This window comes from Pseudoalteromonas sp. 3D05 (assembly GCF_002723455.1).
GTDB lineage: Bacteria > Pseudomonadota > Gammaproteobacteria > Enterobacterales > Alteromonadaceae > Pseudoalteromonas.
The window spans coordinates 336,941-394,611 of sequence record NZ_PDUS01000001.1; the positions used below are offsets into that span (position 1 = coordinate 336,941).

Sequence of the window (57,671 nt, forward strand, 5' to 3'; positions counted from 1 at the left end):
CATCTGAATCACGTTCTATAGGTAGTTGAAAATGACTCTTAAAGTGTGATTGTGAACCAAGCAGTGAGCTCATTGCAAAATCAAGTAATGATTTAAGTTCAAACAAGTTATTTTCAATCGGTGTACCACTTAAGCACAATTTAAATGAGGCGTTTAAACGCTTTACTAATCGCGAAACCTGAGCGCTGTCATTTTTAATGTATTGGGCTTCATCAAGAACAATATTTTCAAAGTGAAGAGGTGTGTAATAGGCTATATCCCTTTTCAATAAAGGATAGGTTGTAAGGATACAATCAGCTTGCCCCAAATGTTGCAATTGTTCAACACGCGCTGAACCAAAGATAGTGGTGACTTTTATATTGCTAGCAAATTTAGTCATTTCATTTTGCCAATTACTAACAAGGCTAGTAGGACATACAATTAAAGTAGGGCCTGACTGAAGTGTTTGTTTACTACTGGCTAAAAATGCAATGACTTGAAGAGTTTTACCCAACCCCATGTCATCCGCTAATATTCCGCCCAGTTGATGACGTTTTAAAAAGTGTAGCCAGTCGACACCCTGCTGCTGATAATCACGCAGTTTCACTCCCTCATTTAAGTTTGGCTGTACAACCATAAGGGGAGGGTTTTCTGATTTTAACTCGTTAAGATAGTTGTCTAAATTACTATCATTAATAGTTACATTGATACAATTGAGTGCGACGAGTTCTGGCAAATAAGAAAGAGGAATAAGTAATTCATCACGCGTTTTTATAAACTCAAAGCGCTGGATAAACTCACAAAGCAGTTTGAAAACCTGCTTCTCTATTACAGCAAAAACCTTGCCTTGTTTAAAATAATAAAATAAGTCACTTTGGCGGTTTAATGATTGGTAATCAGGATTATCATTCAATACTAAGTTAGCAGCTTTGTATTTTGAGATCATTATTTTACTAACAACTTGATGCCCTTTGCCTCGTGTTATCTCTAGGTTCACGGGGACAATTGATTTTTTTATTCGCAAGTGTTTGTCACAAACCTGCCATCCACGTTTGCGTAAATTAGGTAGCACTTCATATTTAAACCAATGTTGAAATGCATCTAATTGATTGTTATGGATATATTCATTCTGTAAAGCCCCTTTACATAGGCTAAAACCAAGATTGGTTAACTCAGTAATTACAGTATTTTCAAGGGCTAAGTTGAGTAACTCTTTTGGGGCGCTATTAGGTGAAAAAGTGGCGCCTTGATAATTGAAACCAAGCGTTAAAGTGAGTTGCTTATTATTATTTTTAACTTCTATTTCAGCAAAGGTATCGGCGTGACGCTTAACCTTTTTTCCTTCTTTGTGTTGGTAATGAGGAATAACCCCATCGCCAAAGTTTGCACTAATTTGTTTAAAGACGCGTTCAAAGTTTGCAGTATGAACAACAGGCATCGCCTTAATATGGGCAACTTCTTCACCACTTAAAGGTGTGCGAATACGACCAATCTTAAGCTTATCGGTGTCTAAATATGTTGGCGGTGTTGTTTTTATTAATAACCAGGAAGGCTTATCATTAATAGTGGTATTAAGCTGAATTAAATCATTTGATTGGTTCCAACAAAAATTAAGATCAACAGCACTATCAGGGCTAATCGCTTTTCGAGAGCGGCCATAAAACAAACGTCCGGTAGCAATTAACTGTTGTAATACGGCAAAGCCCCATTGACCCTTTAACTGAAGATTCCCCAATGCATTTTGTGAGCGAATCCAACTGAACAGCCTAAAATCAGTTTCAAGCAGATCCGCGGGAGTAACAAAACTATTTAATTGTTGATCCGTAAGACTTCTTCCCAAGGTGTACTGCTCATTATTAGAATAAGACGCTATTTTTGGTGTTAATATTAATTTATTCGCTTCAAGCTCAAGCACAAACAATAAAACATTTTTGGCACTGTGGTCATGCGATTGCTTAAGAGTTCTAAGTTCGTCAAACCAATCATTAATAATATAGTCTTGTCCGTACTCACCAGAATGATCAATTTTTAGCTTTAGTAATACGGCAGCTAAATGACGACAACTGGTTTTGGCATTACATGAGCAATGCCTTTGAACAGAAAAACCATCATCTAATTTTTTTATCTCAATATGCTGGGTGAAAGTAGTACCTTCATTACCAAACATAGACGCATCAATGATTGAAAAGTCTTTATTGTGTTCTAAAAAATTGATCTGTCCGTTGGCTAAGTACTCCTTAGCTTGATTAAGAACATGTGGTTTGAAGAGCTGTTTAATAAACCTTTCAGAAAGTGGAAATAAGGTTTCTTGTTCTTGTTTTATTTCTTCAAAAATTGCTAGAAGATCAGACTTTGATAAGTTAGCAGACATAACGCCCAAAGCAGTATGAATAAAAATTAATTTTACCAGTATATGATTTATCGTCTGCTAGCTAAAGGTTTAATATAACAAAACGCACTGGTTGGAGTAGCTCACTTGGTAAAAAATCGGTTTATCCACAAAAAATAGGCGTTCAAAGTAAAAAACACACAGTTAAGCCACAAGATATATACATCTTAATAACAAAAGGGGGGCTTACAGATCAGATTTTTACTAAGGAGATAGCGTTTTAAGATCAAATCAGGTTTAAACACGAATGTGTGGGTAAAAATCTGATCCAAATAAGGTAAATTGAAGAAAAGATGGCTTTTTAGATCAATTTTTTACTAACATAAAAAGTTCTGAGATCATGATTTTACTAAGTAAAGCACGATCTCAGATCGTTATTATACTAACTAATTGAACGCTTTTAGTAATTTTGTGAGTTGTTCTAACCGTTTGTCAGTCATGACTTTATTATCAATTTTTATAGATAAATCGCCACTTTTTAAATTACGTTGAACACTTACAAAGTCATTTTCTAAAACAGCTTCTTTACGACCAACCGTTTGTTCTTGCGCGGTTAATAACTTAGTAACGGCCATTGCACGTTTATCATCGCCTTCAATTTGAAGTAATTGAGGGTCGTTAGCGACTTCTTGAACAAGAGCATTAAACGTTTCAGCGTCTCGTTCTTTAGCTGCAATGAGCTTTTTAGCGACTTCGCGACCAACATGATTTGCAGTAGGGTAAAGTGCTAACACCGCCTCTGGTAGCTTCTCATAGGCTTTAATTGCATCTGCTATTGCAGTATGTGAAACCCCTTCTATTGCAGATACTTCTCTAAATGAGCCCTTTTTACCTTGGCTGATCAACTCGTCCCTGGTTTGTTGATAGGCTTGACCTAATTCCCATAGACTAGGAGCAATATACTGGTCGGAAGAAACAGCCAATATTTTTGCATCTGAATCAGTAAAATCAGCTGAACTAAGCACCAGATAATCTGCGTTACCTAAAATACATGCCATTCGACGTCGTGAACCAGCCAGTACAAGCATTTCATCGCCTTTATCCCAACACAATGCTGGGTGCTGATTGCGACCATCATGTGCAATTGCAGGTAGAATATCAGCGACTGACTTTTCATTAAGTAGCGCCTGTACTCGACGATTTTTTCCATACACTTTTGTATTTGGTTTAATTTGAGCGTGAGGAATTACTTTACAAGTTAATGTAATTGAGCGAGAAGGATCACTTGGCGCAGGCATTTTTATTACATCGCCAGCAGAAGCTTGTTCTAACAACTCATCCAAATTACTATTACCAATTGTTGTTGCAAATGGATCTAAGCGGGTGTCGTTTTTGCGTTTCTTTGCCATTTTTGTTAACTACCTTACTTAGGATTTTTTAGTTGAGATTGAGTAGACTGCCAGTTCGAGCGTATTAACATCTCAAGTTCATCAACGACATCTTTTATGTTTTCTTGAGCGCGAATCAATGATTCTCTGCTTGCTAAACTGTCGGAAGTTTTTTGATCAAAAATAGTATTAAATGAGGATGAACTCGCCGTTATAGCTGAACTATGATTAATAGGGTAGCTCATAACTTGTCGACCAAATGCACTACGAACATCTTTTACAATATCACGCTGGGAATGATTTCCTTTTACATAATTGGTCACTAAGAATTGCATAAAGTCCCAACCTTCATGGCCTAAAGATGCAACCGTATGATAGATCTCTCCTAGGCGTTTAAGGTATTTATTATTTGCATCAAAATCAACGGCCTCAGGGTGAACCGGAATTAACATGGCTGTTGATGACATTAATGCATTATAAAACATGAAGTTAAGTGATGGAGCAGTGTCTATTAAAATAATATCAAACTGATCTTCAACTGGGTTAATCACCTTTTCTAACAGCTTATGATAATGGCGGGTTTTATCATAACTCGAACTATCTTTAAGCAGAGTGGCAGTTTCATGCTCAAAGTAAAAATCATCCATGCCTGATGGCAACATTCTAATATTAGGAATATGAGTTGGCAGAAAAGAGTTAGATACTAGCTCTTCCCAAGTTTCGCCTTGCTCAAGCTCAATGCAATCACGCATTAAATCACCAACAGTGATGGGGTCAGGCTCACTTGGTGGGAAAAAACTTGAAGAGGAGCCTTGAGGATCTAGATCGATTATACCAATTCTATAGCGTTTAATATTTGTTGTTGCTAGAGCAGCAGCAATATTAACCATGCTTGTGGTTTTACCACAGCCACCTTTTAAAGAGTTTATGACGATAACTTGTAGTTTATCTGACTCAGAGCGGTGATCAGGCTTGATATCCATGATATCAGCCATCGCAAAAATATTAACTAACGTATAAGCATAATGACCATTTGCCCCTCGTTTTATATTAAGGTCATCAAAATCACCGTTATCATGACGACGCTTTAAAGTGCGATTATTACAACCTAGAAGGTCAGCGGCTGCCTTTTGAGTATAAGTTCTTAACTCTTTCTCTTCAGATTTTAGGTGGGCACGATAATGCTGGATTCGTCCTTCTAAAGATTTTTCAGCAACTTCTGCGGTTGCTTTTAAAAGCCGATATGTGGCTAATGCATTATTATGAATTGACATGCTTTATTCCTCAAAGTTAGGCTTTAAGTATAATGTCCATTCAATTAACTGTAAACAACTATTTAAGACGACATTGGTTTTAATTAGTAGACATAAAAAATTTTATTAATAGTTTTAAAATTGCTTAGTATAAATAAAGAAGTTTAAGTATAGTTAAAGTATAAGGTAATAAAGGTTAAGGCTTGAAAAAGGTAACGTAAATATATGATTTATATAAATAAAGCATAAGAAAGTGGATCACCTTTATACTACGTTAAGATCAGATCTTTAATAACTGGTAGATCACGATAATACTAAGCTAGTTTTTCGCTTTGAAGTTATGCACATATTAAGCACAGTATTATGCACATTTTGTATGTCTGAGATCCGATTTTTACTAAGTAAAATAAAAAGTTATACACTTTCATCTATACAAATGTGGTCAGTTAATTAGTATAGATCTGATCTGTAGTAAGTACAGATCAGATCTATGCTAACTCAAAACACGTTTATACACAGGGTTATTTAAAATATCTCTATTTTGTCGTGTAATTTTAGCTGAAATAAAGGTTTTAAGTGACATCAAAACACCTTGAGTTAGTAAAAATTCGGTTTATAGGTGCTACCTTAATAAAATCATGATCTCAAACCAGTAAAATTAAACTAGCTTAGTAAAATAGTGATCTAAAAATTTATTTTAATCTTAGATCAAGTTTATACTAACTTAAACATTTAACTTTTAGCTCTATATGTGTTGTTATTAGCTGTCGCAATAAAATTTGGAAATAAGAACAATGAGCCGAAAGGTCAACATCTCGGTAGATAACTTACCCGATACATTACGGGGACAAATCCACGGGGTGGAAAGTGCAATCGATAATGAAAGTTTAGCTTTATTTACTGATAATAAAGATGTTCGTATTTCAATTGAAAATGCGGCCCACGGATTACGTGCTTATTCTAATACATTTAATCATTATGATTTATGGGGACGATTTGTTCGTTCTGGTCATAAAAAATTGCCATTAGAAGAAGCACCTAAGAAAACCATTATTACCCGTAAGATATCTGAAAAAGTAGATGGTATTTTGTACGACGGTGAGATTAAAATAACACCGGCTGTAGTTAGTTCTCGAAAAGATGGTGAAGATGTTGAGTATTTAGTTTGGCCATCTGATCGTGAAGAAAAAGTTGAACGCGCACTTATTCGATTAGCTTCTAAAGGTAAGATTGTAAAAATTAATTTTAAGTCCGGTATTCAATACGCCGTTGTTTTTTCAATGAATGAATTGGCTCAAGAACTTAAAGCTGTTGGTCAATCAATGCCATACCCACAAATCAAAGAAGCATTGGAGGCTCTACAAGGATCCAAGCTATCTTTTAAATATTCTGCAACTGATACAAAAAATACAGATATAGATGATTCATTTTACGAGTCTAATATGAATTTTTTGTCCTCGTTACATTTCAGTGGTAAAAAAGGGCAGGGCGGCAATGTGAAATGTGTTGCTTGTCTTAACGCATTTGTCCATAACATGATTGATAATTTAGAGTACAAAGGATATTACTTTAATAGTGCTCAAGAATTAAAACGCGGATTGTCGCGGTGGATGATGTTACGTTTATATCACCTTTGGCGATATGCAGCTCCAGGAAAAACATACCATTTTAGATTATTATCAATTATGGAAAAGTATGGCTCTATTTATTCAACAGATGATATCACTGAAAATAAACTCAAAGCCTTACGTCGTGATATGACGACCACCATGAAAGATTTAATCGAAAAGGGTGCGATTTCAGAATACAGTATTACCAATGTTAAGGATGATAAAAGCGGTAACATTATTGATTACACGTATGAGATGCATCCTTCTGATCAATTCTGCGATGAGATACTTACACTTAATAAACATAACAAACGTATTGAGATACAAGGCGGTAAACGCATTGTTGAAAATGCAGTTTTGATAGATGAAGATAAAATAGAAGAAATAGTCGAAGATAATTAATGATTAAAGCCTTTAGTTTTTACTAAAGGCTTTTTTGTATTAAAAGCTAAATAGTTTTGTTGCTTGAAGTATAAGCTGTATTAGATTAAAAAATTAGTCTATTTAACATAATAAGATTAGTATTAAATAGTATTTTATCAATCAGTTACTTGCTCAAGGTACAGTCTATCAACTAAAAAATCATACTCTTTCTTTCTTGGATGACTTTCGGGTTTAATATAATTTGGCAGAGTGCCGAGTTTAACATCTGGCTCAGGGTTTATTAAAATAAAGGGTAAGGCTGCACTGACATGGTATCTATTTTTTGCGGTGTATCTTACATTTACCTGCGGGCTAACTCTAGTTGGCCTACGAATTCTAAGTTTTTCTTTATCACCTAAGCTGGCAACGCGCACTTGTTCTTGGGCAACAAGGGCTTGCCAAGAATGTTGATCTATCATTCGAGGGTTAGAATAGCCGGCAGATTTTTCGAGCATTGCTAAAGCAATTTTTTTTGTTAATGTTTTAGTTGCATGCTTATGCATCCAAGTAAAACGAACTGAAAAAGGGGACTCATGTTCAAAATGAACCTTTCTGTAAGCGGCAAGTGTAATTAAGTTTGGTACTGCATTATGAACAGCCTCAAATCGAGCATCATTATTATCAATCGATAAAACACACTCTTTAAAAGCTGCTTTGGCTTTATTTAGTTGTTGTATGCGTGCAAAAAGGTTTTCTTTATTCGCATTCTTTAATACTAAAAGTCCTGGATGACGCTTAAGTACGCGTGAGCTAAGTCCTGATTTTTTATATATATCTGTAAAAGAATTTATAATTGACCTATGCGCAATTTCACCGGATTGTTTGGTTACTTCGATAGTATGTGGGACTATCTTTTCGTCATTAATTTCAATTTCGGGCAGCTGGTAAAATTCAGCCTTGGAATAATCACATTGTTTTAAATCATCAATAAATAAATTTGTTAGATCATTTAGCAAATCAAACTGACTACGAATTTGCACTTTAGAAACCATAAGAACACATCATACTGAATTGTTTTTGACAGTTTATCATTTTCCAACAAGTTGTCTATTCCTTGATTATTTATTCTACAATTTAACTCTAATGCTAAGTTTATCATTATATATTATAAAGTATGATGTGTTCTTTGTTTTAATTAAAACAACTATTTTTAATATGTGTTTAAGTGTGCGAGACTTCTACCTGATTTAATACGTGTTCAATTTTAAGGAGTCTAGTTTTAATAAGTAAACGAGTTAATACGTTTAGGATTGTTCCTTTGGTAATAATAAGAAAGTGTATATCGTGTTCAGTCGTTTCAATGCTGTTAAATGAAATAAAGTTTTAGCTCAATAAAAGGCTTAGCCACCGCAATAAATTGCTCAGTTGCTAAAAGCATGGCACTGCTAAAAAATTCAATATGTAGTTGTTTTGGTAATTAAAGTCGAACGTAGACTTCACTATAAACTGATAGCCAGTTTTAATACTTAACATCCTTTATCAACGCTTAAGCCTAGTTCTCAAGGCCCATTAGCACAACAACCAACCTTTTTCCATGTTACGCTTAATTATGTAATTCTTTACCGTAAAGCTAAGAGTACATCTGCTAGCAGTTTAAGTATGATGTGTTCTTTGAAGTCGCTAGTTGCATTGTTCAATATTCGATAGTAATAACAAGTTACTATATCTAACTAAAACCATTTAACATCAATAGTTTAATTAGATTTAGTTTACTTTTATGCCACTACTAACATTTAAAATACTATAAAAAAAAACCTTTTAATTTATGTCATAACTAAATAATTGATAATACGCGAATATAGTCCTTGAACAGGGGGGCTGCATACGTTAATTTCTTTGTATCAGGTAATAGTAGGAATGAGGAAATATTATGCAGTCGTGGAATCCAAATAGCTGGAGGGAACACCCAATAGTCCAGCAACCACAGTACCCAGATCAAGATGCGCTTAAAACCGTAGAGAGTCAGTTAAATAGTGCACCCCCACTGGTATTTGCTGAAGAAACACGTAGTCTATTTAAACAACTTGAAGATGTGTGCGAAGGAAAGGCGTTTTTACTCCAAGGCGGAGATTGTGCAGAGTCGTTTAGTGATTTTAATGCTGCAAATATTCGCGATACATTTAAAACACTTCTTCAAATGGCCGTTGTACTTACTTATGGCGGAAAATGCCCTGTTGTTAAAATCGCTAGAATGGCTGGTCAATACGCAAAACCACGTTCTGCAGATTTAGAAACAATTGACGGCGTATCACTTCCTTCGTACCGTGGTGATATTATTAATAACTTCGAGTTTACCGAAGAAGCACGCATCCCCGATCCGCAACGTTTGATGACAGCGTATCACCATAGTGCCGCAACATTAAATTTATTAAGAGCATTTGCACAAGGTGGTTTAGCAGATTTACATCAGGTCAATCGCTGGAACATGGGCTTTGTTGCGGCGAATCCGCTAAGAGAAAAATACCAACAATTAGCAGATCGTATTCAAGATGCTCTTGAATTTATGGAAGTGTGTGGAATTAATTCTTCAATAGCACCAAGCTTAAAAGAAACTTCTTTATATACATCACATGAAGCATTACTTCTTGGATATGAAGAAGCATTAACTCGTCGAGACCATTTATCAGGTGACTGGTATGACTGTTCTGCTCACTTTGTATGGATCGGTGAGCGCACTCGCCAGTTGGATCATGCTCATATAGAATTCTTTAAAGGCATTAAAAACCCGATAGGGGTCAAAGTTGGCCCAGGTATGGAGCCAGATGAACTTATTCGTTTAATTGATGCCGTTAACCCAGATAACATACCAGGTCGCCTAACATTAATTACGCGTATGGGAGCCGATGTATTACCAGAAAAACTGCCAGCACTTGTTCGTCGAGTACAACAAGAGGGCCGTAAGGTAATATGGAGCTCAGACCCAATGCATGGTAATACTGAAAAGGCAACCTCAGGGTATAAAACTAGAAGCTTTGATAATATCTTACGTGAAATCAGCCAGTTTTTTGCTGTTCATAAATCAGAAGGTTCTTATGCTGGCGGTGTACATCTTGAAATGACAGGCCAACACGTCACTGAATGTACTGGTGGTGCTTATGGTTTATCAGATGACGATTTAGCACAACGTTACCGCACACAATGTGACCCTCGTTTAAACGCTGACCAAGTATTAGAGCTTGGCTTCTTAGTTGCTGACTTACTAAAAGATGCACGCAAATAAAAAATTTAGTTTTAAGTATAAAGCCACTTTCTAGTGGCTTTTTTTATATTTAAAGTTAATTAAGTTAGTACTTACGTCGCTCAAGGTTGGTATCAGATATTATTTTAGCCGATATTTCTTCCACAGAGTGATTTGTTGAGTTTAAGTATGATAACTTGTATTTTTTATAGAGCATCTCAACTTCACGAACCTCGATACGACACTGTTTAAGTGAAGCGTATTTTGAGTTTGCCATTCTTCGTTGCCTGATATCAGCAAGCCTGACAGGGTCAATCGTTAAGCCAAAAAGTTTATGTTTATATGGCATTAAGCACTCTGGCAATTTACCCGTTTCTAAATCATCTTCAGTTAATGGGTAGTTGGCTGCTTTTATCCCATACTGCAGTGCAAGATAAAGACTCGTTGGGGTTTTACCACTTCGGCTAACGCCTACTAAAATGATGTCTGCCTCTGCATAATTTTTTATATTCGCGCCGTCATCATTAGTTAAAGAGTAATTAACAGCATCAATTCTAAAGTCATAGTTTTTTTCATGCATAGAATGAGTACGATGTACTTTAGGTACTGGCGCCACAGCAAGCTCTTTTTCTATTTTGTCACTGTAGGTTGATAAAAAATCGTAGCAGACAGCACAAGATGAGTTAATAATTTCACTTAGCTCATGATTAACGAATGTATAAAATACAAAGGGCTGTTCACCATCTCGCTGGGCTGTCCTATTAATCAACTCCTTTATTTCTTGCGCTTTTGTTTCAGTTTCAACGAATGGGATTGTTTTATGATTAAATTCAACCGGAAAAAGCGACAAAGTCGCATGGCCAAACACTTCAGAAGTAATGGCTGTACCATCAGAAATATAAAATGCAGTTCTCATATTAACCTTTTTATTACCTATTCACTTAAATTGGGGCTCCATACGGTTTACGTATGGACTGTTGCCAGTGTAGAATGAAGGTGACCTTTTTAGAAGGTTTTCTTTCTTAACTCTCACAGTTAATACTACAATTTGTTTTTTGGAGAAAGATCCCGTGCAAGAATACGTTCTCTGGTATCAAGAGCTTGGTATGCAAGATGTTCCACGTGTTGGTGGTAAAAATGCCTCACTCGGTGAAATGATTTCAAACCTAGCAAACGCTGGTGTTCAAGTCCCTGGTGGCTTCGCAACAACTGCTGATGCATTTAATGAGTTTTTAGAGCAATCAGGACTCAATGCAAAAATTCATGACATCCTAGACACACTCGATGTAGATGATGTAAATACACTCGCCAAAGTTGGTGCTGATATCCGTCAATGGATAATCGACACACCATTCCAGCCTAATTTAGATCAAGCAATACGCGATGCATACAGCCAATTACATGGTGATGCAGCAGCCGATGTGTCATTTGCAGTTCGTTCATCTGCAACTGCTGAAGATATGCCAGATGCCTCTTTTGCAGGCCAGCAAGAAACTTTCCTAAATGTTCGTGGTATTGACTCAGTAATGGTCGCCATTAAACATGTGTTTGCTTCATTATTTAATGACCGTGCAATCTCTTACCGTGTACACCAAGGTTATGATCACCGAGGTGTTGCGTTATCTGCTGGTATTCAACGCATGGTGCGTTCTGATAAATCATCATCGGGCGTTATGTTCAGTATAGATACTGAATCTGGTTTTGAAGATGTAGTCTTTGTAACATCAAGCTACGGCTTAGGCGAAATGGTTGTACAGGGTGCAGTTAACCCAGACGAATTTTATGTACACAAACCAACGCTTGCTAAAGGTAAACCTTCAGTTGTTCGTCGTAATATCGGCTCTAAAGCAATTCAAATGATTTATTCAGCTGACGAAGCCCATGGCAAGCAAGTTGAAATTGTAGATGTTGAAAATACTCTTTCTAACAAATTCTCAATAACAGACGCTGAAGTAGAAGAACTTGCTAAGCAAGCTGTGATCATTGAAAAACATTATGGCCGTGCGATGGATATCGAGTGGGCCAAAGATGGTAATGATGGCAAACTTTATATTGTTCAAGCTCGTCCTGAAACTGTTCGTTCTAACGAAGATACAAATGTGATGGAACGCTTTCAGTTAAACGGCACTAGTAACGTTGTTGTTGAAGGTCGTGCAATTGGCCATAAGATTGGTTCAGGCACTGTTCGTGTTCTCAATTCAATTGCTGAGATGGACCAAGTACAAGTTGGCGACATATTAGTAACTGACATGACTGACCCTGATTGGGAACCAATCATGAAACGTGCTGCAGCAATTGTTACTAACCGCGGTGGTCGTACATGTCACGCTGCAATTATTGCACGCGAACTAGGTATTCCCGCAGTTGTTGGTTGTGGCAATGCAACCGACCTAATTAAAGCAGGTCAAGAAGTTACAGTTTCTTGTGCTGAAGGCGACACAGGCTTCATTTATGAAAGCATTTTAGATTTTGAAATTCTCACTTCACGTGTTGATAAAATGCCAGAATTACCAATGAAAGTAATGATGAATGTGGGTAATCCAGATCGTGCATTTGACTTTGCTCGTCTACCTCATGCAGGTGTTGGCTTAGCACGTGTTGAGTTTATCATTAACCGTATGATTGGCGTTCATCCAAAGGCACTATTAAACTTTGATGCACAAACCGATACATTAAAAGACGAAATCACTGATATGATTGCCGGCTATGATTCGCCAGTAGAATTTTATATTTCGAAGTTAGTTGAAGGTATTTCAACACTAGGTTGTGCATTTGCGCCAGAGCGTGTAATTGTTCGTATGTCTGATTTTAAATCAAACGAATATGCAAACTTAGTGGGCGGTCAGCAATACGAACCAGAAGAAGAAAACCCAATGATTGGTTTCCGTGGAGCTGCACGTTATATCTCTGAGGATTTCCGTGACTGTTTCGCACTAGAATGTGAAGCAATAAAACGTGTTCGTAATCAAATGGATATGACCAATATTGAGATCATGATCCCATTCGTGCGTACACTTGAAGAAGGTAAACGTGTAATTGAACTACTTGAAGAGCATGGCCTTAAACGTGGCGAAAATGGCTTAAAAGTAATCATGATGTGTGAGCTTCCTTCAAATGCATTATTAGCTGAAGAGTTTTTAGAATACTTTGATGGCTTTTCAATCGGTTCGAATGACTTAACTCAATTAACATTAGGTCTTGACCGTGATTCTGGATTAATTGCTCATTTATTTGATGAACGCAACCCAGCTATCAAAAAGCTATTATCAATGGCTATTCAAACAGCAAAAGCGAAAGGTAAGTATGTTGGTATTTGTGGCCAGGGTCCTTCAGATCATGAAGACTTTGCAGCTTGGTTAGTAGAGCAGGGTATAGACTCTGTTTCACTAAACCCTGATACGGTACTTGAAACTTGGTTATACCTTGCTAAAAAATTAGAAAGTAAATAATTACTGACTATTAAAAATGCCAGCGTCTTCGCTGGCATTTTTTGTTAAAAGAAACATTATCGAGCAAATTTTTTGTCTAAAAAAGCACAAGACTTGGACAACGCTTTTTGGCATAAGCTCAAATAGTGACGTGCTTTAGGGTAATAAAACGAAAAGCAAAATAATCCCGCAATAAAAAAGATCAAAGATGGACCCGGTACAACCGCAAAAATTAGTCCCAAAACCATAAAGAGACTACCAACAATTATTAATAAACACTTTTTCATCGTAAACTCCAAATTAGCATAATAGTCAGTATAATAAATCGCCGTTCAAATACGATAAAAAGAGTGTTACAAACTGTAAAATCTTCAACTTATTTTGAAGATTAGCATGGTATAATTAAACAAATGCCTCAATTTATCACCGTCATGATAGCAACTATAAGTCAACAAGATGCCGCGACTGATTTAGTCGCAAGTTACCTAAAAACAATAACTAAACAAGGTTTTACTGGTGATACTGATGCCAGTTATGCTTCACGTCTAACCGCTGCAACTGATAACAGTATCTATCAACAAATACCGCAAGGTATTCTATTTCCTAAGACCGAAAAAGATATTCAAATTGCGCTTCAAACAGCATCACATGATCCCTATTTATCGTTAACTTTTGGTCCTCGCGGTGGTGGCACAGGTACAAACGGTCAATCATTAACGCCTGGTATTGTTGTCGATTTATCACGTTACATGCGTGAAATACTAGAAATAAATGTTGAAGAAGGCTGGGTACGTGTACAAACAGGCGTTATAAAAGATCAGTTAAATGACTTTTTGCGACCTTATGGCTTCTTTTTTGCACCAGACTTATCAACAAGTAATCGAGCAACTATTGGCGGCATGGTTAATACAGATGCTTCAGGCCAAGGCTCACTTGTTTACGGTAAAACTAGCGATCATGTTTTAGGCTTAACAACATATTTAGTTGATGGTACTAAAATGTCGACCACGCCAATTGATGTTGATAAAGCTCAACTGATTGCTGATCAAGACACTGTAATAGGTAACTTATACTCAACAGTCCTCGATGTAGCTCTAAATAATCGTGATGCAATTTTAGATAAGTTCCCTCGCTTAAATCGGTTCTTAACTGGCTATGACTTAGAGCATGTGCTTAGTGATGACTTACTTACATTTGATATGAGCCGTTTAATAACAGGTTCAGAAGGTTCTCTTGGCATTGTAACTGAAGCTAAATTGAACATTACACCTATTGCTGAGTTTAAAACGCTAATCAATATAAAATATGATAGTTTTGATTCTGCACTTCGCCATTCTCCTTTTTTAGTTGATGCGCGCGCTACATCAGTTGAAACTGTCGACAGCAAAGTACTTAACTTAGCCCGTCAAGATATTGTATGGCACTCAGTATCGGACTTAATAACTGATGTTGAAAATAAAGATATGCAAGGGCTCAATATGGTTGAGTTTAATGCAGTCTCTCCTGAAGATATTAAAGATAAAGTAGACACCCTATGCCGTTTACTGGATGAATGTGTTCAACATCAAAAAAATGGTGTTATTGGATATCAATTAACCAGTGATAAATCTGACATTTTAAAAATTTACGGCATGCGTAAAAAATCAGTTGGTTTACTAGGCAATGTTAAAGGTTCGCAAAAGCCCTTAGCATTTGCTGAAGATACAGCTGTTCCACCTGAGAACTTGGCTGATTTTATCGTTGAGTTTAGAGCTTTGCTTGATAGCCATAAATTACAATACGGTATGTTTGGTCATGTTGATGCTGGAGTTTTGCACGTCAGACCTGCACTAGATATGTGCGACCCAGATCAAGAAAAACTATTACGTTTGATTTCCGATGAAGTTGTAAAACTTACAGCGAAATACGGTGGTCTAATGTGGGGAGAGCATGGCAAAGGCTATAGAAGTGAATATGGCCCTGAGTTTTTTGGTGAGCACTTATTCAGCCAATTGCGTATTATAAAATCTGCATTTGATCCTCAAAATCGAATAAACCCCGGTAAAATATGCACTCCTATTGAAAGTGAAGACTCACTTGTAAGTGTTGATGGGCAAAAGCGATCTTGGTTTGATAAACAAATATCTATTGATGTTAAAACCAGTTTTAATAACGCAATGACCTGTAATGGTAACGGTATTTGCTTTAACTATGATCAAAACTCACCAATGTGTCCTTCATATAAAGTAACAGGTGATCGCCGCTACTCACCAAAAGGCCGTGCGGGTCTAATGCGTGAATGGTTACGTTTGCAGGAGTCTAAAAATATTGATTTACTTGAAGTCGAAAAACAGCTGAACCAAGGGGAGGTTATTACTTGGTGGGAGCGCTATCAACACAGCCGAGATAAAAGCAAAGGCGTGTATGATTTTTCTCATGAAGTAAAAGAATCGATGGATGAATGTCTTGCGTGTAAAGCATGTACAACTGCTTGCCCAATAAAAGTTGATGTTCCTACTTTTAGATCTCGATTTTTAAATTATTACCACAGTTATTATGCTCGTCCATTAAAAGATTATTTAGTCGGAAATATAGAAAATAGTGCGCCAGTTATGGCTAAATTTTCAAGTGTAATTAATCCGATTGTGAATACTAAAATTGTATCAAAGCTAATTGAAAAAACAGTAGGGTATGTTGATACACCTACTTTAAGCTCGCCTCGTTTAGACAAACGTATTAGCAAAGATCATCGGTTTAATTTTGAAAAGCTATCAACGCTCAGTACGCAACAACAAAGTGAGTATGTATTAATTGTACAAGACCCATTTACCAGTTTTTATGAAGCTGAGTTAGTCGAAAGTTTTATTAAAGTGATTACTGTGCTTGGTAAAAAACCTATTTTGTTACCGTTTAAGCCGAATGGAAAACCACAACACGTTAAAGGCTTTTTAAATGAGTTTAAAGCAACAGCAAAAAACGCTGCACAATTTTTAAATTCACTTTCAGAAATAAATGCTCCCCTCGTTGGGTTAGATGCATCATTAGTAATGTGTTATCGCGATGAATATAACTCTATTTTGGGTGATGATAGAGGTGATTTTGAGGTGCTACTTGCTCATGAGTGGTTAGTTAAAGAGTCATTCAAACCATTAGCCAATGAAATAAAAAATGAAACTCGTTTTACATTGTTAAGCCATTGTACTGAAACAACGGCGATGCCAAGTGCAGCCAATGTATGGCAAACCATTTTCTCTGATCTAGGTTTGCAATTAAACACAACAGCAACTGGTTGCTGTGGCATGGCCGGCACATACGGCCACGAAATACAAAATCAAGAAAACTCACGCGCTCTTTATAATATGAGTTGGAAGGGTGTTGTAAATAAAAATAAGCCGGAGCAATTACTGGCAACCGGTTTTTCTTGCCGTAGCCAGGTAAAACGTTACGAAAAATTTAAACCCAAACACCCCATTGAGTTACTTGCTCAAATACTTTAATTTTAAAAGGCGGTAAGTTTATTCTTATCACCTTTTATTTTAAAAACTATTTAGAATAACTGTCAGCAATTGGTTTAGTACTCATGCCATGGATAAAAACACTAAATAATATAGTCGTCATCGCAATGGCTGCAACTTGAAACTTATTTTCAATTTCTGTATCAATCACCATCATTGTAAAAACAATTGATGCTAAACCTCGCGGACCAAACCAAGCAAAAGTAAACCGTTCTTTTATTTTCAGCTTCGTAAATTGCAGACTTAACATCACCGGTATAATTCGTAAAATGGTCACACTCATCATTGCAAAAAGGGTGATTTGCCAATTTATATTTGGAAAAACTACGTAGCTACACACAAAACCAAATAAGCACCAAATAAGTAAACCGATAAAGTCAGCAATATGTTCGCTGTCTTCAACAAGTTTTTCTCTTAAGTCCTGCTCTGTAAATCTATCAAAAATCAAGCCCGCTACAAATACCGCTATAAACCCGCTACTGTGAACACTTTGCGCAATAGAAAAAATAGCTATAACCATACCTATAACTAAAAACGGACTCGTATTATTTGAAAAATAGTGACGCTGCATTGCAAACTTTATTATAGGAATAAAAATGCTCATCGCCGTTATGGCAATAATTATTGCTAAACCAAGTTCACGTGTAAAAATCTCTGCAACCGATGAAATAGAAATTGATGTTGCTGGCTCTTGCGCCAACAACATTAAAAGTAAAAACACAGGAACACATAAACCATCATTTAAACCACTTTCAGTGTTTATCCCTTCACGTATATTTTCTGGCACATGTTTACTATTTAGAATACCTTTACTTAGTGCTGCATCTGTTGGTGTTAAAATAATCGCAACAAGCGATGCTTGTACCAAAGTTAACTCAGTAAACATTAAGCTCGCAACCACAATTCCTGAAAATAAAGTGAGCGGTAAGGCTAAAAATAATAATAGGCTAGGGTATTGAAAGCTATGCTTTAAAACTGAAAGCTTAGTTTTTGCTGCATCAGTAAATAAGAATATACTCAAGGTTAATTCAATTAATGGTAATAACTTACTCAGATCAGCACTATAATATTTTGATTCGATAGAAACATCGGGGATAAAAAAAGCAATCAGCATCCCTATTAAAACAAAAAACATCGGGCCTGTTACTTCAACTACCTCCAGTTGTCTAATAGAAATTGAATAGGCCAAAAAAGCTAAGCCAACCGTTGCTAATACAAAGTATTCCATCAAATTTTCCTTTTAATTCCAGATTTTGCGCGCTCTTTTATATTCGTTTGAATATAAATTTGATCAGTCGTCGCTATTTTTGCATGACCCAAATCTTCAGATAAATGTTTTAACGGTCTGGTTTGTGCATCATGGGTAGCACCAGTATGACGTAACCAATGTGCAGTTGCCGATTCTAATTGTTCTGCATCATCTGTAAAACCATCATCTAATAATGATTGCTTTGCAAGATCGAAACTTTGCTGTACCAACCTGCGTATTTGACGAACAGTCATACCACCTTGACCACGAATTTTATGAACAAGTGGATCTGATTCATCAACACGAGGCAGGGCAGTTAACCCTCTGTATAACCTATATCGTTTTAAGTATTCTATAAAATCTTCACTAAGCGTAACATCCCTTAATTTATTACCTTTACCCATTATTCGTAAAAACCAAAAACCATCATTATCTTGCCAAAAGTGAGACATCACAGGTGACCACTGCGGGCGCTCTGATAATTCTGAAATACGAAGATATAAGCCTTTTAAACAGGCCAAAGTAAAAAGGTTTCTCTCAAAATCAGGTTGTTGTTCACACTTATCGCGAGTAACACCAAACACATATTCCCATTGTATATCACTCAATGTATCAGGTATTTTAATTTGAGATTGCACAACTAAATACGGACTGTTCTTTTTAACAACCGGAACAAAATTAGCAAATGTTTTTTCTTCTAGAATAGCAAATTTATAAAATACATTAAGTGCAGTAAACATTGCAGCTAAAGTTTGTTGGCTAGCAATTGATTCTTTGCGCATAAAAGGGCGCCAATTCTTGTTTAGCCGTCGTATTCCTTGCTCATCTTTATAACGCCATTGCACTGAAGTAGTTGACCAAGCTGAATCTGGCTCAACCATAAAATCCACATAACCTTCGATATCTTCACGCTTTAATTCAAAAACTGATTTCTCAGCAATTAACCAAGACCATAAATAAAAACGTTCGAGTTCATTTCTAAACCGATTATAGGTCGCTTCAGATTTACGCCCATACACATATAAAAATTGATATAAAAATACCAGATCTGCTTTTGATTCAGTCACAGTCAAGCCAACTTGCTGTATAAAGTTATTAAGTTCTGGGTATTCTGATTGCAACGTATCATCATCGAGGTGAGCAATTTGATATCGTAATTGTTTTAATGTATCGACCAAAGCAACAAGCATATTGAGCTAATTTCTATTAAAATAAATTAGTTACAGTTTAATCTTTAAGTCCGATACTGTCTAGTATTGGACATTAAACAAGTGAAAACTGTTGCTTAGTTTTTGCTGCTGTCGGTGTTTAAGGAAAGCATATGAAAAAATTAATTGTTTTAAGTTTAGTAACACTAACTTTAATCTTATCAGGGTGTGCGACTACTGGCAGTGCCTCGCCAAATGAAAAGCGTAATTTAGTCCAAAACATGCGTGCAGATACGTTAGCCAAATTATATACAGAAAAGCCTGATGTTAAACAACAAATTGCCAGCTCTGCCGGTTATGCTGTTTTCGATAATGCCAATGTAAATGTAGTACTTGCTAGTTTTGGTGGTGGTTATGGCGTAGTAAAAAATAACCTAACGGGTAAATCAACTTATATGAATATGGGTGAAGCTGGTTTAGGCCTTGGTTTAGGCGTTAAAGACTTTAATGTTGTTATGGTTTTTCATGATCAAGCTGCATTAAACCGCTTTGTTGAACATGGTTGGGCCTTTGGTGGAAATGCCGATGCTGCCGCAAAATATCAAGATCAAGGAGGGGCTATAGTTGCTGAAGCTATTGCAGACCAAGTAACTGTGTATTCATTAACCGAAAATGGTCTGGCATTACAAGCTGTACTAAAAGGCACTAAGTTCTGGGTAGATTCTGAGCTAAATTAAACCTTAAAAACCCTTCTAAAAGTGGGCTAGTTTGTATGATTACGCCCACTTTAATTTTCACCAACCAATTTAACATAACATAACTTATGGGTTATGTGTTGTTTTAGTGACTAAGATTCGGAATAACGACTTTTTATTTGTAAAACACTTCCCATATATCATTTAGCTATATCTATATAACCAAAATGTGGTACAGTGTTTATACAAGTAAAACTTAGGAAATCCATATGCCAGAACATTCGTTAGTATTACCAAGCCTCTCAATTCGTAAAGAATATGGAGAATATATCAAGTCTTCTACTTTAGGTTCCGAAAACCAAATTGTTGGGTATACATATAAATCTTTCGAGGTTTATTGTCATACTTGTAGTTCTGAATTCTCTGCATACAGGGGTGAAGATTTTAGCTCTACAATTGGTAGTGAAGGTGTCTATAATTTTAAGTGCTCCCATTGTGGACAGCAAGACGCAGTAAAATCATCTCAAATTAAAAAACATTTTGGACGATAAAGACAAGCTTTCACAATTGACAGAAATTTAAGTGCATAACAAAAAAGGGCTTTTCGCCCTTTTCTTTAATAACGTACCATAATTTATTGGTTGTTAGTTATACGTTAGTTTATCTCTTTATTAAATTAAACTTATGAACTACACGACAAACTATTATGTCGTGCAGCTTTACTATTACGAATCTTGTGGTATGAACAGTACGGATTTATTTCGACCAGATTCTTTTGCTAAATAGAGAGCTTTATCGGCATTTGTTAAAACAGTATCAATAGTCTCGTTTTCTTCAGCTTTTGCAATACCTATCGATGTTGTAACTTGGCCATAAATATCAGTGTATTCAGGAATATCTGTTCTTTCTATCGCCGTTCTGATTTTTTCTGCAGTTACTTCTGCACCATCTTTATCTATATTTGGTAATATAACTGCGAACTCTTCACCACCTAATCTACATACTGAGTCTGTTTCCCGTACGCAATTATTTAATGTTGATGCGATAGCAATTAGTACTTTATCGCCAATTGCATGACCAGCTCTATCATTTACGGATTTGAAGTGGTCAACATCAAGCATCAAAATGTAAGTCTCAGCAGCGTTAAAAGTATTTTTCTCAAGGCGCTTTTTGCTAACTCCATAAAATGCCGCCTATTAGCTATGCCAGTTAAACTGTCATGTGTTGCCGCTTGTAGTAATGCCAGTTCTGCAGCGCGCCTTTTTTCATCAATTTTTTCTTGAAATATTGCACTTGTGATAATTAATATAATTATAAACCATGAGATTACAACAACGTATAAGCCAAACAAGTCTTCCAGTTTAACTGAAACCAATGACTGAATAAATAAATAGCCAATTGTGATTGGTACAAAGTACCCTATTAGTACCTGAAATCGAGCAATTCGCCCACCAATATGCGGTGATAATAATGCATGTACAGCACCATATTTTGCATGAATAAACAACACACTCAGGCCAAGAAATATTCCATAGGTCGTTGTTAGTATTGACATATTTCCAAAGAAGCTTTTAATTCCATAGGCATATCCAATAATTGACAGCATTGGTACAGCTAAACCGATAAAGGCTGTAAATTGCGCAATCATAATTTTATTCAAACTACCAAACAACAATGCACAGGATAAACAAATCATCATGATAGCTGTATTTATGCCCATGGAATTAGACAAGCCAGCGCTCACTTCTGAACTTATAGTGTGTGAAAAAGGCGTGATATGGCGAGTAAAAGTAGTATTAGTAGAAATATCAACGGTTACCATCAGTGACGTAATTAAGGCAGCTATTGCTAACAAGGGGTTAAAAATCGTAAAGTATTTTTTATGCTCTAAAAAAACACTTAAACCGATCAGTATAATTGTAATAGCTGTAAGTGGGTGTGTCGCTGAGCCCCCAGAAATCGGCCTGTATAATTGAGGTGCAGAAAAAACGTAACCAGAAATTGATAAAACAGACAGTAAAATACAGCCAAGCGCTAATGCTTTTGCGACGATTTCCACATATCGAGTACGTTTTTCATAAGCTTTACTTTGTTTTTCGTTTTCAAGTAAATCTAAGCTGCTAAAAGGCATAATATGGTTTTTCTTCATTCAAAATCAACTAGTTCAATGATAGTTGAATCATAAAAATAAGCAATTACAATTACCTTATTGATATTACCTAGGGATATGGAATGAGTTTTAGCGTATTGTTTAACTGTTTATCTAAGGCATCTGCTAGTTTTTCGGTTTCGCTAAATACTGTACGCCAGTATTTAATTCGGGTGTCGGCATCAAGATCTGTAAAGTCGTTTCTGTCTGGAATTTTTCCGTAAGGTAAGCCCATAACAAATTCTTGTGATGGTGAAATCATGACTACGTTGTCGTAGTTTTCTGGTGCGACTGTGCGTTTTAAATTTTTATCAAACCACCCTGCTTTTGGATCACTATTAAAATGTGGGTATAAAATTAGTCCCGGATTATTAATTTTTAAATCGAAGTGGTAGTCAATAATGCCGCCATCGCGGTACATACCAGGAGGTGAACCAGCAATATTTTTTATACCTTGCATGACCAACGGTATTGAGCCCGATGCGAGTAATGCATCTTTTAAATTATCAGTGGTTAAATCCAATTGTGTGGTTTTAAATTGATAACTGTCTTCAATTTCAAAATTGCTATTGGGAGCTTGATAAATAAAACGCTCATATTGCTTAGTTAAAAATCGGCGATGTACGCGATTACTTAAATAGCTTTTGGTTAAGCCTAATAACTGTAATGCTTTTCGCTCACTTGCAACCAAACCATTTGATTTTGCTACAATAAAATGAGATTTAAACACAGGGTTATTTATTATTTCAGCAACCCCGTTATCACCAAAAACCTCTTCAAGTAAGGCACGCGCTTTGGTTGTTATTTCTTCAGGGGTTGGTTTATTGGTTTCATAACGAGTTTCACTGTAGGATTTTGCTAACCGTGTTATGGCCGCTACTGGGTCGTTTTGTGAAAAACACGCTGCACGAAATGCCCCTGCAGATGAACCAATTAAGTTTAATTGCTGCGTTCTACCTTTAAAAAATTCGCCAAAAAGGTATTTATCTAAACCAAATAAGGTAAACCATTTCGGCCCACCACTTGCGCCTAAAAATGATGTAAAAAGTTCAGGCTTTAAACCTTGTTCGTTTATTATTGTTGCTGCAGTTTTACCTGCATAAATGTCGATCATCTAAAAATACTACCTGTAGAGTCGCAGTTTAATGTTATTAAAGCTAAACTTAAAAGTGAATATTTATGCAATAAAAACACACTTAAACTTTAATCTTAATCCCAAATTCCGTCTTCACATTTGCCCTGCACTTTTACGTTTTTTACCTTAAACTCAGGCTCTATGCCTTTGTCTCTTTGTGCGTGGTAGTCGTTAGTAACAGACAAAATGGTCGGTGTGAGTAGTATAATAGCGATAACGTTTACTACTGTCATTAACCCTAACGCAATATCAGCTAAATCCCATACTTGTTTTAAGGTGGCTGATGCGCCCCACAACATCATTGATAAATAAAGCAAAGTATAAATACTGCGCCCTACTTTGTTATCGAGCTTAAATAAGTGGAGGTTACTTTCGGCGTAGGCGTAGTTAGCAACCACCGAGGTAAAAGCAAATAAAGTAATGGCAGCGGCTACAAAATATACGCCGCCTTGCGCTAAGTGTGAGGTCATAGCGCTTTGCGTTAAGCGTATGCCTTCCATCTCACCGCTTATATCTACATCAGCCAATAAAATAATAACGGCGGTACAACTACACAATACAATGGTATCGAAAAACACCCCTAACATTTGTATGTAGCCTTGCGTCGCTGGGTGGTTTGGCATTGGACTGGCACTAGCCGATGCATGCGGCACACTTCCCGCGCCAGCCTCATTAGAATATAAGCCGCGTTGTATACCATTTTTAATGGCTGCACCCATGGCGCCTGCACCAGCTTCTTGCAAGCCAAACGCTGATAAAAATATATCTTTAAGCATGGCAGGTACTTGGGTGAAGTTGATAAGGGTGATGATCACCGCCGCTAATACAAATACAATGCCCATTATCGGTACAACGCGCTCGGCAAATCGGGCGATTGCTTTAAACCCACCGAGTATAATCGACCCTGCAAGAACAGTAATAACAATCCCAGAATAAAAGTTTGGAATTTCAAACGCGTAATTAAGTGCATCGGTTATAGTATTGGTTTGCATTGCGCTAAAGGTAAAGCCGTAACCTAAAAACAAACAGGCGGCAAACACAATAGCAAATGCACGACTGCCTATACCTTGTTGAATGTAATATGCAGGCCCGCCTCTAAATTCGCCGTTACTATCGCGTACTTTATACACTTGCCCCAGTACGCTTTCGGCAAAGCCTGTGGCCATGCCTAAAATGGCAATCATCCACATCCAAAATATGGCTCCGCTACCACCGAGTGATATTGCCACAGCCACACCGGCTAAATTACCTGTGCCTACTCTGGCACACAGCCCAGTACAGAGCGCTTGAAATGATGAAATATCGTTTTTATTACACTTACTACTGCCTTTTAACAGGCTAAACATGTGCTTAAATTTAACAAGTTGAATTGCTTTTAAACGTACTGAAAACCAAATACCTGCAAATAGTAGTATATAAATTAGTATTTGGCCTTCGCCCCATAATAGGCCATTTACACTTTTTACTACGGTATCGAACATGGGCTAATCCTTTTTGTATTTATTATGTTTTACTCAGCGAGTAGTTGAGTAATTTGCATTTAATAATGCATGTTAGCCATAGCTTAGCGGAACTAAGCTGCCTTTGAATGTTGACCTAGTGGTAGGTTATTTACTTTGCAGGTGTATACCCGCAATCATGCATCTAACCGAACCTCCCGCCGACTCTATGGTTGGTATAGGTAACGGAACAAGTTTAGCTGTTTTTTGTATTGCTGCTTTTTGCTCGGTTGTAAGTGCATTAAACGCCGTTTGTGAGAGGGCTAAAATACGACCATTTGTACCTTGTAGCTCTATTGCATTGCCGCAAAAGCTATTTATTTGCTCATTAGTTAAGTTTATTACTTCTAAATGGCTTTGTTTAAAATAGCTAGTTAATTGTTTGTGTTGACTATTTGGCACCATATTTAAGCTGATCATGGCAAACTCTGTGGCTACACACATCAGTACATTAGTATGATAAACCGCAGTACCTTGCTCATCGTAGGCATTAAATACAACAGGTTTTAGCTTTAATTGCTCGCATACTGTATTAACCACAGCTTTAGTAGTGCGCTTCGATTCTACTGCATAAGCAAGCTTATGTGGGTGGTCAATAACAAGCGATCCTGTGCCTTCTAGAAACGCATTTTCTTTCGCTAAAAATGAATAATCAGTCACAGACAACACTTTATATTGATTAGTCAAAAAATCAATAATATCTTTTCGATATTCTAACCTTCTGTTTTCTGCGTACATTGGGTATATAACTAGCTCGCCACTTTGATGAGTAGAAAACCAATTATTTGGAAACACAGAATCGGGCGTGTGTGTATGTTCGTCTTCAAAAAGATGAACTGTTACGCCCTCGTTTTGTATTAATTTAACCGCATTAGTTACTTCGTCAAAGGCAAGCTGACTCTGGTTTTGTGAGTTGCAGGTACTTTGAAACGTATTGTCTAACATGGTTTGTGGGTTAGATGTAAAGTGATGCGGGCGCACCATAACCACCGCTGTTGGTGCTTGCTCTATATGGCTCATGCGACTTGCTCTTGCTTAGTTGTTTTTGATGTTTGCGCGCTATTAAGTACCGAAAATAAATTACGCGGATCGGCTTGTTGTGTAATTAAATCAAGTAATGAAAACTCACCCGCAACCACCAGCGCGTCTTTAATATAAATCAGCGCGGTAAAGTCTTCGCTCGCAAAACCTACCCCATCAAAAATAGTAAGCTCGTCGTTACTTGTACGCCCAGGTGTTTGCTTATTAATTACTTTATGAAACTCAGTCACGGCAAAGGTTTCGTCCATTTGCTGTATTTCGCCCTCTATTCTGGTTTGAGGCTCATACTCTACAAACACATTTGCGCGCGCTAACAATTGCGAATCAAGCTCTGTTTTACCAGGGCAATCGCCACCAATCGCATTAATATGAACACCTTGCGGGATCATATCGCTGGTTAAAATGGTTGCGTTGGTTTTATCAGCCGTGCAGGTTGTAATAATGTGCGCACCTTGCACGGCTTCTTCTGCGCTATTGCATATAGTTACATTTAAACCGTAACCACTTAAGTTGTTGTAGGCTTTTTTAGAGGCGTTTTTATCAATATCGTATAAACGAATGTGGGTAATGCCTATTACAGCTTTAAAAGCCAATGCCTGAAACTCAGACTGTGCACCATTACCAATTAATGTAAGCGTTGTTGAATGTTTGGGTGCTAAATACTTTGCCACAAGCGCCGATGTAGCCGCTGTGCGTAAGGCTGTTAGTAAGCACATTTCGCTGATCATAACCGGATAGCCGCTATCAACATCCGACAAAATACCAAACGCGGCCACGGTTTGAAGTTCTTTAAAGGTGTTTTTTGGATGACCATTTACATATTTACAGCTAAACATTTTACCGTCGCTTACGGGCATAAGCTCTATTACGCCATCCGGAGAGTGCGCCGCATAACGTGGCGATTTATCAAATTCGACCCAGCGAGCAAAGTCGTGTTCTAATCTTTGGGTAAGCTCAAGCAATACATTTTCTATTCCAACTTTATTTATAAGTTTGGCCATTGCCTGTACGCTAACAAATGGAACACCTTGTTTTGGCTCTGTTATAAAATGACTCATAAATACCTCTTTAATGACTAAATAAGTTAATTGAAATAAGTTTATAGGCCAGAGGTGACAGTTAAAATGCCAAAAGTTAATACAAATAGTATTATTTTTTAGCAAATTGCTATGCATTAAAGTGCAAATTTAGTAATTTGTAATAAACACATAACCCAAGGCGTTTTATGACCCCTTACATTTACGACTCCTTAGATAACGCATTAATAGCCGAATTACGAAAAGATGGCCGCGCTTCTATTTCAGCCCTAGCCGATGTTTTAAAGGTGTCACGCGGGACGGTGCAAAATCGCTTAGACCGTTTAGTTTCATCGGGCGCGATATTAGGCTTTACGGTGCGTGTACATGAACACATAGAAACCGAGGCTGTAAGAGCAATAATGATGGTGGAAGTGGTGGGTAAATCTACATCGCAGGTAATTAAAACCCTGCGCGGCATACCAGAGCTAACAAAGTTACATACAACCAACGGCGCTTGGGATTTAGTGGCTGAAATACAGGCTGCAAATTTAGGTGAGTTTGATGGCGTACTTAGGCAAGTGCGCGAAATAGAAGGCATTTTAAATAGCGAAACCAGTATATTATTATCATCTACTTAGGTTTTATTAACGCCATGTTTTAATTAAAGTATTTTAGACAATACTCGGTTTATTTATTAGGTAATGGAGTCGGCAATGAATAAGCTTTCTATTCGGTATTATTCGCAAGATATAAAGCGCCACCAGCATAATTACCATCAACTTGTTTTACCCTTACACGGTGAAATTTTCATAACGTTAAATAATGACTTTAAAACAACGGTTAGTACGGGTAGTTGTATCGTTATAGAAAAAAACGTGGTGCATGCCTTTACGGCCGATGAAGCCGCGCGTTTTATTGTGGCAGATTTAGACGCGCTACCTGAAAACCTTATTCATCTTTTATGCCCTAAAATCTCAATAGATAGCCGTTTATTAAGTTACTTACAGTTTATAGAGCAGCAACTGCTTTTTGTTAGCGATGAAAAGCTTACTAGTTCAACCTTTGATTTGTTTTACTTATTACTTTGTGAGCAAAGTAGCCACAGTAATATTGATAAGCGAATAGATAATGTAATAACCATTGTTAAGCAAAATTTAGCGTACCCCTACACGTTAAAAGAGCTGGCCGATATAGCCTGTTTAAGCGTTACGCAATTTAAAACTGTGTTTAAAAAAAGTACCACTATGAGTGCACTGCAATATTTAACTATGTTGCGAATGCAGCACGCTCGCGCCCTTTTAACCCATTCAGACTTACCGATTGCTTTAGTAGGCGAGCGCATTGGTTATAACGATGCCTCTGCCTTTAGCCGCCGGTTCAATTTATACTTTGGGCAGCCACCTAAGGCATTTGCAAAGCAATAATATAGATAACCTAAACACGAGATAATAAATCAAGCTCAAGCAGAACTTAGGTCAAATTGCGTCAGAGCAAACAATAACACCGTCTTTTTAGCACATTTTTAAAAGCCTGTATTGATACACTCAGTAAATAGTATTTACGGAGGATAATTAATGGCAACACACATAGGTTTTTTAGCAATATTTTCGTGGGGGCTTTTAGCTTTACTGGGTAATTTAACCAAAGCGCTCCCTGCTTTTCAGTTACTTTTCATGTGCTTTTCACTCTCTTTTATTATTTTATTAGTAAAGCGTTTTGCTTCAAAACAGCCATTATTAACCCCTCCTAAGCTTTCTAAAAAGCAAATGATAATAGGTGTTGCTGGTTTATTTGGTTTTCACTTTTGTTATTTTATGGCTTTAAAGTACGGCCCCTTAATAGAGGTAAGCTTAATAGTGTATCTTTGGCCATTATTACTGGGTGTATTTGTGGCTACCCCAGGGTCTAAATTTAAAGCAATATTAGGCGGATTACTGGGGTTTTTAGGCACGCTTAGTTTAATTACCGATGGCAGTGGATTATCTATCAATAGTGAGTATTACTTAGGGTACTTTTTTGCAGGTTGCTGCGCGGTACTGTGGTCTAGTTATTCTTATTTAATGTCGCAATTTGATAGCCATGTAGATGACATAGGCTGGCTTTCACTTATTGTGGCAGTGCTTGCCCTTTTTGCACATTTTTATTTTGAAACAACCGTTATTAGTTTGTCTGTCTCACAATGGCTAGGTGCTATTTTATTGGGATTAGGCCCAGTGGGTGGTGCATTTTATTTATGGGATCATGGCTTAAAATTTGGTAACCGATCGCTATTAGCCTCATTGAGTTTTTTAACGCCGGTGCTCTCTACCTTTATTTTAATACTCGCCTCGCAGGCTCCCTTTAGTTGGTCAGTATTTATAGCTTTAGCGCTTATTTTATTAGGGGCGGCGATTAGCAATAAAAGGCCATCGATAAGTTTAAAAAAAGCATAGCTTTAATTTTCCGAGGTATTTTATCAACGCTTAAACTTATGTGGTAATTTTAGTTTAAGCGTTGATACACAGTTACATGGCGTAGCTCTGTGCGTAATCTACTATACGTGCGTTTTGGCTTTTTAAATAAGCCCGGCCAGCCTTTACACCTAGCTTATGATCAAAGCGTAAATCATCGTTTGAGCTACCTAATAATTTACTGTGCAGCTTTTCGTCTGCAAAAATTTGTATAATTTCTACATCACTAGGCGGATTGGCTATAAATGATAGCTCGTCCAGGTATGCTTGCTCGTGTTGAATCAAGTAATCAAGTGTTTTTGGGCAGTAGCCCGATGCACATGCAAATGTTCTTAGCTTTTGAACCCATGCAGTTTGCGCTTGAAAGTTCTCATCAACGGTTCTTATTACCACTATTTTTCGTGCGCCACGGTTATAGGCCTCTTTAACAGGTAGTGGCGCGGCAAGCCCGCCGTCTAAAAAGAAGTTATCTGAGTGCGCGTTATAATCAGTGATTTTAAGATCTTCATTCGCAGCAGGTTTATCAAGCCAAGGAGTTAATCTAACGCCTTGCTTATATAAAAATGGTAACGCGCTGGACGCTTTTAATAGCTCGCGCCATTGTTTATCTTCACCGGTTGGGGACAAAAAATACGGTTTTCTATCGCGCGCGTTTGTGGCTGTGATCAACAGCTCTCTTTCACCTAAACTTGTTTTAGCCGTTTTGAAATCAAGTGCACGATTAAACTCTGTGGTTTTATCAAAGTACCAATCAAGATCCACGATACTTTTACCCACAAGCCCTCTTCCTAATTGAAAGAATCGTTTGTTGCGAGATAAACCTCTAATAAGACGTTTGGCATAGCCTTTTTGGCGTGAAAGAAAACTAGTTAGGTTTTGTGAGCCTGCTGATGTGCCAATGAAAAGGTCGAATGGGTCGTATTGGTGCTCAAGCCATGCATCTAGTACACCTGCTGTGAAAATTCCTCGCTGACCGCCCCCTTCAGCTATCAATGCTGTTTTATTGAAAGTATCTGTGGTTTCAGGGTCTTGAGGTTTCACTGTGAGCCTTCCTTTAAATATGTTTTTTAGTTTATACCTTCATTCTAATGAGTTTTTATAAAACGTTAAAATTGATTGTATGAATCGAACTGATTAATAAAACAGAACGGTAAACTGCATGGTTTACCGCTGTTTTGCTATATAGCTATAATAGCAAGCGCAAAATGTACGCTTGCTTAATTTAGCTATTTTTTAATGTGGTTAAGATTTCAAGCGCTTTGTGCCTATCTTGGCTGTGGTATAGATCATTGGTAAAAATAAACTCATCGACCCCAAGCACTTTTATTATCATCTCAAGCTTATGTTTAATGGTCGCTGGGCCGCCAACAACTGATAAACCTAAAAAGTTATCAACCTGTGCTTGCTCTTGCTCATTCCAAAGCTCATCCATACTCGTAACCGGGGGCTTTAACCAAAGAGCATGACCGCGTAATAGTGCCAGCACTCGTTGTTTTGACGTGGTTGCTAAGTGTTGTGCTTGTTGATCTGTATCTGCTGCTACAACAGGTAACCCCAGCATGACATAGGGCTTGTCTAATACATCAGATGGTTTAAATTCGCGACGGTACAAGGTGATTGCATCGTATAAAAAGCGCGGCGCAAAGTGGCCTGCAAAAACATAAGGCAGGCCTTTTTCAGCCGCCAATTGGGCGCTATATAAACTAGAGCCAAGCAACCAAATGGGCACATTAGTGTTTTCGCCAGGTATTGCGCGTACTGGGGAGCCACCATCATTTGGGCCTAGTAATGATTGCAGCTCGGTAACTTCATCGGCAAAATTCTCAGCTCTGCGCTCATCACGTCTAAGTGCTCGGCTTGTTATATGGTCGCTACCAGGGGCACGACCTAAACCCAAATCAATACGCCCCGGGTAAAGGCTTTCCAATGTACCAAACTGTTCTGCCACGATAAGCGGTGGGTGGTTGGGTAACATTACGCCACCAGCACCAACACGGATATTACGTGTTTGCCCAGCGATATGCCCGATTAATACCGATGTTGCTGCACATACAATACCCGGCATATTGTGATGCTCAGCCATCCAAAAGCGATTAAAACCTAACTCATCTGCTTTTTGTGCATACGCAACACTGTTTGCCAGTGTTTGCGAGACTGTTTCATGCTCTTTCATTGGGCTAAGCTCTAACAATGAAAAATGCATATTGTTAAGTACGCTCATAACACGCTTTATTTATATTCAATGTAAATGTAAAGTGGTGCCGTAACTTTATTTTTCAAATGCCGTTCAGGCATTTGATTGGTGCTGTTTTTCGACTTTAAAACCATCAGCTGTTATGCCTTGTTTCCAATAGGCAGAACAGACACTATTCTCGCGTTCAATCGTAAAGCGTTCACGTACGAGGGGGTTTATTTCACGCACCAATGAAGACTCAAGATGAACGGTAGCACTGGCTGGTAACTCAGAGCTACCGTGTGACTGTACGAACGTGCCGATGAAAACGACAAACGTTGTTTTTTCTCGTTTACCGCTGCGGGTGAGCAGGATCAAAACCAAACTAATAATTTTTTGCATACAGCTAACACTATGATCAGCAATATAAAACATGAGTAAAATAGATCGTTTGCGCTTGGCATACTGATCTAACCCTTGGCATTTTAGCTTGCTAAGCACTATACTGTGCATATATACAGTTAAGTGTGTTTTAGTATGCGTGTTATCCCTATTTATATCGAAGCTGGCGTGTGTGGATTTGAATCTCCTGCAGCGCAATACAAAGAATTAGGCTTATCGCTTGATCAATTATTAATAAAACACCCAGATGCTACGTTTATCGGTGTTGCCTCTGGGGAGTCAATGCAAGGCGTGGGTATTTTTGATGGCGATTTACTGTTAGTTGACAGAGCTGAAGACGCTAAAAATGGCGATGTGATTGTGGCCAATTTAAATGGCTTATTTGTGTGTAAATTACTTGATAGAACAAATGCACAATTATTATCAGCATCCCCTGCATATGGGCCTGTTCAGCTTTCAGCCGATGATGAGTTCCAATTAGAAGGCGTGGTCACGCGCTCAATTCGCCTACATCGTTTAAGCCCTGAGTTACACCAATGTATGCCCTAGTTGATGCAGTATCATTTTATGCCAGTGCCGAAAAAGTATATGACCCAGCTATCCGTACTAAACCCGTTGTGGTGCTGACTAATAACGATGGCTGTATTTGCGCTGTATGCCCTATTGCGCGTAAATTAAATATTCCTAAGTTTCAGCCCTACTTTAAAGTAAAACACTTACTTGCTAAGCATAACGTGATTGTTCGTTCATCTAACTATGAGTTATACGCTGATTTGAGCGATAAAATGATGAATGTAATAAGCCGCTTTTGTGACAATCAGCACATTTATAGTATTGATGAATCATTTTTATGCTTTAACGGTTTTACACCCTTAATAAGTGATTGGCATCACTATGGACATCAGATCCGCCGTACCGTGTGGCAAGAAACCAAGCTTCCTGTAGGAGTTGGGTTTGGCCCAACCCCTACTTTAGCAAAAGCAGCCAATCATGCAGCTAAAAAGCTTAGTGGCTTTAATGGTGTTGCCGTTATTGATGATGAAAGCGCACGCAAACACGTACTAGGCATGATGGATGTAAGCGATGTATGGGGTGTGGGTAAACGGATTGCAAAAAAATTAAAATTAATGAATATACATTCAGCGCTTGATTTGGCGCAACAAGAACCTCGGCGCATAAAAAGGCAATGTAGTGTCGTACTTGAGCGCACCGTTAACGAGCTTAACGGAGTAACTTGTTTGAGCTGGGATGAAGTACGTCAAGATAAACGCGAAATATTTTCGACTCGCAGTTTTGGTAAGCGGTTAACTGATCCAATAGCATTAAAAACAGCATTAGTAAGCCACTGCGTTACTGTTGGGAAAAAGCTTCGCCAACAACGCTCTGTCACTCAAAGGCTTTTATTGTTTGTTGCAAGCTCCGCACACGAACAAATCTACTATAAAAAGTCTTTAGTCTATGACTTTGCAACCCCAAGCTCCGATAGTTGCGTATTAGCCAGTGCTGTTAATCAGTTATTTGATCAACTCTATCAACCTGGCATACAGTTTTATAAGTGTGGTGTGGGAGCGTTAGAGTTAAGCTCTGTACAATTTCAACAACCAGATTTATTTGCTGTGTCAAAAGATAATAGCAAGCTTATGCAATGCTTAGATACTATAAACAAACGTTACGGCAGTAATACATTATCATTGGCAAGCCAACAACAAACACAGTCATGGCATATGAAACGCGAGTACTTATCGCCCCATTACACAACTCGTTGGCATGCGTTACCTAAAATAACATGTGATTTATAAACGTTGCAGCTCAAAATTGCACATAACATCCGTATCTTCAACAGTGTATTGTAGTTTGTTACCCGCCAAAAAGCGCAGTGTTTGGCTACTATCAAGTGAGTCTTCAGGGTTGTCACACCGGTCATGACGAAGAGCCATGGTTATACCTTCACTGGTGTATTTAAATTTAGTCGTGACTAAACAAAAATTGGGCACTTTATTGGTTTGTGTACCGTTATGCAAAGCGTTAAAAATAATCCCACTACCTAAACTGAAACCAAGGTTGGGATTATTTTGATTAACCCACTTCAGCTCACCACTAGTGCATAACTCACTAGTACCAGTTGTTAGTTTATAACTACCTAAATGGGCATTTAATAGTTTAACAAACTGGCTTTTATTACTAGGCAGTACACTTTTAGCATCACATAAATGTGAAAATAAAGCCAAAGCAATGAAAAAAGCTATCTTCGAATGATGCATTTAATACCTACTTTAAATAATGAGCTGCTGCAATATAAGTGTACCCGTTAAGATAAAAAATAAAGCAAGCTAGAATACTGATACAGGCAAAGTTACTGCCAATATTTAGCAAATAATTGCGGATAAGCTAGCTTTAAAAATTTAGGTTTATCTTTAAAACGTTTACCCTTTGGTTGTTCAAGGCCTGACGGAACAAATGGAAGCTCATCGTCATTACGCTCTTCATAAAGCAGCCCTGCTATAAGATCGTATTCATCTAAGTATGGGTATGGCTGTTCGTTTAAATGGTAAACAGGAGTACAATCAGCCAGCGAGTCTGGGTTTTCAATTGCCGCGTTAAATGCACTTTCACCACGCGAAATTAACCAGCAACGAAACTCAGAAAAACCATACTCATCATTACACCCTGCCATGACAAACGCTGCACCGAATAATTCCCATGTATAACTTTTACGCATACAAAGACTAAACTGCTTATCAAATGAAATCAGGCTATCGTCATCTAAATCAGCAAGTAACTCTTTTAAACGTTGAGTGACAGATTCGGGATCAGCTGTTTTATCATCGACGGTGACTAATTGCCAAAAATCAGACTCTGTAAACTCACTCATGAAATAATCTCTTTAACACGCCCTACTTGGCCATCTTCTAACTGCACTTTAATGCCATGAGGGTGATTAGGTGATTTAGTCAATAAACGCGAAACAATGCCGTTAGTTAATGTGCCACTTCGCTGATCTTGCTTTAAAACGATGTTGACTTCAGTGCCCGGGGAAATTTCAGAACGAGTAGGTACAGCCATGATATATCTCTTTTACTATTTTGCTAGATTATAACTGTATGTGAAAACTATACCAAATTAAACAAGGCTAATAATGACAGCTTCGCGTTCACTCGCGGTTAAAATTGAGGCCAAATGCAATTCAATGTCACACGCTTTACCAATTATTTGAAAATCATAGCCTTGGCCATTGTTATCAAGTATACAACTGAAGTAATTGTCTGCGATTGTAATTTGGCTGATTCGGGTAATATCAACCTGAGATACTTTTTGTATAGGTGCCTGCTTTACAATTAGCTGGTTATTATCTCTAGTAATTGCATTCTCAAGCGCATGTTGCTCTATAAATTTTGCACTATAACGACGAGAAAAAGCCCAAAATGCGATTGCAATGACAAACCCATTACTAAAAATGGGTATAGGTGTGGCATTCGGCGATGCTGTGATCTGATATATCCCTAAAATAAAAAACACCAAAGCCAGCACCAATAAGCTGCCTTGTTTTTTCTTGTGAGTTAAATTCGAAAACATGGGCACCTTACACTGCTAAAAAATTAATTGTCTGGGGCTTTAAGCCCACGACTCGAAGCTGCTCAATTAACTCTCTTTCAATAAAAGGTAATTGCTGTTGGCTACTTGCTTGGGCTAGTGCGAGCTCATCAATAAAGAAACAGGTGACTTGTAATGTACTATCAGGCTTTTTCAAATTAATTGTATGCGTAAGATGGCTGAATTCGGTCTGCGCGTCTTTTATATTTTCGCAAGCCGTCGTCAATATTTTTCGAAGTGTATTATCAAGTCGTTTTTCAGTTTTTGTCATTTTTAGATGCTTGCTCGTTAGCCCTATTGTTTTTGTATTCGTCGTAACCGCTTTCTTGGCGCTTTACACATTCGTGATATTCTTTATCAGCCATGTAGTTACACTCATTTAAACGCGCTGATTGAATCTCATGATAACGACTGTCAGATGTACAAGCCGATAAAGAAAGTACAAATAAAACACTAAATAACAACTTCAGTGTATTGAAAACCATTAAAAATTCCTTACGTTTTATGCCGAAAAAATAATTCATCCGACGCGATTTTGCTGTATATTGCACACGTTTTGAATTAATTACCGTTAAGGCTGAATTATGATGTTGTCGCAGTTACAAGAGCTGTTCCAGCGTATCGATAAAAGTAAAATATTTCAATCATTTGTTATTGCCGTTATTGTAATATCTGCGCTAACTGTAGGCGCTCATACTTATTCTTTACATCCCACAGCCGAGCTTGCTTTGCACTGGATGGATGTAGGGATCACTGTATTTTTCCTTGTTGAACTCGTTATTCGCTACATTGCCAGTAAAGGTATAAAAGATTTCTTCTCCAAAGGCTGGAACATTTTTGACTTTATCATTGTGGTAGGGAGTTTATATCCGGCAGCAGGATCGACAATATTTATCGCTCGGTTACTCAGAATATTCCGCGTACTACGACTAGTATCAATGATCCCCGAGTTACGCTTATTAGTAAATTCGTTACTTAAAGCGATTCCACAAATGGGGTATATCGCTTTACTCATGTTTGTGATTTTCTATATTTATGCTGCTATGGGCAGTATGCTATTTGCTGAAATAAACCCAGTACTGTGGGGAGATGTATCTATCTCGATGCTAACATTGTTCAGAGTTGCAACGTTTGAAGATTGGACCGATGTAATGTACGAAACAATGGCAGTTTATAAGTTAAGCTGGATCTTTTACCTTACGTTTATCTTTTTAACTGCATTTGTATTTTTAAATATGATGGTTGGCGCTATTTTAGAGGTTATGTCTGAAGAGCACCGCAACGCCCGGGAAGAAAAAGCTGATACAAACTCATTACCAGCAACTCAGGGGCAAGTGAACGAACTTAAGCAGCAACTCGCTGAATTAAAGGCTCACCTCAAAAAATGATAAACAAAGGTGGTAAGTAATTATTATTTATCACCTTATGTTTTGAACTTGCCTACAAGAGCGGTCAATGTGTCAGATAAAACGTTGAGCTTGTCACCATTTTCACTGGTACTGGTTGCAATCTCACTGACATCATCCGCAGCGTTTTTAATTTCTATTACATTTCGATTGATGTCTTCTGCAACATGCTGCTGTTCCTCAGCAGCTGTTGCTATTTGAGTATTTAAATCACTAATAGTAACAATTGATTCAGTGATTTCAGTAAACTGCTGCTGCGCTGACTGAGATAAGCCTACTGTTTTTTCAGTACGTTCCAAGCTTCGTTTCATCTCACTTGAAACCTGGCCTGACATAGTTCTTAATTTATCTAATTGACCAGCAATTTCCTCTGTTGATTCAGATGTCCGCTGTGATAATGCTCTCACTTCATCAGCCACTACAGCAAAACCTCGACCATGTTCACCTGCACGAGCAGCTTCTATTGCGGCATTAAGTGCAAGTAAATTAGTTTGCTCAGCAATGCCTCTTATTACACTTAATATAGACATAATATTTTCGCTTTCGGCATCCAACTGCGATATGTCTGAAGTAGCCTTGGTGATCACATCACTTAATGATGCAACACTTTGCACTGTTTCTGTTATTACAGACTGACCAATCTCAGAGGCCTTTTGTGTTTGCATGGCTAAATCAGCGGCATTCGCACAACTGGCTGAAACCTCATTCGCCGTTGCAGCCATTTCATTTATCGCTGTCGCCGCCATTTCAAGCGCTTGTTGCTGCTGTGATGTGGAGCTTGTTAGTTGCGATGCCTCTGACGATGTTTGCAACGAGGTATCACTCACCTTTTGCGCACACTCGTTTATCTGATTTACCAGATCGGCAATAAGATTAAGGAATAAATTAAAACTATTCGCTAACTTAGCAGTTTCATCTTTTGTTTTAATCGAAAGCCGTTGTGTTAAATCACCACCACCACGAGAAATTTCAGTTAAACCATCACTTACTTCTACAATAGGTGCGGAAATGAGTTTTGCGATATAGCTCGCAATTATGATGAAAACGGCAATCAGCACGGCACTAATAAATATAATATAAAGGGTGATTGTGTTTGCAGCGCTCATTACTTCAGACTTTTCGACTAACGCAATAAATTTCCACCCTAAACTACGAGATGTATATATGCTCGCAAGGTAATCGGTATTATTAAGTGTAAGCTCAAACTGGCCGGCTGTATTATTGGCTAATGCTTGATACTTACCATCGGTAACCTCGGATAATTTCTTAAATCGGTAATCATTATTTTTAGGATCTACTAGGATGGTACCGCTATCTTCTATCAGCATTAAGTAACCCGTTTCTCCTAGCTTAATATCTGCAATGATGTCGGTAAGACCATTTAATGATACATCCATCCCTTGAACGCCGACAATGTTGCCATTGTCTTTAATCGCCTTGACAGTAGATACGATTACCATGTCGTCTATTGCCCAGTAATAGGCGTTAGTGCGAATAGTTTCACCATTCGCTTGAACCGCAGTTTTATACCAAGGCCTTTCGCGTGGGTCGTACCGCGCATTAACTTCACCCTGAGGCCATTGTATGTAACCTCCTTGTTCATTACCCATATAAATATAAGCTAATCCTGGATGAGTCAGACCGAAGTGATCATATGCTTTAAACACCTCCTGTTCTGTTGTACTTTGTTCAAGATGGTTAAGGGCAACTGAGGTGGTCGCGTCCATGTGGGTTTTAACATTTGCTTGAGCAGCAAGAACGCGGGGATCAGATGCAAGATAATCGACGTTTTTAGCAATTTCAGTAAAAAACATCACAATAGCATTATCAATTTGCGTTGCTTCGCGCTGACTTAATAATGCAAAGTTATCATTAGCTTGCTGCCGAGTTTGTGTAATAACTAATACGGCAATGATGAATAAAGGCAGTACTATTGCTGAAGCAAAAGAGAGCTTCAGTTTTTTAGAAATATTCATAAAAAAAACCTAAAGAGCTTTCTAAAAGAATAGTGCTGAAGTTCTATTTGAGCAAATAATACGAGGGTAAATATGTAAATAAAAAAGGCCAGCAAAAGCTGGCCTCATCAATAACTCGTAAATTTAACCGTCTTTAGCAACAACAATTTGTAGCATACGGCGTAAAGGCTCTGCCGCACCCCACAGTAATTGGTCACCTACAGTGAACGCACTGATATACTCAGGCCCCATCGATAATTTACGGATGCGACCAATAGGAATATCAAGCGTGCCAGTTACTTTAACGGGTGTTAAATCGGTGGCAGTAATATCACGCTCGTTAGGTATCACTTTAACCCACTCATTATGAGAGGCTAAGATCTGTTCTACTTTTTCAACGCTGATGTCTTCACGCAATTTAATAGTCATTGCTTGTGAATGACAACGCATCGCACCAATACGAACACATAAACCATCTACAGGTATTGGTTGCTTTGATGAACCTAAAATCTTATTGGCTTCAACTTGCGCTTTCCACTCTTCTTTTGATTGTCCAGATGGCATTGGCACGTCAATCCACGGAATTAAGCTACCCGCTAATGGCACACCAAATTGATCTTGTGGTAAATCGCTTGAAGCAATTTGCTCAGTTACCAGCTTATCAATTTCTAAAATGGCAGCTTGCGGATCGGCAAGTTTATCAGCAACACTGGCGTGAATAGAGCCCATTTGAGCAATGAGCTCTTTCATGTTGCGAGCCCCTGCACCTGACGCCGCTTGGTAAGTCATAGGGCTCACCCATTCGATCAAGTCTTGCTCAAACAAACCTCCTAAAGCAAGTAACATTAATGAAACCGTGCAGTTACCACCTACGTAGGTTTTAACACCCTGTTCAAGGCCTTGCTCGATTACGTCTTTATTAACTGGGTCGAGCACAATGATGCTATCGTCGCTCATGCGCAGAGCTGAAGCTGCATCAATCCAATAGCCGTTCCAACCTGACTCTCTAAGTTGTGGGTAGACTGCTTTAGTGTAATCACCGCCTTGGCACGTAATTACAATGTCCATTTTAGCAAGTTCTTCAATGCTAGTAGCATCAAGTAAAGGCTTCGCAGCGCCGGCTATGTCAGGCCCTAATTGACCTGCTTGTGAGGTTGTAAAAAAAGTGGTGTCAATATTGGCAAAATCCTTTTCTTGCTGCATACGTTCTAATAACACTGAGCCAACCATGCCCCGCCAACCGACTAATCCTACTTTTTTCATTGTTTGTTCCACTGTTTGAGTCATAAGAAATACCTAATACGTTAAAAATTAAAATTCATTGCGTGAGATTCAATTTTTAGCCGCTTCAATCTAGCATCGCAGTAAATGCAAAACCAGCAATAGTCATAGAACATAAAAATATTTCATATTGAAAAGTCAGTCATGGATTTAATCTATGTTTATATCCTCTAAATTGGGATCTAAACTAGGCGGTGTAATATCTATTCCTTTGCGTAATTGCTTAACCACAGTTTTTAACACCTCTATGCGAGCATACCATTTGTAATGTGCAGCAATAACATGCCACGGGGCTGCAATAGTGTCGGTATTAGCAAACATTTCGTTTATGGCAGTGACGTATTCACATCTTTTTTCGCGATTACGAATATCTTCACTAGTTAATTTCCAGCGTTTATAAGGGTCTTGTAAACGACCTTCAAAGCGTTTGTGTTGCTCATCACTACTAATATTTAAAAACAACTTAACAATACGTACATCGTCATCTATTAATAAGCGTTCGAATTCGTTAATCTCTTGATATGCGCGCTGCCATTGTTCGTCACTCGCAAATCCTTCCACACGCTCAACTAAAACACGCCCATAATATGAACGGTCAAAGATGGCAATACTTCCTGTAGCTGGTAGCTTAGTCATAAAGCGATAGAGGTAATGTTTTCCTTGTTCCTGAGGCGTTGGCGCAGCTATTGGATAAACGCTAAATCCTCTGGGGTCTAAACGCTGAGTTAAACGCCTGATTGCACCGCCTTTACCAGCTGCGTCCCACCCCTCTAAAACAATAATAGCGCGACGGCCTTGATGAAAATACGCTTGTTGTACATGCAAAAGTTTAGTTTGCCAGTGTTTTAGCTGTCGTTTATAGGTTTTTTTATCTTTAATGCTAGGCCACTGTTGATGTGATTCATCGAGTTGTAATTGTTTTTTATTACGTTTAATTTTACTGACCGTATGCACATTAATATCCTCATAAGTAAGAGATTTTATATCCAGTAAGCGTCAATTAAGAATAGCAAACAGTGGGGAAAAAAAAAGCCCTACAGATGTAGGGCAATGGAGTTAGGTTATTATATTCGCCTACCAAGGCTATGTTTTAGAACTCGTAAGAGTAACTAAGACTTAATTCAGTGCCTTCATCACGTGAACGAACTATGATATCTGACTGAGTAACTTCTTTATCTTCACCAAGTAAGTTTTGTACTTTGAACTTAACTTTAGAGTTAAAATCTGGGTACCAAGTATAAACTAAATCTAATGAGTTAAATGGTTGCTCATAGGCATCATCACGCCCAGCGACACCGGCAGCGAGTATGCGCTCCCCAAATACATTGTAAACTAATGAAGCACTATGAATGCCATCTGGAGAATCATAGTTAAGTTGCATATTAACAACATATTCTGAGTGACCTGTCATACGCTTTTTAGGGTTAGTTAAATTACCAGCTAATGCAGGATCAATCGAAGCTTCAGAATCACTTAGTGTAATATTACCACTTGTGAATAGCCCCTCTGTTACCATAGTAAGATCTTGTAACCACTCAGCTTCAACACCATAGACTTCAGCGGTTTCGCCATTAATAAAGCTAGCTGAATAGTCATCATCACCGACTCTTAATACAGTTTCAATTGGCGCTTGAATATCTTTGTAGAATGCAGCCACACTAAATGAGTTGCCTGCTTGACCATAATATTCATAACGTAAGTCATAGTTTTTAATCGGGCTACTTTTAAGCCCTACACGACCAAAGGTACGAATATCTGTAAGCGGATCAAAGTAAGTAACAGGCACAACTTCACGGAAATCTGGTCTAACAACCGTCTCACCATAGCCAGCACGTACTTGATAGTTTTCGCCACCTAAATAGGTTAGAGACAGTGCCGGGTACCAATCATCTTCTAAGATAGTCCCGTCTTCAATATTCTCAGCTGACCAAATATTTTGTAAATCATCACCATCAAAAATTAAACTTGAAGTCCCCACGGATGTTTGACGAAACTGTTCATAGCGTACACCACCACTAACCCGTAGCCATTGATCATAGATAACATCAAAGGAACCATACCCTGCATCTATTTTTTGTGCAGCAATATAATCATCCGCATCAGGTGCTGTTGGCTCATTAAAGTCAACGAGTACACCGTTATTATCAATAAACTCATCTGATAAATAACCACTATTTGCAAGAGGATCATTTGTTCCATCGTTAATAGATATTGGCGAACCTGAACTATTATTTACAGTAAAGCTTGATGTATTATAAACACGCGCTCTGTCTGAAAAATCATAGCCAACTTTAAATTCTACATCCATAGAGTCAAAAGTAAGTGGTAGATTAAAATTACCACCATATGAAGTTACGTGCTCTTCCATGTCTGTATAAGACATAATTACACGGTTATCATCACCAGTTATTGTTGAACTGACGTAATTACCTTCATCGTCATATTGATCTCTGAACTTATAGTTTGCATTAGTTGGAATATCGGTTGTTGCTTCAGAGCGTGTATATTGCCAGTCAAAGCCTACCCCCCAGTAATCAAGGAAAGTATGTTGGCCTAAGAATTGGCTAATATTTAACTCTCTTTGTTCAAGGTTAAACTCATGATCACGATTAGCTATACCATTTCCAGCAATACTAAATGTAGAACTGCCCGCAGGGCTTTGAGAAATTGAAACTTCAGTTTCATCTTCATTATCTACAATATATAAATGCTTTGCTGAGATGCTATGAGTTTTATATGAATAACCAACGCTACCGGTTAAATTGTAACGTTCATTTTCAGTAGTAACCGTAGAGTTTTTTAACGTATTGTAGCAAGAATTAGCAACATTTTCAGGTGTGCTTAAAGTGGTTGAACAGCTTTCTAAATCTTCTTGATCTTGTGTAATTACAGATGAGAGCTGTGTGCTAGAGTCCCATTCGTTTACATAAGCACCAGAGAGCAAAAAGCCTATTTTGCCACCAAAATAAGACTCTTCAAAGCTATTACCTAAATGTGCTTTGACGCCATACTCAGGATCAATTGAATCTTCTTTTAATGCATAATTACGCGGTAAAGATTTAAGTAACTGACTGTTAATAGCAGTAGCTTGATCGGCGCGAGTACCTTGTTCACCATCAACAAGAAGGTCTCTACTAACAATGTTACTAACACTAAAATTACCGTGATATTGTACTATTGCATCTTTTAATGCTTGCGGTATACCACTGTCTGAGCCTGAATATTTATAACCATCATTTGCAGAAGTGTTATAACCTACACCTAGCTCAACACCAGCAGTAAACTCAGATGGTATTGACTTGGTACGAATATCTATATTACCACCACCAAAAGCCGCTGGCATATCTGGCGAGTAGGCTTTTTGTACCGCCATACTTTCTATTATACTCGCTGGGAATATGTCTAATGGCAATACATTTCTGGTTAAATCTGGGCTGGGAACATATGCACCATTTAAGCGAGCACTTGAATAGCGTTCGCCTAAACCACGCACATATATAAATTTACCATCTACTAATGTTAAGCCAGTAACACGACGAAGAGCAGATGCAGCATCACTATCGCCGGTTCTTGAAAGTTGTTCAGCACCTAGTATATCTGCAACAAACGCTTGATTTTTACGCTCTTCAACAACAGCTGCTGCGCTACCTTGAAGGCGTGTACCAACAGCAACAACTTCTTCAATTTCGTTATTTTCGAGTTGTTCGTCGGCAGCGGTTACATTACTAGTGTGGACAAACAATCCAAGGCCAATTGCGAGTGACAGTTTACTCAGCCTATATTGTTTTGACATGATTTACATCCTAATCAGTTTGATAAAAAACAGGCGCCAATTGCTTTTAAATAAGCATTAAGGCGCCTACATTTCATAACTCTAAATGAGCAGGTATTAGTCTTGAGCAGCTGCTGCTAATGCAGTTTCAACCCATTTGTACCAGCTAGAGCTAGTATCTGTATCAGATACTGCACCGATGTAATCAACAGTGTCGAAAAAGCTATCTTCAAGCGAAGTTAAATCATTTGCAGAGATTGTTACATCCGTTGAGGCTGTGTTAGTAGCAAAGCCATTTTCAGCGAATACTGCAACATCATCTGTTAAGATTTCACTGCTTGCACTATTTTCAAACCAAGATGCTTTAGTTTGACCAGCCAGAGGACCTGCTGCAAATGTATCTGTTTCAGCAAAGTTCGATGAACAAGCCATAACTGAGTTGTTGAACATAATTTTATCAGCTTGTTTTTCACCATCAGAAGAAATTTCAATACACGCGGTTTCAACAGCATTTTTCTTTACTAATAGAGAATTGTAGATACTTGCATTAAATTCATCGTCAAATTTATAAGCTTGTGAAGGGTCATCATCACGTACTGATTTAGCATCAGTCGTGATAACTGTGATATTTGCTAAAGTTGGATTAGTTGGCCCAACTTCAGCAGAAGACTCACCTTTAACACCATCTGACTCAAAACCATTATTACCCATATTTGCAATAGTGCCATCAGCTAAAGTTACAGTGCCGTGCTGGACAAATAAGAACTGTCCTTTACCTTGCCACCCTGCATCAAAATCAAATGAGTCATCTTGTGTATCAGTAACCACAATATGTTTAATTGTCGCTGCACCACCAAAGAACTCGATCCCATCATCAAAACCTTGGTGAATATGTAAGTAATCGAATGCAGAACCTGAACCAACAGCATTAAGCGTTAGAGAGTTAAGGTCATCACCAGGGCCACCAACTTTAGGACCTGAGCCAGCGTACCAAATTTTAGCCCATTTAATACTACCACTAGAATCAGCATTATCATTACCACCAAAGTAGCTTGTAATACCTTCAGATGGTACGTTACACGTACTCGCTGCGCGTTCTGCATCAGTACATTGGTCTGTGATACCGTTACCGTTAATGATGATGCCACCCCAATCAGCATAGCGAGCGCCATTACCAGTACTATCAAAACGGTCAAAAGCGTTTGCAGATGTAAATGTAATAGGTTTAGCTTCTGTTCCATTTGCTTGAATTTTAGCACCGCGGGCAATACGGATTATTGCTTCACCTGATTGAAAGGCAAGTGTTGCGCCTGGCTCTACTGTTAAAGTAGGTCCATTTTCAGGTACTGTAAAACCAGTCGTTGTATCGCCATCTTTACCAATTAAAAGTGCTTCAGCAAATAAGTGAACACCACCGTCTGGAATTTCTTCAAAGGTGATGTTACTTGTAATTTCTATAGATTTACTAGCAAAAGAATCATTGTAAGTACAATCTTTACCATCAAAAACACCTTTTACAGTACCAGCATCTGACTCATAGCTGGCACATTCAAAGTCATCAGTTGAACCACCATCAGTAGTAGAGTTGTTTGAGTTATTAGTACTATTATCAGTAGTAGTGCTGTTGTCGTTTACTGTTGGTGTGATGTCAATATCGCCGCCACAAGCTGCTAATGTTACTGCAGAAGCAAGTAGGCTGACCTTGAATAAGTCAGATAGTTTCATTGTAATACTCCGTTGAATTTCGATTATTGTTAACGCTTTAAAAACTAAGGCTTAAGATACTTAAGCTATATGACAAACGAGTTACACTTTAATAAACATAAAATGACAATCTAAGTCATTTTATTACAATAACTTAGGCTTATAGAAATGAAAAAAGCCGCCCGAAGGCGGCTTTGGTGTTGCGATTATAAATTGCTCAGTAAACGCGTATGCGATTACTTAAAGTAAAGCGGTGCGAAGTGTCTCTGCATGGACTTTTTCGTTTTTAACGTACTTGATCCACTGTGTCGCTAAACGTTGTGATTTTTTGTGCTTTTCAGCTTGTTCAAACGCTAATATAGACGCATCAAAATTCTTTAAATTATACTGCGCCATACCCAATGCAACGTACGCATTTGATTCAAAATCTAAACCGCCTTTATCCAGTGCAGCACGGGCAGCATCAGCCGCTTTGTTGTAATGCTGCGTATTTATTAGCACTTCAGCTAATCGCTGGTCATACTTGCCATGAGTTGATAAGTCAGCAGCTTTTGCGAAAAATTGTGCTGATTTTTCATCTTCTTTCGCTTGTACCATTGCCTCAGCGATAAAAGCATAATTTTTAGCCGTTTTTTCAACTACACCCGACGCCATAGCTTGCTGCATCACATCGGCTGCTTTATAAGAAAGCCCATTATACATATACACTTGTGAAAGCTGAGTTAACGCAGACTTAGAGGTTAAAAAGCCCTGCTGGTATGCTGCTTCTAAAACAGCCAACTGTTTTTTCTCAGCCCCTGTTTCACCATACATACCGCCTAACTGCACCCAGTATTCAGGCTTATTATAAAGTTTAACCATTCGCTCAAGCACATCAACTACACTTTGCGGTTTATTTAGCGAGTAGTACATAGCACGCTGTAAAACTAACCAGTTTTCTTTAGGTTCTTTGCCTTCACTGTCAGCTTGCGCAATTGCTTGATTGATGCTGTTAATGCCTTTGCTGTAGTCTTTCATTTGATAAAAAGCTTGGGCCTTTAACACATAATAAGCATCGGTTTTTGGCTTGGTGTTAATTTCATCCCAATCATCTAAGAATGAGATAACCTTGTTGTAATCACCATTTGCCATTGCCAACTGCGCTAAACTGAAAGTCGTACTTAGACGTAATGTTTCAGGAATAGCCTCAGCATTAACAACGTTCTCAAATGATGCAATCGCTTTTGCTAAATCGTTCTCGTTGTAATAAATAAAACCATAAAAGTTATGCATCATAGCTATTTCATAGTCATTCATGCTTGATGCACGTTCTTTTATGCTATCAAGCGCTTCTAACCCGGCTTTAGCATCGCCGTCATCCGCAAGCTTTTGCGCACGTGCAAGTTGGCTGTATACTTTTTCACGCAGTGCTGGTACACGCTTAGTCTTTTGCTCTGTCGCATAGGCTGTCGCGATGTTTACGCCAGGTATAAAGCTAACAACTGTCGGCAACGCTACGCTGGTGGTGAATGCAGTGGCACAAATCAGTGCAATTTTTAATGGTTTCATAATCGCCTCGCTACTCTATCCGTTTATTTGGAATGAGATTTTGTTCTGTACACCCGCAACTTCAACGGCTTCTCCGTTTACTACGCGTGGTTTGTATTTAAATTTAAGTGCCGCATCCATCGCAGCTCGGTCAAATAGTGACTCGGGCTCAGCTTTAACAACTTGTGGGTCGCGTACCGTGCCTTGTTTAGTCACTATAAATTCTACAATGACGTACCCTTCGATTCCTCTTGAGAGCGCTCTTCTAGGGTAAACAGGCGCCACCTTTACAATTGGTAAATATTCGCCATCACTGGATTCAAGAGCTAAACCCCCAGCTAGGTTTACGTCAGCTTCTACATTGGCTCCAAAATCAAAGTTAGATGCACTTGCGTTAGGATCACTGTTTTGCATTTGCGGTGAATCCATTGGCGGAGGCGGCTCTTTCGGCTTTGGCGGCTTTTGTGGTTTACGCTCTTTCTTTTGCACTGTTTCTTCTTTTTTCAAACGAACAAAATCAAGTACATTGCCTTTTGCAGGCTCGCTCATAGCGCCTTCACCACCCGTTATCAACGCTTGCATGCCTAAAAACAGTAAAAAAGTAACAATACCTGCAATTACTAATGCAACTAAATATCGCAACATATCAGTTCCTTATTACGCTTCTTGCGCAGCAATTGAAACATCGAAAGCGCCAGCTGCACGTGATGCATCCATCACTTTAATTAATACTTCAGTGGTGGCTTTTTTATCTGCTTGAATAACCACACTACCCTGTGGGTTTTCTGCTTTTAAACGTTCGATATTGGCTTGTACAGCACGCTCATCTACTTTACGTTTATTAATCCAAATTTCACCCGTATCAGAGATAGCAACTAAGATGTTCGCACGTTCTTTTTTAACCGCGGTTGCCGCTTCAGGGCGATTCACATCAATACCCGCTTCTTTAACAAATGAAGCTGTTACAATGAAGAAGATAAGCATGATAAAAACAACGTCTAGCATTGGCGTCATGTTAATTTCTTCTGCTTCGTCTTCTTGTAATAAATTACCTAATGGGGCTCTCATTTTTTACTCCTTGGTAAAGCAGCGCTTGGCTGCTTTACAAAAATTTTTATTAGTGGTCTAAAACCATATTATCTTCAAGTAACTCGACTTCACGTTTCGCACGGCGTTGTAAAAATGTAGAGGCAAATACACCAGAGAGCGCACCAACCATTCCCGCCATTGTTGGGATAGTTGCTTTAGATACACCCGATGCCATTGAACGAGCACTGCCTGTGCCTGTCACTGCCATTACATCAAACACTTCAATCATGCCTGTTACTGTGCCAAGTAAGCCAAGCAGCGGGCATAGCGCAACCATCACATTAATTAACGCTAAGTTAGTATTAAGCTGCATACCTGCGCGTGAGATCATCGCCTGACGAATTTGCTCTGCATTCCAACTATTACGCTCATCTCGGCTACGCCAAGTGGCTTTTACATCGCGTTTGTATTGTTTGTAACCTTGAAAGAAAAATATAAATCGCTCGAGTATCAATAACCACATCGCGAAGATTAACACTCCGATGACCAAGAGAACTTGGCCACCAGTGTCGAGAAAATCACGGATAGCATTGATTGAGTCAATCAACTGCACCATGGTTTATGCTCCCTTCTCGCTACGTTCGGCGATGATACCTGCGCTTTGCTCTTGGATAATTAACAAGATGTTTTTAGCGCGTGTATTAAGCAAGGTGTATAAAAATACGGTTGGAATTGCCACAACAAGACCCAGTACTGTTGTTACAAGTGCTTGTGAAATACCGCCCGCCATTAGTTTCGGGTCACCTGTACCAAACAACGTTATTGCTTGGAAGGTATTGATCATACCGGTTACTGTACCAAGTAAACCCAGTAGCGGTGCGACCACTGAGATAATCTTGATAAGCGTTAAGTTACGGGTGATTTTAGGCATTTCGCGTAAAATCGCTTCGCTTAACTTAAGTTCTAAAGTGTCATGAGCAACATCAGGGTATTGGTCTTTTACTTTCATTACACGACCCAGTGGGTTGTCATCACGCGCCACGTTATCTTTAAGTTGTCGACGAACTTTGCCGCCAATCAGCATCAGCGATAAGAAACGCTCTATAGCAATTAGTAGCGCAATAACACCCACACCTAAAATTACATAACCGACAGTACCGCCTTGATGAACTCGCTCCTCAGTATCAGGCGCTTGAACTAATAAACCAAGAATTGAACCACCTGTAGGGTCAAGTGCAAATTGCACAACACCTGAATCCGCACTCTGTAAATCTTCAGCAGTCGCTGTAAAACGCGATACTGGTTGACGTGTAAGTTGGCTAATTGTATTTGTAGCTGCGTTGTATTCTAAGTATTTACCGTTAGAAATAAGGTTAAATGCACCCACTCGAACAACTTCTTGTTGAGCTTTAGCACCGCCTTCTACGATAACGTCTGTCGTAAAGCGAGAAACTTTACCTTGCTCTGTCATTTCACGTTGTAGCTCGTACCACACTTGTTCAATATCTTCGATTGAAGCAAGGTTTGAGGTTGAACCCATCTTAACCGCAAGTTCATCCATAAATTTGCTGCGATCTTGAATTTGGGCAGATACAACTGAGGTCATAAACTTATTGCTTGAGTCCCCTGCCACTTGCTGCAGTACACCAAACAGTTCTTTTAGTGAACCCATACGGTTTGATAAAGTGTCTGTTAAATTAGCAAGTTTAACTTCATTTTCTTCAAACTGGGTTTCAAGGCGCTCAGACTGTGCAAGCATTTGATTGCGCTTGGCCTGCGTGTCTTGAAGCATTTGTACTTGTTCGTTTTGACGTGATTTGAATTCTTGTTCACGTTGCTGATTTTGTGCAGATTGCGCTGATTTACCCTGTTCTAAGGTTTTTAATAACGCATCTAAATCCATTGGTTCTGCAGCCATGCTGCTTGCAGCAAAGCCTAAGCCAGTTACAAGTGCGGCCATTTTTGTCATTTTAGTAAGTAATTTCATCGTCAAAAACCTCTTATTCAGCCGCGTGTACTGGTAGTGTTAACATATCTGGGGCAAGTTGCTTACGAGCAATGCGTAAGCCTTTACTGATTTGGCTAATTGTTGAATCTGGTAGCACAACAAATGACTTTGTTTGCTGATCCCAGCTTCCAGCTTTTTTACCATCACGCGTCAAATAGATAAGCTCTAAACGACCAATGCGCAAAAAATCAACTTCGCGCTCTTGGCCTTCTACACTAAGTAATGCTGTGTAAGCCTCAATTGTGCGACCGTAATCTACTTCAACCTGGTAAGCTTCTAAAAGGCGGCGAAATTTCTCGCTTGAATTGATATCAGCACGGTCCATCATGCTTTTAAGCGATGCAATTCGTTTTGCACGCTCTTCTTTTAAGAAAGGCACATCAAGCGATACAAATTGTTCAAGACCCGTAATCATTCGGATCATCAATGGCGTAATTTGACGTTCAATCACAGATACTTTATCCATAGAAGCATTTAAGTCTTCCATTTCTGTGATCTGATTATTTAATTGCTTGGTTAGCTGTGCGTTGTATACAGCCAAGCCATCAATCTCTTTGTTTAGTGCTGTAAATTGCTGAAGACGACCTTGCATAGAGTCTGCAATCTTGTCTATTTTTGTTTGTGATTGCGCAGCTGATTTATTAATTTCACTACTTTTGTCAATTACCGTATTAAGCTCATTAGCTTGTACTGTGGCAGTTGCTGCTACAATACCTGCAAGAATCAATGGTTTAACGCCTATCATCGCATACACCTTACTCGTTAATTACTATTGGTTTGTTTTAATGAGCGAAAGTTTAGAGATTAAAGATGACAAGAGTGTTGCTTGAAAAAGTCTTTTTTGTTACAGCCGTAACAAATAATACAACTAGCGTGATGCTTAAATTATAAGTCATTGAAATTGATATGAATTTAAGAATTACAGTGTGAGCAATAGAAAACAAATATTATGACAGGCAACTAAGCATAAATAATTAACAGCATCTAAATAGGGTATGATGAACTTGCCGGATTAAATTTCATTTAAGTTAGAGAGCCACCCATGGCGACAACAAAGCGTAAATCGCTACCAAACGACAGCGCCTGCTTAGCATTAATGCTGCGTTAGAGACTATTTATAAAGCCGCATCATAACTTGCTAACAATGTTCTCAATTGTACTGTAGGTAAGTTGCCAATGAATATAATCTATAGAGATAGGATATATGCTGCCGTGAGCAATTAAAACTAATGAAGGAAAACCTTGTATAGGCCATGTTCTGACACGTGCTATCTCTGTCATTAGCTCTTTATCTAAATTGGGTGAGGTTAACTGCTGTTCGAAATCCTCTTTCGTTGCTATCCCTAATTCTTGGGCAAGCTCTGCTAACACATTATTGTTTGAGGGGTTACGTGCTTGAAGGTAATAAGCATGTTGTATCGCTTCAAGCATTTGTGCTTCTTTATTAACTTTTCGAGCCAGCAAAGCGGCTCTGCATGCTGGATAAGTTGAACGTCTAGGCTGACACGTGTGCCAAAAGTCAAAGTTAAATTTGGTACCAAGTTTGTTGCCTATTGTATGCCAAGTATTTTGTAACATATGCTGCATGTGCTCAGGCATTGGCGCTGAACTATCAACGGCCAAGCCACCAACACGGTATTCAATAGTTACAATACCATCAAGGGCTTGCTTTAGTTCATGCCAGGCAGGTGCATATCCCCAACACCAACTGCACATAGGATCATAAATATAGATAAGCTTTGCTTTGTTAGACACTATAAAAAATTACTCCCTGAGTAAACAACACGATTGCGGCCACTATTTTTAGCATTATAGAGCCTGTCATCGGCAAGCTTAATACCTTCATTAAATTGTGTTATCTGTGTAACCTCTGAAATACCGATGCTACATGTAAGATCAATTTTTATGTTTTCATAAATAAAGGCTTTTTTATCGACTTGCTCTAATAAAGTATCAGCTATCGTTGCTGCTGTTGAAAGTGCAGTATCAGGTAAAATGACCATGAACTCTTCGCCACCATAACGTACTTTAATATCGTGAACTCTTAAATGATCTTCAAGTAAAGTAGCAAAATCAACTAACACTTTATCACCAGTATTATGGCCATAGGTGTCATTAATAACTTTAAAGTGGTCTAAATCGATTAATAATATACTTAACGGTAAATATTTAGCAGGGTTAGCGCTAGTAAGTGGCAAGAAGTGACTCAATATGAAACGTCTATTAGCTAAGCCGGTTAATTGATCGGTATGAGCATCTTTTTTTTGCGACAAAGTCATATCTGCTATCTCTAAGTGGCTCTTATTTCTGAAGTACTCGCCAATCAAGCTAAAAAGAAACACAAGTGAGAACGCAGCAGTAAACCGACCCTTCTCGGTCACAGGGTATTCAACTTGACCAACACTTGGCCCATAAAGTAATAAGCTGGTGAAAAATAATAAAAGTGATACAAGGACAAATCCTAGCCGATACCCTAGTGTAGAAAATGCCACAACGGGGTAAAACATTACCCAATAAAGCGCAGTGCTTTCTTTTCCTCCAGTATAAACCAGCGCCAAACATAAAATACATATAATGGTTAGCACTATTACTGCAATAGTGTTGAAGCGCCCTGTTCTATAAAAATAAAAAGCAAACAACAATAAGCTAATGTCAGACACTATGAGGGTAACGGTTAAAAATATTGGATAGACGTCGTAATTTGAAACAACTAACGTTGTGATTAGAATCAAAGCTACGAATATCATGGTGAAAAAAGTAAAAGCGCGGCGTTGATTTTCCGCGCTGTAAACGTTTTCAATGTTGATTAAACTTAACCAACTTGATTTATTTTCAAATTTTGGCATTAACGAATTATTATTCTTATATAATTATACTTTAAAACGAAGAACCATTTTTTCTAGATCATCAAACTCCAACTTCAAACGCGTACACTCTTCCAACGTATTGTTTAAGTTAACTTGACCCTGCTGCGATAACTCACTAATTGTATGAATATCACTATCTAAGGATTGAATTACATGGTTTTGCTCTGTGGTCGCATTGGCAACACTGTGATTAACATTATCGATTGATTCAATTGCTTTAGTAACGTCTGCCATTTTGTCGCCAGCAACATGAGCTTGTTTTACGCTGTTATCACTTTCGAGTAAACTCGCTTTCATAACATTTACAGCACTTTCTGACCCTTTTTGTAACTGCACAACCGTGTCTTCAATTTCTTTTGTCGATTGCTGCGTCCGATGAGCAAGCTGTCTCACTTCATCCGCAACAACAGCAAAACCACGGCCCGCTTCTCCTGCTCGAGCTGCTTCTATTGCCGCATTTAATGCCAGTAAATTGGTTTGTTCACTCACCCCTTTAATGACTTCAAGCACCTGTTCAATACTAGCAGAGTGTTTGGCAACACTGTTGATGGTTGTTTGAGCTTTCTCCATATTAGTAGACAGCGAGTTAATTGCCGCTATATTTTCGTTTAACGATTTTTGGCTTTGCACCGATTGTGCATTTGCATCAGTAGCAAGGCTAGATGCATGGCTTGCACTATTAGATATCTCAACTGCACTGGATGAAAGTTGGTTGATTGCAGTTGCAACGCTATCCGTTCGCTTAGTTTGGTCGCTATACATATTCAAGGTTGATTCTGTTTGCTCTACAAGGCTTTCGACTGAGCGTTCTAGTTGCACTGTTGTGGTTTTAACTTGATCAATTGAAGTATGAATTTTATCAATAAACGCATTGAAATAGGCCGATAGCTCACCAAATTCATCATCGTTTTCTATTTCTAAGCGGCGTGTTAAGTCACCCTCACCTTGCGCAATATCTTTAATAGCGTCATTTAGTCTGCCCATTGGGCGCATTAAATAACGCAGTGAATATTGCATCATAAGAACAATCGCAAACACACCTAAAACCATGTATATAGCGGCCATATTACGAAATGATGCAACAGAGGAATAAGCAATCTCTTTGTTAATTACAACACCAAGATACCAATTAACATTTTCAATTCCTTTAATTTTGGTAAAGGAAACTAGAAAGTCATCGCCATTAATTTCAACTTCAACAAATTGAGATTCCAAGGGAAGATTTTTGGCAAACAATTTATCCATGTTTTGATCGTTCAATTTAGTATTTGGGTGACTTAAAATTCGTCCATTACTATCAAGTAGAAAGCCATAACCAAACCCTAAAAAATCAATCTCGTTTACAATTTTAGTGATTGTTTTCATATCAATATCGGCACCTGCTACACCATTGAATGAACCATTTATGGTAATCGGTGCCACTGCCGATATTGTGAGCTCATTAGTCGTAACGTCGATATAAGGAGTGGTAAAAGCAGTGTTCGTTTTATTTTCGACTAATTTATACCAAGGCCGCTTTGTGGCATCGTAATCTGCAGGGAGAACAATAGTTTGATCGTTTAGCACAAATGTACCATCTGGCTTGCCTATATAAGTATTTTTAAAGCTACCCGCCATTTCTGCGGTATTAAGTTGGCTCAACGTTAAAGCTTCAGAGTCAGTTTGCTGGTGAGTTTTGGCAACGGAAACAACAATTGCCAATTTATTATTAAGCCAATTAGCAATATTTTGTGACACAGATTGAGAGCTTTCTTGCAGCACTGCTGATAGCTGCTGTTGGGTTTGGGTCCGCATTGAAATAAAATTATTGATAGTAAACAAACCAAGCACCAACACTAAAACGATTGATGCTGCAATAGTAACTTTGGTTGTAAACTTTAAGGAGCTTTGCATAGGGAGCCTATTTATTTTTCTTAATTAGCACCTTAGTTTTAACAAATAACAGTTAATTTGTCTCATTTAATCGCTATTTGTCACACTATTAACAACAAAAATAAGCATTTAGTACTAACTGTAATTTACTAAATATGAAGTATAAAGCTTATTAGATAAAGCTAAGCTGCCAGATAATTAACAATATCATTTATATATTGTCATTACAGTGTAGTTAAAATTATAAATTAATCATGTAAGGCTGCTATTGGAACGATCCTATTATTTTTCATTGCTTTTGTAGTGAATACGTATTCAATAATTTTATATAACAGGTTTAGCTGATTGGTAATGCTATTAATTGTGCTGTGACAACATTTAACTTTATATGTAACCAAACCAGCTCAAGATACAAAATTGCGCATTTCACAGGGTTGGTTTAAAAACGATGCCTACTGCGTTATTAGTTTTGGCAATAGAACCACTATTGTATCGGTCAATGCCTTGCCTAAGCCGCTTTTAATTTAAACGACACTCGTAGCTTGGGTATAAGTACAATAAATAAAAATGCACTTGCCAAGGCAAGTGCATTTTAAAAAACGGATGTATTTTATAAAAAATTATTTACTGACTAGTTGTTGCCATCTATTTGATAATTTAACAACGTTAAGACCATACCAAGCTATAAATACATAACAAAGAGCCGGTATAAAGAAACTATCTTGAATACTCATAGTGTCTGCTACAAACCCTTGCAGTAAAGGGATAAGTGCACCACCAACGATAGCCAAACATAACCAGCCTGAACCTTTACTTGTTTGAGAACCCAAACCTTCAATCGCCAGAGAGAATATGGTTGGAAACATGATTGAGTTAAATAAACCAATGGCAAGCACGCTGTACAAAGCAACATTTCCTTGCGTAAAAATAGTGATAAGCAACAATGCTATAACCGCAAATCCATTAAAGGCCAATACTTTAGATGGCGCTACTTTTTGCATTAAAGCAGAGCCGATAAACCGACCGACCATTGCCCCACCCCAGTAATAAGCTATCAGTGCTGAAGCTGCATGTTCTTCTAACCCTGCAATATGTGCCTCACCAAAAAAGTTAACTAAAAAGCTACCAATAGCAACTTCACCACCAACATAACAAAATATACCAACCACACCCATAATAAGGTGAGGCGCTTTTGCTAACGAATGATCTTTCGCCTTACAGTCTTTTTGCTCTTTGTGGGCGTTTATTTCAGGCAACTTTAAAAATGCAAATACAACAGCAATGGTTAGTAGTGCAGCGGCGAGCATTAAATATGGTATTTTAACCGATTCAGCAGATGCAGCACCGGCCGTTAAAGAGCCCGCAGCGCCAAAGAAAAGAATCCCTCCAACATAAGGGCCTACTGTTGTACCGAGCGAATTTAATGCTTGAGCTAAGTTTAAGCGTGAAGAAGCTGTTTTTTCAGGGCCAAGCGCCGCAACATATGGGTTTGCCGAAACTTGTAATACGGTAATGCCACCAGCAAGCACAAATAAAGCGGTTAAGAATAGCCAATACTCATGCACTACAACCGCAGGGTAGAACAATAAACACCCTATTGAAGCAACCACTAAACCCGATAAAACACCATTTTTATAGCCAAAGTTTTTAACTAGTAAGCCCGCAGGTAAAGAAACAATAAAATATGCACCAAAAAAACAAAACTGCACAAGCATTGCTTCGGTGTAAGATAAATCAAAAACGCCTTTCAAACGAGGAATTAACACATCATTTAAAACCGTTATAAACCCCCATAAAAAAAACAGGGTGGTCATTGCCGTTAAAGCTGGCAGATAGTTTTTATTTTGCTGCTGCTCATTTGTTTCAAAATGTTGGTTTGTATTTATTTCACTCACGTGGTTTTCACTCCATTAACAAGTTGCTACTGATTTTACACATAGCATCAAGAAGATCACAAACTATTATTAGGAACGTTCCAAGTAGACTCCTAACTTTTGCTAGTCAAAGTCGTCAATTTTATAACGAGGTTATTTCTGTGCTTAGTAAGTTTATACAGCTATTTTTGTATAGGTATTTCTCATTCAGCATTTTTAACGACTATAGTTAAATTTCAATTACAAAAGTTAAGGATTGGATGCATTTTAGGATACAAATTGTTTCAAACTATAAAATACACAGACTCAAACTTTTAGACATAAAACTTATTTTTTTACATAAATGAATCTGGCTTATTGGAGAGCGAATGAACAATACAGTGTTGAGTATATCTATAATGCTTTTCGGCTTGTATTCATTAAATGGGTATTGTGAATCTTGGGAACTTAAATTAGACCATGCGACTGATATGAATATAGCTCACAATGGTACAAGGCCAATACAAGAAAAAGGAATAGAATCAACTAGTAGCCAAAATGATTTGGTCAATTTAATTGCTTCATCAGCAAGCAATCATTCATTGGCAGCGGTTAAAGCTGAAACGCTTATCTCAGTGTCACTTGCTCCTTTGTTTAAATCTATTTCTTCATCCAAATCATCTCCCTCTAACTGGGTAAACTCGATAGGTCTAAATCACTTTTATTCAAAACCACAAGTTGATTTGTATAATGAAATTAAGATT

General features: G+C 38.1%; 51 protein-coding genes (2 of these 51 running past the window's edge). 13 read left to right on the forward strand and 38 right to left on the reverse strand.

Going from position 1 to position 57,671, the window contains the following annotated elements; translation table 11 throughout:
* The 3 genes from CSC79_RS01475 to CSC79_RS01485 all read right to left on the reverse strand — a co-directional run.
* Nucleotides 1–2,350, reverse strand: partial view of a DEAD/DEAH box helicase gene (locus tag CSC79_RS01475; protein ID WP_099293240.1) — the 5' portion only. Its footprint begins 797 nt before the window's first position; 2,350 of the gene's 3,147 nt are visible here — the first part of the coding sequence; the start codon lies at nucleotides 2,348–2,350; its stop codon lies off the left edge, out of view.
* Nucleotides 2,351–2,754: 404 nt separating this feature from the next.
* A complete protein-coding gene (locus CSC79_RS01480; protein ID WP_099293242.1) occupies nucleotides 2,755–3,717 on the reverse strand; it encodes a transcriptional regulator in 963 nt (320 codons plus the stop codon).
* Nucleotides 3,718–3,731: 14 nt separating this feature from the next.
* Entirely contained in the window at nucleotides 3,732–4,970 is a 1,239-nt protein-coding gene (locus tag CSC79_RS01485; protein WP_099293244.1) for an AAA family ATPase, read from the reverse strand.
* Between the two features lie 773 nt (nucleotides 4,971–5,743).
* Between CSC79_RS01485 and CSC79_RS01490 the strand changes: the two genes are divergently transcribed.
* Nucleotides 5,744–6,961 carry a replication protein A gene (locus CSC79_RS01490; RefSeq protein WP_099293246.1) on the forward strand — a complete coding sequence of 406 codons (1,218 nt, stop codon included), beginning with the start codon at nucleotides 5,744–5,746 and terminating at the stop codon, nucleotides 6,959–6,961.
* 137 nt (nucleotides 6,962–7,098) lie between these two features.
* On the opposite strand, the gene CSC79_RS01495 is transcribed toward CSC79_RS01490, so the two are convergent.
* Nucleotides 7,099–7,974 (reverse strand): DNA replication terminus site-binding protein, encoded by an 876-nt coding sequence (locus tag CSC79_RS01495; RefSeq protein ID WP_099293248.1) that lies wholly within the window; start codon nucleotides 7,972–7,974, stop codon nucleotides 7,099–7,101.
* An 878-nt stretch (nucleotides 7,975–8,852) separates the two neighbouring features.
* Between CSC79_RS01495 and CSC79_RS01500 the strand changes: the two genes are divergently transcribed.
* The gene (locus CSC79_RS01500) at nucleotides 8,853–10,202 is read left to right on the forward strand and encodes a 3-deoxy-7-phosphoheptulonate synthase class II (RefSeq protein WP_099293250.1); all 1,350 of its coding nucleotides are present in this window, start codon (nucleotides 8,853–8,855) and stop codon (nucleotides 10,200–10,202) included.
* 64 nt (nucleotides 10,203–10,266) lie between these two features.
* On the opposite strand, the gene CSC79_RS01505 is transcribed toward CSC79_RS01500, so the two are convergent.
* Nucleotides 10,267–11,076 carry a pyruvate, water dikinase regulatory protein gene (locus CSC79_RS01505; RefSeq protein WP_099293252.1) on the reverse strand — a complete coding sequence of 270 codons (810 nt, stop codon included), beginning with the start codon at nucleotides 11,074–11,076 and terminating at the stop codon, nucleotides 10,267–10,269.
* A gap of 154 nt (nucleotides 11,077–11,230) precedes the next feature.
* Here CSC79_RS01505 and ppsA point away from each other — a divergent pair, with 154 nt between their 5' ends.
* Nucleotides 11,231–13,609 (forward strand): phosphoenolpyruvate synthase, encoded by a 2,379-nt coding sequence (gene ppsA / locus CSC79_RS01510; protein ID WP_099293254.1) that lies wholly within the window; start codon nucleotides 11,231–11,233, stop codon nucleotides 13,607–13,609.
* A gap of 56 nt (nucleotides 13,610–13,665) precedes the next feature.
* On the opposite strand, the gene CSC79_RS01515 is transcribed toward ppsA, so the two are convergent.
* The gene (locus CSC79_RS01515) at nucleotides 13,666–13,875 is read right to left on the reverse strand and encodes a PGPGW domain-containing protein (protein WP_099293256.1); all 210 of its coding nucleotides are present in this window, start codon (nucleotides 13,873–13,875) and stop codon (nucleotides 13,666–13,668) included.
* A gap of 144 nt (nucleotides 13,876–14,019) precedes the next feature.
* On the opposite strand from CSC79_RS01515, the gene CSC79_RS01520 reads away from it, so the two are divergent.
* Nucleotides 14,020–17,064, forward strand: coding sequence for an FAD-binding and (Fe-S)-binding domain-containing protein (locus CSC79_RS01520; RefSeq protein ID WP_099293578.1), 3,045 nt, complete (start codon nucleotides 14,020–14,022; stop codon nucleotides 17,062–17,064).
* A 46-nt stretch (nucleotides 17,065–17,110) separates the two neighbouring features.
* On the opposite strand, the gene CSC79_RS01525 is transcribed toward CSC79_RS01520, so the two are convergent.
* Both CSC79_RS01525 and CSC79_RS01530 read right to left on the reverse strand, forming a co-directional pair.
* On the reverse strand, nucleotides 17,111–18,310 hold the full coding sequence (locus CSC79_RS01525; protein WP_099293258.1) for a cation:proton antiporter: 1,200 nt from the start codon (nucleotides 18,308–18,310) through the stop codon (nucleotides 17,111–17,113).
* Nucleotides 18,310–19,521 (reverse strand): tyrosine-type recombinase/integrase, encoded by a 1,212-nt coding sequence (locus CSC79_RS01530; RefSeq protein WP_099293260.1) that lies wholly within the window; start codon nucleotides 19,519–19,521, stop codon nucleotides 18,310–18,312. The genes CSC79_RS01525 and CSC79_RS01530 overlap by 1 nt, the downstream gene beginning before the upstream one ends.
* Before the next feature lie 131 nt (nucleotides 19,522–19,652).
* Here CSC79_RS01530 and CSC79_RS01535 point away from each other — a divergent pair, with 131 nt between their 5' ends.
* On the forward strand, nucleotides 19,653–20,216 hold the full coding sequence (locus tag CSC79_RS01535) for a YSC84-related protein (RefSeq protein WP_099293262.1): 564 nt from the start codon (nucleotides 19,653–19,655) through the stop codon (nucleotides 20,214–20,216).
* 227 nt (nucleotides 20,217–20,443) lie between these two features.
* Nucleotides 20,444–20,725, forward strand: a complete 282-nt coding sequence (locus CSC79_RS19980; protein WP_143483810.1) for a hypothetical protein — start codon at nucleotides 20,444–20,446, stop codon at nucleotides 20,723–20,725.
* 174 nt (nucleotides 20,726–20,899) lie between these two features.
* Here CSC79_RS19980 and CSC79_RS01540 read toward each other — a convergent pair whose 3' ends face one another.
* The 6 genes from CSC79_RS01540 to CSC79_RS01565 form a co-directional block, all read right to left on the reverse strand.
* On the reverse strand, nucleotides 20,900–21,295 hold the full coding sequence (locus CSC79_RS01540; RefSeq protein WP_237113942.1) for a GGDEF domain-containing protein: 396 nt from the start codon (nucleotides 21,293–21,295) through the stop codon (nucleotides 20,900–20,902).
* Nucleotides 21,295–22,323, reverse strand: coding sequence for a hypothetical protein (locus CSC79_RS01545; protein ID WP_143483811.1), 1,029 nt, complete (start codon nucleotides 22,321–22,323; stop codon nucleotides 21,295–21,297). Before CSC79_RS01545 ends, CSC79_RS01540 begins: the two co-directional genes overlap by 1 nt.
* A 70-nt stretch (nucleotides 22,324–22,393) precedes the next feature.
* Nucleotides 22,394–23,437: a patatin-like phospholipase family protein gene (locus CSC79_RS01550; RefSeq protein ID WP_099293268.1), complete on the reverse strand. Its 1,044-nt coding sequence runs from the start codon at nucleotides 23,435–23,437 to the stop codon at nucleotides 22,394–22,396.
* A gap of 95 nt (nucleotides 23,438–23,532) precedes the next feature.
* Nucleotides 23,533–24,939 carry an alanine/glycine:cation symporter family protein gene (locus tag CSC79_RS01555; RefSeq protein ID WP_099293270.1) on the reverse strand — a complete coding sequence of 469 codons (1,407 nt, stop codon included), beginning with the start codon at nucleotides 24,937–24,939 and terminating at the stop codon, nucleotides 23,533–23,535.
* A 126-nt stretch (nucleotides 24,940–25,065) separates the two neighbouring features.
* A complete protein-coding gene (locus CSC79_RS01560) occupies nucleotides 25,066–25,977 on the reverse strand; it encodes an arginine deiminase-related protein (protein ID WP_099293272.1) in 912 nt (303 codons plus the stop codon).
* Complete coding sequence (locus CSC79_RS01565; protein WP_099293274.1) at nucleotides 25,974–27,056, reverse strand: ornithine cyclodeaminase; 1,083 nt, start codon at nucleotides 27,054–27,056, stop codon at nucleotides 25,974–25,976. Before CSC79_RS01565 ends, CSC79_RS01560 begins: the two co-directional genes overlap by 4 nt.
* A gap of 167 nt (nucleotides 27,057–27,223) precedes the next feature.
* Between CSC79_RS01565 and CSC79_RS01570 the strand changes: the two genes are divergently transcribed.
* The 3 genes from CSC79_RS01570 (at nucleotide 27,224) to CSC79_RS01580 (ending at nucleotide 29,449) form a co-directional block, all read left to right on the forward strand.
* Nucleotides 27,224–27,655: an Lrp/AsnC family transcriptional regulator gene (locus CSC79_RS01570; protein ID WP_054201566.1), complete on the forward strand. Its 432-nt coding sequence runs from the start codon at nucleotides 27,224–27,226 to the stop codon at nucleotides 27,653–27,655.
* Nucleotides 27,656–27,730: 75 nt separating this feature from the next.
* On the forward strand, nucleotides 27,731–28,441 hold the full coding sequence (locus CSC79_RS01575; RefSeq protein ID WP_099293276.1) for an AraC family transcriptional regulator: 711 nt from the start codon (nucleotides 27,731–27,733) through the stop codon (nucleotides 28,439–28,441).
* Between the two features lie 150 nt (nucleotides 28,442–28,591).
* On the forward strand, nucleotides 28,592–29,449 hold the full coding sequence (locus CSC79_RS01580; RefSeq protein ID WP_099293278.1) for an EamA family transporter: 858 nt from the start codon (nucleotides 28,592–28,594) through the stop codon (nucleotides 29,447–29,449).
* Nucleotides 29,450–29,521: 72 nt separating this feature from the next.
* Here the strand turns inward: CSC79_RS01580 and CSC79_RS01585 are convergent, their stop codons facing one another.
* The 3 genes from CSC79_RS01585 to CSC79_RS01595 form a co-directional block, all read right to left on the reverse strand.
* Nucleotides 29,522–30,508 carry a patatin family protein gene (locus CSC79_RS01585; protein ID WP_099293280.1) on the reverse strand — a complete coding sequence of 329 codons (987 nt, stop codon included), beginning with the start codon at nucleotides 30,506–30,508 and terminating at the stop codon, nucleotides 29,522–29,524.
* Between the two features lie 181 nt (nucleotides 30,509–30,689).
* Complete coding sequence (locus CSC79_RS01590; RefSeq protein ID WP_099293282.1) at nucleotides 30,690–31,688, reverse strand: LLM class flavin-dependent oxidoreductase; 999 nt, start codon at nucleotides 31,686–31,688, stop codon at nucleotides 30,690–30,692.
* Nucleotides 31,689–31,754: 66 nt separating this feature from the next.
* Nucleotides 31,755–32,153, reverse strand: a complete 399-nt coding sequence (locus CSC79_RS01595; protein ID WP_099293284.1) for a hypothetical protein — start codon at nucleotides 32,151–32,153, stop codon at nucleotides 31,755–31,757.
* Between the two features lie 24 nt (nucleotides 32,154–32,177).
* Here CSC79_RS01595 and umuD point away from each other — a divergent pair, with 24 nt between their 5' ends.
* On the forward strand, nucleotides 32,178–32,591 hold the full coding sequence (umuD, locus tag CSC79_RS01600; protein ID WP_058559405.1) for a translesion error-prone DNA polymerase V autoproteolytic subunit: 414 nt from the start codon (nucleotides 32,178–32,180) through the stop codon (nucleotides 32,589–32,591).
* Nucleotides 32,579–33,841: a Y-family DNA polymerase gene (locus CSC79_RS01605; RefSeq protein WP_099293286.1), complete on the forward strand. Its 1,263-nt coding sequence runs from the start codon at nucleotides 32,579–32,581 to the stop codon at nucleotides 33,839–33,841. Before umuD ends, CSC79_RS01605 begins: the two co-directional genes overlap by 13 nt.
* On the opposite strand, the gene CSC79_RS01610 is transcribed toward CSC79_RS01605, so the two are convergent.
* From CSC79_RS01610 to CSC79_RS01635, 6 genes are all read right to left on the reverse strand, one after another.
* Nucleotides 33,836–34,303, reverse strand: coding sequence for a hypothetical protein (locus CSC79_RS01610; protein WP_099293288.1), 468 nt, complete (start codon nucleotides 34,301–34,303; stop codon nucleotides 33,836–33,838). The genes CSC79_RS01605 and CSC79_RS01610 overlap by 6 nt on opposite strands.
* 92 nt (nucleotides 34,304–34,395) lie before the next feature.
* Entirely contained in the window at nucleotides 34,396–34,914 is a 519-nt protein-coding gene (locus CSC79_RS01615; RefSeq protein ID WP_099293290.1) for a DUF4240 domain-containing protein, read from the reverse strand.
* Nucleotides 34,911–35,105 carry a YwbE family protein gene (locus CSC79_RS01620; protein ID WP_099293292.1) on the reverse strand — a complete coding sequence of 65 codons (195 nt, stop codon included), beginning with the start codon at nucleotides 35,103–35,105 and terminating at the stop codon, nucleotides 34,911–34,913. The genes CSC79_RS01615 and CSC79_RS01620 overlap by 4 nt, the downstream gene beginning before the upstream one ends.
* 57 nt (nucleotides 35,106–35,162) lie before the next feature.
* The gene (locus CSC79_RS01625) at nucleotides 35,163–35,615 is read right to left on the reverse strand and encodes a hypothetical protein (RefSeq protein ID WP_099293294.1); all 453 of its coding nucleotides are present in this window, start codon (nucleotides 35,613–35,615) and stop codon (nucleotides 35,163–35,165) included.
* 7 nt (nucleotides 35,616–35,622) lie between these two features.
* Nucleotides 35,623–35,904, reverse strand: coding sequence for a hypothetical protein (locus CSC79_RS01630; protein ID WP_099293296.1), 282 nt, complete (start codon nucleotides 35,902–35,904; stop codon nucleotides 35,623–35,625).
* Nucleotides 35,891–36,118, reverse strand: coding sequence for a hypothetical protein (locus tag CSC79_RS01635; protein ID WP_099293298.1), 228 nt, complete (start codon nucleotides 36,116–36,118; stop codon nucleotides 35,891–35,893). The genes CSC79_RS01630 and CSC79_RS01635 overlap by 14 nt, the downstream gene beginning before the upstream one ends.
* A gap of 102 nt (nucleotides 36,119–36,220) precedes the next feature.
* Between CSC79_RS01635 and CSC79_RS01640 the strand changes: the two genes are divergently transcribed.
* The gene (locus CSC79_RS01640) at nucleotides 36,221–37,021 is read left to right on the forward strand and encodes an ion transporter (RefSeq protein ID WP_180270373.1); all 801 of its coding nucleotides are present in this window, start codon (nucleotides 36,221–36,223) and stop codon (nucleotides 37,019–37,021) included.
* Between the two features lie 35 nt (nucleotides 37,022–37,056).
* On the opposite strand, the gene CSC79_RS01645 is transcribed toward CSC79_RS01640, so the two are convergent.
* From CSC79_RS01645 to CSC79_RS01715, 15 genes are all read right to left on the reverse strand, one after another.
* Nucleotides 37,057–39,015 carry a methyl-accepting chemotaxis protein gene (locus CSC79_RS01645; RefSeq protein ID WP_099293302.1) on the reverse strand — a complete coding sequence of 653 codons (1,959 nt, stop codon included), beginning with the start codon at nucleotides 39,013–39,015 and terminating at the stop codon, nucleotides 37,057–37,059.
* 123 nt (nucleotides 39,016–39,138) lie between these two features.
* Nucleotides 39,139–40,281, reverse strand: a complete 1,143-nt coding sequence (gene asd / locus CSC79_RS01650) for an aspartate-semialdehyde dehydrogenase (protein ID WP_099293304.1) — start codon at nucleotides 40,279–40,281, stop codon at nucleotides 39,139–39,141.
* Between the two features lie 144 nt (nucleotides 40,282–40,425).
* The gene (locus CSC79_RS01655; protein ID WP_237113943.1) at nucleotides 40,426–41,211 is read right to left on the reverse strand and encodes a polyphosphate kinase; all 786 of its coding nucleotides are present in this window, start codon (nucleotides 41,209–41,211) and stop codon (nucleotides 40,426–40,428) included.
* 154 nt (nucleotides 41,212–41,365) lie between these two features.
* Entirely contained in the window at nucleotides 41,366–44,068 is a 2,703-nt protein-coding gene (locus CSC79_RS01660) for a TonB-dependent receptor (RefSeq protein ID WP_099293308.1), read from the reverse strand.
* A 96-nt stretch (nucleotides 44,069–44,164) separates the two neighbouring features.
* Complete coding sequence (locus CSC79_RS01665) at nucleotides 44,165–45,772, reverse strand: hypothetical protein (protein WP_099293310.1); 1,608 nt, start codon at nucleotides 45,770–45,772, stop codon at nucleotides 44,165–44,167.
* Nucleotides 45,773–45,991: 219 nt separating this feature from the next.
* Nucleotides 45,992–47,299: a hypothetical protein gene (locus tag CSC79_RS01670; protein ID WP_099293312.1), complete on the reverse strand. Its 1,308-nt coding sequence runs from the start codon at nucleotides 47,297–47,299 to the stop codon at nucleotides 45,992–45,994.
* 15 nt (nucleotides 47,300–47,314) lie between these two features.
* Complete coding sequence (locus CSC79_RS01675) at nucleotides 47,315–47,920, reverse strand: energy transducer TonB (RefSeq protein WP_180270374.1); 606 nt, start codon at nucleotides 47,918–47,920, stop codon at nucleotides 47,315–47,317.
* A gap of 15 nt (nucleotides 47,921–47,935) precedes the next feature.
* Nucleotides 47,936–48,346 carry a biopolymer transporter ExbD gene (locus CSC79_RS01680; RefSeq protein WP_058559390.1) on the reverse strand — a complete coding sequence of 137 codons (411 nt, stop codon included), beginning with the start codon at nucleotides 48,344–48,346 and terminating at the stop codon, nucleotides 47,936–47,938.
* Nucleotides 48,347–48,395: 49 nt separating this feature from the next.
* Nucleotides 48,396–48,923 (reverse strand): MotA/TolQ/ExbB proton channel family protein, encoded by a 528-nt coding sequence (locus CSC79_RS01685; RefSeq protein ID WP_099293316.1) that lies wholly within the window; start codon nucleotides 48,921–48,923, stop codon nucleotides 48,396–48,398.
* Between the two features lie 3 nt (nucleotides 48,924–48,926).
* Entirely contained in the window at nucleotides 48,927–50,294 is a 1,368-nt protein-coding gene (locus CSC79_RS01690) for a MotA/TolQ/ExbB proton channel family protein (RefSeq protein ID WP_099293318.1), read from the reverse strand.
* Between the two features lie 13 nt (nucleotides 50,295–50,307).
* On the reverse strand, nucleotides 50,308–51,060 hold the full coding sequence (locus CSC79_RS01695; RefSeq protein WP_099293320.1) for a DUF3450 domain-containing protein: 753 nt from the start codon (nucleotides 51,058–51,060) through the stop codon (nucleotides 50,308–50,310).
* 383 nt (nucleotides 51,061–51,443) lie between these two features.
* Nucleotides 51,444–52,031, reverse strand: a complete 588-nt coding sequence (locus CSC79_RS01700; protein ID WP_099293580.1) for a DsbA family protein — start codon at nucleotides 52,029–52,031, stop codon at nucleotides 51,444–51,446.
* Nucleotides 52,032–52,069: 38 nt separating this feature from the next.
* Complete coding sequence (locus tag CSC79_RS01705) at nucleotides 52,070–53,161, reverse strand: diguanylate cyclase (protein WP_099293322.1); 1,092 nt, start codon at nucleotides 53,159–53,161, stop codon at nucleotides 52,070–52,072.
* 24 nt (nucleotides 53,162–53,185) lie between these two features.
* Nucleotides 53,186–55,075, reverse strand: coding sequence for a methyl-accepting chemotaxis protein (locus CSC79_RS01710; protein WP_099293324.1), 1,890 nt, complete (start codon nucleotides 55,073–55,075; stop codon nucleotides 53,186–53,188).
* Nucleotides 55,076–55,674: 599 nt separating this feature from the next.
* A complete protein-coding gene (locus CSC79_RS01715; RefSeq protein WP_099293326.1) occupies nucleotides 55,675–56,949 on the reverse strand; it encodes a sugar MFS transporter in 1,275 nt (424 codons plus the stop codon).
* A gap of 347 nt (nucleotides 56,950–57,296) precedes the next feature.
* Between CSC79_RS01715 and CSC79_RS01720 the strand changes: the two genes are divergently transcribed.
* On the forward strand, nucleotides 57,297–57,671 hold the 5' portion of the coding sequence (locus tag CSC79_RS01720) for a hypothetical protein (RefSeq protein ID WP_099293328.1). Its footprint extends 309 nt past the window's final position; 375 of the gene's 684 nt are visible here — the first part of the coding sequence; it begins with the start codon at nucleotides 57,297–57,299; its stop codon lies beyond the right edge, outside the window.

Excerpts from the sequence above, each read along its gene's own strand:
- CSC79_RS01700 (WP_099293580.1), bottom strand. The coding sequence starts at position 52,031 with ATGTGCAGTTGGTGTTGGGGATATGCACCTGCCTGGCATGAACTAAAG.
- umuD (WP_058559405.1), top strand. The coding sequence starts at position 32,178 with ATGCGTGTTATCCCTATTTATATCGAAGCTGGCGTGTGTGGATTTGAA.
- CSC79_RS19980 (WP_143483810.1), top strand. The coding sequence starts at position 20,444 with ATGCCAGAACATTCGTTAGTATTACCAAGCCTCTCAATTCGTAAAGAA.
- CSC79_RS01680 (WP_058559390.1), bottom strand. The coding sequence starts at position 48,346 with ATGAGAGCCCCATTAGGTAATTTATTACAAGAAGACGAAGCAGAAGAA.
- CSC79_RS01500 (WP_099293250.1), top strand. The coding sequence starts at position 8,853 with ATGCAGTCGTGGAATCCAAATAGCTGGAGGGAACACCCAATAGTCCAG.
- CSC79_RS01545 (WP_143483811.1), bottom strand. The coding sequence starts at position 22,323 with ATGAAGAAAAACCATATTATGCCTTTTAGCAGCTTAGATTTACTTGAA.
- CSC79_RS01555 (WP_099293270.1), bottom strand. The coding sequence starts at position 24,939 with ATGTTCGATACCGTAGTAAAAAGTGTAAATGGCCTATTATGGGGCGAA.
- CSC79_RS01710 (WP_099293324.1), bottom strand. The coding sequence starts at position 55,075 with ATGCAAAGCTCCTTAAAGTTTACAACCAAAGTTACTATTGCAGCATCA.
- CSC79_RS01645 (WP_099293302.1), bottom strand. The coding sequence starts at position 39,015 with ATGAATATTTCTAAAAAACTGAAGCTCTCTTTTGCTTCAGCAATAGTA.
- asd (WP_099293304.1), bottom strand. The coding sequence starts at position 40,281 with ATGACTCAAACAGTGGAACAAACAATGAAAAAAGTAGGATTAGTCGGT.
- CSC79_RS01575 (WP_099293276.1), top strand. The coding sequence starts at position 27,731 with ATGAATAAGCTTTCTATTCGGTATTATTCGCAAGATATAAAGCGCCAC.
- CSC79_RS01635 (WP_099293298.1), bottom strand. The coding sequence starts at position 36,118 with ATGGTTTTCAATACACTGAAGTTGTTATTTAGTGTTTTATTTGTACTT.
- CSC79_RS01620 (WP_099293292.1), bottom strand. The coding sequence starts at position 35,105 with ATGGCTGTACCTACTCGTTCTGAAATTTCCCCGGGCACTGAAGTCAAC.
- CSC79_RS01480 (WP_099293242.1), bottom strand. The coding sequence starts at position 3,717 with ATGGCAAAGAAACGCAAAAACGACACCCGCTTAGATCCATTTGCAACA.
- CSC79_RS01565 (WP_099293274.1), bottom strand. The coding sequence starts at position 27,056 with ATGAGTCATTTTATAACAGAGCCAAAACAAGGTGTTCCATTTGTTAGC.
- CSC79_RS01505 (WP_099293252.1), bottom strand. The coding sequence starts at position 11,076 with ATGAGAACTGCATTTTATATTTCTGATGGTACAGCCATTACTTCTGAA.
- CSC79_RS01525 (WP_099293258.1), bottom strand. The coding sequence starts at position 18,310 with ATGGAATACTTTGTATTAGCAACGGTTGGCTTAGCTTTTTTGGCCTAT.
- CSC79_RS01660 (WP_099293308.1), bottom strand. The coding sequence starts at position 44,068 with ATGTCAAAACAATATAGGCTGAGTAAACTGTCACTCGCAATTGGCCTT.
- CSC79_RS01695 (WP_099293320.1), bottom strand. The coding sequence starts at position 51,060 with ATGATAGGCGTTAAACCATTGATTCTTGCAGGTATTGTAGCAGCAACT.
- CSC79_RS01540 (WP_237113942.1), bottom strand. The coding sequence starts at position 21,295 with ATGCTTGATGTTGACCACTTCAAATCCGTAAATGATAGAGCTGGTCAT.
- CSC79_RS01570 (WP_054201566.1), top strand. The coding sequence starts at position 27,224 with ATGACCCCTTACATTTACGACTCCTTAGATAACGCATTAATAGCCGAA.
- CSC79_RS01685 (WP_099293316.1), bottom strand. The coding sequence starts at position 48,923 with ATGGTGCAGTTGATTGACTCAATCAATGCTATCCGTGATTTTCTCGAC.
- CSC79_RS01520 (WP_099293578.1), top strand. The coding sequence starts at position 14,020 with ATGATAGCAACTATAAGTCAACAAGATGCCGCGACTGATTTAGTCGCA.
- CSC79_RS01515 (WP_099293256.1), bottom strand. The coding sequence starts at position 13,875 with ATGAAAAAGTGTTTATTAATAATTGTTGGTAGTCTCTTTATGGTTTTG.
- CSC79_RS01490 (WP_099293246.1), top strand. The coding sequence starts at position 5,744 with ATGAGCCGAAAGGTCAACATCTCGGTAGATAACTTACCCGATACATTA.
- CSC79_RS01665 (WP_099293310.1), bottom strand. The coding sequence starts at position 45,772 with ATGAAACTATCTGACTTATTCAAGGTCAGCCTACTTGCTTCTGCAGTA.
- CSC79_RS01690 (WP_099293318.1), bottom strand. The coding sequence starts at position 50,294 with ATGAAATTACTTACTAAAATGACAAAAATGGCCGCACTTGTAACTGGC.
- CSC79_RS01560 (WP_099293272.1), bottom strand. The coding sequence starts at position 25,977 with ATGAGCCATATAGAGCAAGCACCAACAGCGGTGGTTATGGTGCGCCCG.
- CSC79_RS01550 (WP_099293268.1), bottom strand. The coding sequence starts at position 23,437 with ATGATCGACATTTATGCAGGTAAAACTGCAGCAACAATAATAAACGAA.
- CSC79_RS01640 (WP_180270373.1), top strand. The coding sequence starts at position 36,221 with ATGTTGTCGCAGTTACAAGAGCTGTTCCAGCGTATCGATAAAAGTAAA.
- CSC79_RS01605 (WP_099293286.1), top strand. The coding sequence starts at position 32,579 with ATGTATGCCCTAGTTGATGCAGTATCATTTTATGCCAGTGCCGAAAAA.
- CSC79_RS01705 (WP_099293322.1), bottom strand. The coding sequence starts at position 53,161 with ATGCCAAAATTTGAAAATAAATCAAGTTGGTTAAGTTTAATCAACATT.
- CSC79_RS01485 (WP_099293244.1), bottom strand. The coding sequence starts at position 4,970 with ATGTCAATTCATAATAATGCATTAGCCACATATCGGCTTTTAAAAGCA.
- CSC79_RS01580 (WP_099293278.1), top strand. The coding sequence starts at position 28,592 with ATGGCAACACACATAGGTTTTTTAGCAATATTTTCGTGGGGGCTTTTA.
- CSC79_RS01495 (WP_099293248.1), bottom strand. The coding sequence starts at position 7,974 with ATGGTTTCTAAAGTGCAAATTCGTAGTCAGTTTGATTTGCTAAATGAT.
- CSC79_RS01630 (WP_099293296.1), bottom strand. The coding sequence starts at position 35,904 with ATGACAAAAACTGAAAAACGACTTGATAATACACTTCGAAAAATATTG.
- CSC79_RS01595 (WP_099293284.1), bottom strand. The coding sequence starts at position 32,153 with ATGCACAGTATAGTGCTTAGCAAGCTAAAATGCCAAGGGTTAGATCAG.
- CSC79_RS01670 (WP_099293312.1), bottom strand. The coding sequence starts at position 47,299 with ATGAAACCATTAAAAATTGCACTGATTTGTGCCACTGCATTCACCACC.
- CSC79_RS01610 (WP_099293288.1), bottom strand. The coding sequence starts at position 34,303 with ATGCATCATTCGAAGATAGCTTTTTTCATTGCTTTGGCTTTATTTTCA.
- CSC79_RS01530 (WP_099293260.1), bottom strand. The coding sequence starts at position 19,521 with ATGCTTGTTGCTTTGGTCGATACATTAAAACAATTACGATATCAAATT.
- CSC79_RS01590 (WP_099293282.1), bottom strand. The coding sequence starts at position 31,688 with ATGAGCGTACTTAACAATATGCATTTTTCATTGTTAGAGCTTAGCCCA.
- CSC79_RS01615 (WP_099293290.1), bottom strand. The coding sequence starts at position 34,914 with ATGAGTGAGTTTACAGAGTCTGATTTTTGGCAATTAGTCACCGTCGAT.
- CSC79_RS01535 (WP_099293262.1), top strand. The coding sequence starts at position 19,653 with ATGAAAAAATTAATTGTTTTAAGTTTAGTAACACTAACTTTAATCTTA.
- CSC79_RS01625 (WP_099293294.1), bottom strand. The coding sequence starts at position 35,615 with ATGTTTTCGAATTTAACTCACAAGAAAAAACAAGGCAGCTTATTGGTG.